This is a genomic window from Saccharothrix sp. NRRL B-16314 (assembly GCF_000716595.1).
In the GTDB taxonomy this organism is placed as follows: domain Bacteria; phylum Actinomycetota; class Actinomycetes; order Mycobacteriales; family Pseudonocardiaceae; genus Actinosynnema.
Genome location: NZ_JNXC01000015.1, coordinates 1 through 57,104 on the forward strand (window position 1 = coordinate 1; position 57,104 = coordinate 57,104).

Genomic DNA, 57,104 nt, shown 5'->3' on the forward strand with positions numbered 1-57,104 from the left:
TGTGTATAAGAGACAGCACCCACCCACCGGCCGGCGCGGCCTGCCCACCGCCGACCCGTCGACCGGCGCGAGCCACCCATCGCCTCTTGCGAACCGGGCGGTCTTGACGGGCTCCGCCCAGCCCGGTTCTGCTCGGGGGTGTCCGGCTCCGGGCCGGCCGTGCCGAGCGCCGGCGGTCCGCTCGACCTGGGGCGACTCCCGTCAGCCGCAGCCCCGCCGTTGTCCGCAGGCCACCGGTCGCGCCCGCTGTCGACCGGCCAGCCCATCGTGCCTACCGGCCACGTGTCTACCGGCCATCGTGTCTACCCGACAGCGCCTACTCCACAGCGGCTACCCGCAGCGTCTTCCCACCCGGCTACCTGCAGCGCTCAGCCGACAGTGCCGGTGGCCAGGAGTCCGCCATCCACCCGCACGGTCCCGCCGGTGATCCACTCGGCCTCGTCGGAAGCCAGGAACGCCACCAGCCGGGCGACGTCCTCCGGCGTGCCGAGCCGCTTCATCGGATAACCGGCCGCCGCCTCCTCCTCCCGCCCCGTGTACAGCGCCTCCGCGAAACGCGTCTTCACCACCGCCGGCGCGACCGCGTTCACCCGCACCTTCGGCCCGAGCTGCCACGCCAACTCCTCCGTCAACCGGATCAGCGCCGCCTTGCTCGCCCCGTACGCCGCGATCACGCCGGTCGACCGGAGCCCACCCACCGAAGCGATGTTCACCACCGCCCCACCGTGCTCCTGCATCCACGCCTTCCACGCCAGCTGCACGAACCCCAGCGCGGCCACCACGTTCACGTCGAAGATCTTCCGCACCGCGTCCAGGTCCGCATCCATCAACGACCCGAACACGGGGTTGATACCGGCGTTGTTCACCAGCACGTCCAGCCGCCCGAACCGCTCCATGGTCCGCTCGACGGCCTCCGCCCGGTCGTCGGCGCGGCCCGCGTTGCCCGGCACCGCCAACACTCGATCGGGTGATACGCCCGCGGTGGAGGCCAAGGTGGCCGCTGCCTCCGTCACCGCCTCCGCCTTGCGCGCGGTGATCGTGACGGATGCTCCGCGCGACAGCAGCTCCGCCGCGATGCCGTGGCCGATACCCCGACTGGCGCCCGTGACCAGGGCCGCCTTGCCCGTGAAGTCCGAAGTCATAGCGGGCAATGTATGCCGGTGGTATGCCGGTGGACACACACCGTCAATCCGGTGGCGTCCACCCAGTAGACTGATCCCGTGGTCATCCTGCTCGAGTAGTCCCGCGCTCAGCCGCGCCGTTGACCTCGCATGACCACACCACGGAGTAAAACTTGATCACCGCAACCGATGTCGAGTTGCGCGCGGGTTCGCGCATCCTGCTGTCCGGCGCCACCCTGCGCGTCCAGGCGGGCGACCGGATCGGCCTCGTCGGCCGCAACGGCGCCGGCAAGACCACTTCCCTCCGCGTCCTCGCGGGCGAGGGCCAGCCGTACGCGGGCGACGTGCGTCGTTCCGGTGAGCTCGGCTACCTGCCCCAGGACCCGCGCGAAGGCGACCTTTCGGTCATCGCCAAGGACCGCGTGCTGTCCGCCCGAGGCCTGGACCAGCTGCTCCGCGACATGGAGAAGATGCAGTCCGCGATGGCGGAGCTGGTGGACGACGCCGAACTGCAGAGCGCCGTGCGCAAGTACGGCCGCCTCGAAGAGCGGTTCGCCGCCCTCGGCGGGTACGCGGCCGAGAGCGAAGCCGCCCGGATCTGCGCGAACCTGGGCCTCGCCGACCGCGTCCTGGCCCAGCCGCTGCGCACCCTGTCCGGCGGTCAGCGCCGCCGCGTCGAGCTGGCCCGCATCCTGTTCGCCGCGTCCGAGGGCGGCGTGGGTGCGAAGTCCAGCACGATCCTGCTGATCGACGAGCCGACGAACCACCTCGACGCGGACTCGATCGCGTGGCTGCGCGGGTTCCTCAAGTCCCACGAGGGCGGCCTGGTCGTGATCAGCCACGACGTCGAACTGCTCGACGACGTCGTCAACAAGGTGTGGTTCCTCGACGCGACGCGCGGCGAGGTCGACATCTACAACATGGGCTGGAAGAAGTACCTCGAAGCGCGTTCCGCCGACGAGAAGCGCCGTCGCCGTGAGCGCGCGAACGCCGAGAAGAAGGCCGGCGCCCTCATGGCGCAGGCGGACAAGATGCGCGCGAAGGCCACCAAGGCCGTCGCTGCGCAGAACATGGCCCGCCGCGCCGAGAAGCTGCTCTCCGGCCTGGAGGACACCCGCCAGGCGGACAAGGTCGCCAAGATCCGCTTCCCGCAGCCCGCCACGTGCGGCCGGACGCCGTTGACCGCGGAGGGCCTGAGCAAGTCGTACGGCTCGTTGGAGGTCTTCACCGGCGTCGACCTGGCCATCGACCGCGGTTCGCGGGTGGTCATCCTCGGCTTGAACGGTGCCGGCAAGACGACGTTGCTGCGGCTGATCGGCTCGATGGAGCGCCCCGACAGCGGTGAGGTCATCGCAGGTCACGGCCTCAAGCTGGGGTACTTCGCGCAGGAGCACGAGACGCTCGACCACGAGGCGACGGTCTGGCAGAACATCCGGCACGCCGCGCCCGACACGCCGGAGCAGCAGCTGCGGTCGCTGCTCGGCACGTTCCTGTTCAGCGGTGAGCAGCTGGAACAGCCCGCGGGCACGCTGTCGGGTGGCGAGAAGACCCGGTTGGCGCTGGCAGGGCTGGTGTCGAGCGCGGCGAACGTGCTGCTGCTGGACGAGCCGACCAACAACCTCGACCCGGCCAGCCGCGAGCAGGTGCTCGACGCGCTGCGCCGCTACGAGGGGGCCGTCGTGCTCGTCACGCACGACCCTGGTGCGGTGGAGGCCCTTGAGCCCGAGCGGGTGATCCTGCTCCCCGACGGGACCGAGGATCACTGGTCCCAGGAGTACCTGGAACTCGTGCAGTTGGCCTGAGCCAAGGGTTTCCGCTGCTCGGCCCCCAATGTGAGCTTTGATCGACTCTCCGTGATCGAACGACCGCTCGCCGATCTTTTCGCTTGATCACCTGGCGTTCTTGGTCTTCGTGTTCGATCATTGCGACGACAGGGGCTTTCAAGGCCCGACCTGCTGTCTACGGAAGGCGGGACAAGGTGGCTGACCTGAAGAAGGGCGCCCGGATCACCGGCGCCACGCGGGACAAGCTGGCCGCTGACCTGAAGAAGAAGTACGAAAAGGGCGCGAGCATCCGGGCGTTGGCCGAGTCCACCGGGCGCTCCTACGGCTTCGTGCACCGGGTGCTCAGCGAGTCCGGTGTGCAGCTGCGCGGTCGCGGTGGCGCCACCCGCACGAAGAAGAAGTAAGCTACCCTCCGGTAACTGCATGGTGTCGAGGAGAGACGACGCCTGACGAAACCCGGAGGTTCACGCATGTCGGCACCGACGACCATCGACGCCGGCCTGCTGGAACGCGGAGGCGTGCGGCTCGTCGTGGACGGACCGCGCGCGACGATCACGCTCGATCGTCCCGACGTGCTCAACGCACAGACGCCGTCGACCTGGGTGGCGTTGCGGACGATCGGTGAGCAGCTGGGCCCGGACGTCCGCGTGGTGGTCGTCCGGGGTTCCGGTCGTGCGTTCTCCGCGGGGCTGCACCGGCAGATGTTCACCGGCCCTCCGCTGGAGGGCGAGCCGGGCCTGGCGGAGATCGTGCGCCTGGGCCCTGTCGACGGTGCCGCGCGGATCGCGGACTTCCAGGAGGGCTTCCGCTGGCTGCGTGATCCCGATCGGGTGACGATCGCCGCGGTGCGCGGGCACGCCATCGGCGCGGGCTTCCAGCTCGCCCTCGCGTGCGACTTCCGCGTGGCCACCGACGACGTCAAGTTCCGCATGGCCGAGACGTCGCTCGGCCTGGTGCCCGACCTCGGCGGCACGCTGCCCCTGGTGCGGCTGGTCGGGTACTCCCGCGCGGCCGAGATCTGCCTGACCGGGCGGTGGGTGGACGCGGACGAGGCGGTGCGGATCGGCCTCGCCAACGCCGTGGTGCCCGAGGACGGGCTGGACGCGGCGGTGGACGACCTCGTCGCCCAGCTACTCCGGCCCCTGCCGGGCGCGGTGCGCGAGACGCTGGCGCTGCTGGCGTCGGCCGCGGACGGCGCGACCGAGCAGGAGCAGCTGCGGGTCGAACGCGAGGCCCAGCTCCGCCGGATCGCCGAGATCAGCGCCCTCGCCGCACCCCGGAACTGACCCGCGGGCGGTCTTCTCACGCGGTGGCGGGCTCCAGGACGACCACCGGGATCTGCCGCTCGGTGCGGGTCGCGTAGGTCGCGTAGGGCTTGTAGACCGCCACCAACCGTTCCCACAGCACCGCCCGCTCATCGCCCTCCGCAACGCGCGGACGGACCCGACGGCGTTCCCCGCCGGGCAGTTCCACCTCGGTGGTCTCCATCGCCGTCAGGTTGTGGAACCACGCCGGGTGGGTGTCCGTGCCGCCCTTCGACGCGACGACGACCAGCCGGGGCGCGTCGTCGAGGTAGATGAGCGGGTTGGTGCGGGACTGCCCTGACCTGCGGCCGACGTGGTCGAGCAGGAGCACGGGCGCGCCCAGGAACGTGCCGCCCACCTTGCCGCGGGTCTTGCGGAACACGAGCTCGTTGAAGCGCGCCAGCCGGCGCTGGAACTTCCAGTAGGCGGACGTGGAGACCGGTGGCTTCGGCATGCGTTCATGCTGACACCTGCCGGCAACTGTCGTCAACTGACAGAAGTCAGTGGGTGACTCTTGGCGGGCGCTGTCGACAACCCTTATCCTTCGCGCCGTGGACAAGCCCGGCCTGCGCGAGCGGAAGAAGCAGCGGACGCGTGAGGCGTTGATCGACGCGGCGTACGAGTTGTTCCGCGCCGACGGCTTCGACGCCACCACCGTCGACCGGATCGCCGAGGCGGTCGAGGTCTCGTCGCGGACCTTCTTCCGGTACTTCACCTCGAAGGAGGACGTCGCGCTCTCGCTCGCCGACGAGCAGATCACCGCGATGTTCGAGCAATTCTCCGCGCAACCGGCCGACGTGCCGGTGCTGACCGCGCTGCGACGGGCGGCGGTGGAGGTCGTGCGGGCCTACGAGGCCGAGGCGGGCGGCTCGGGCCAGGCCCGCTACCAGCACATGCAGGACCTGGTCTCGACCAGCCCGGCCCTGATGGCGGCGTGCGTCGAACGCAGCGCGACCAGGCTCGACGAGGCGGCCAGGCTGATCGGCGACCGGATGGGCGTCGACCCGGCGACCGACCCGCGCCCGTGCCTGGTGGCCGCGGTCGTGCTGTGCTCGGTGCGACCGGCGGTCAACGCGTGGCGCGCCGCCGGCCGTGACGGGCCGGACTCCGAGCTGATCGGGCAGGCGTTCGACCTGCTGTCGGCCGGCCTCGACCACCCGGCCGCCCGGAGCTAGTCCGACCTCCCACGCTGCGGCCAGGCCTGGCTGCGGTCACGATGCGCACCTGCGTGCGCGAAACGGGAACGCCACGTGCCCCGCCGGCGTTGCTGTCTGTCGTGGACGGTTCCTGGGGTTTGATGCGCAGCGCGATGCAGGCGTCGGACGCACCCGGCGGGGTGCGGCGCGGCACGTTCCGGCGGGTGTTGGCGTTCGCCCGACCGCACCGGCCGAAGTTGGTGGTGTTCCTGCTGCTCACGGTCGTGTCGGCGGTGCTCGCCGTGAGCACGCCGGTGCTCGCGGGGCGGGTGGTGGACGCGATCGTCGGCGGTCGGGGCGTGTCCGCGGTGGTGTGGCTCGCGGTGGCGATCGCGGGGATCGCGATCCTGGACGCGGCGCTCGGCCTGGTCGAGCGCTGGCAGTCGTCGCGGATCGGCGAAGGGCTGATCTTCGACCTGCGCCGCGCGGTGTACGAGCACGTGCAGCGCATGCCCGTGGCCTTCTTCACCCGCACTCGCACGGGTGCGCTGGTGAGCAGGCTGAACAACGACGTGATCGGCGCACAGCGAGCGTTCACCTCGACGTTGTCCGGCGTGGTCACCAACGTGATCCAGCTCGGGCTGTCGCTGGCCGTGATGTTCACCCTTTCGTGGCAGGTGACGGCTCTCGCCCTGCTGCTGCTCCCCGTCTTCATCCTGCCCGCGCGGCGGATGGGGAGTCGGATGGCGGACCTCCAGCGCGAGGCCGCGACGCTGAACGCCGGCATGACGACCCAGATGACGGAGCGGTTCTCCGCGCCGGGCGCGACGTTGGTGAAGTTGTTCGGCCGACCGGGCGCCGAGCTGGACGAGTTCGCCGACCGGGCCGCGCGCGTCCGCGACATCGGTGTCCGCACGGCGATGGCCACCCGGTGGTTCATGACCGGCCTCACCCTCGTGTCGGCGCTCGCCCAGGCCCTCGTCTACGGCCTCGGCGGCTACCTGGCGCTCACCGGCCACCTCGCCGCGGGCACGGTCGTGTCGCTCGCGCTGCTGCTGACCCGCCTGTACTCGCCGCTCACCGCGCTGGCCAACGCGCGGGTCGACGTGATGACCGCGCTGGTGTCGTTCGAGCGGGTCTTCGAGGTCCTGGACCTCAAGCCGATGATCGCCGAGCCCGAGCAGCCGCGCCGCGTGCCGGACGGGCCGGCGTCGGTGGAGTTCGAGGACGTGCGGTTCGGCTACCCGGCGGCGGACAAGGTGTCCCTCGCGTCGCTGGAGTCGGTGGCCACTTTGGACGCGCGCGGCGGCGAAGAGGTGTTGCACGGCATCAGCTTCCGGGCCGAACCGGGTCAGCTCGTGGCGCTCGTCGGGTCGTCGGGCGCGGGCAAGTCGACCATCGCCTCGCTCGTGCCGCGGCTGTACGACGTGGAGGGTGGCGCGGTTCGGCTGTCCGGTGTGGACGTCCGCGAGCTGTCGTCCGAATCGCTGCGCGGCGCGGTGGGCGTGGTGACGCAGGACGGCCACCTGTTCCACGACTCGATCCGGGCGAACCTGACGTACCCGCGACCGGAGGCCACCGAGGACGAGCTGTGGGACGCACTGCGCCGCGCCCGCCTCGAAGAGCTGGTCCGGTCGCTGCCCGACGGCCTCGAAACGGTGGTGGGGGAGCGCGGTTACCGGCTCTCCGGCGGCGAACGGCAGCGGCTGACCATCGCCCGCCTGCTGCTGGCCCGGCCGCGCGTGGTGATCCTCGACGAGGCGACCGCCCACCTCGACTCCGAGTCCGAGGCCGCGGTGCAGGTGGCGTTGACGGAGGCGTTGCGCGGCCGGACCGCGCTGGTGATCGCGCACCGGTTGTCCACGGTGCGGGCGGCGGACCAGATCCTGGTCGTCGAGGCCGGGCAGGTGGTGGAACGCGGGACGCACCCCGAACTCCTGGCGGCGGGTGGCCGCTACGCCGATCTGTACCACACGCAGTTCGACGAAGCGCCCACCCGAACAGGCGAGGCCCTGGAGGCCCCCGCCGCCGCCGTCTAGAGACCGTCTAAAGACCGCCGAGGAACGTGCCGGTGGCGGCCACCGCGGCCTTGGACGACCCGCCGTCCACCACCAGCACCGAGAACGCCAGGTCACCGCGGTAGCCGATGAACCACCCGTGCGAGCGGGTGCCGTCACCGAACTGGGCGGTTCCCGTCTTGCCGCGCACACCGCCGTAGCCGGCCAACTCGCGCGCCGTGCCGCCGGTGACGACGTCGCTCATCATCGACCGCAGCGACCCGGCGACCCCGCCGGGCAACGCGGGCGGCTGGACGCCTTCAGTCTCGATCTCCCGGATGAGCTGCGGAACCGGCGTGCGGCCGTTCGCGACCGTGGCCGCCACCAGGGCCATGCCGAACGGCGTCGTCCTGATCGTGCCCTGGCCGATGGCCGCCTCCACCTGCGCGGCACCCGGCGCGGGCTCCGGGATCCGGCCGGTGTTCGTGGTGACGCCCGCGACCGTGAAGTCCGACGTCAGCCCGAAGTACCCGGCGGCCTCCGGCAGCGCCGACGTGGGCAGGGTCGCCGCCAGCCGGCCGAAGCTCGTGTTGCACGACGCCGCGAACGCCCGGCGGAACGACACCGTGCCCAGCTCGAACGAGTCCTCGTTGGTGATCGTCCGGGTGCCGATGGTCTCCTTGCCGGGACACGCCACGGGCGTGTCGACGGTCGCCAGGCCACCGGTCATCGCCGCCGTGGCGGTGACGACCTTGAACGTCGAGCCGGGCTCGTAGTAGTCCACGAGCGCGGTCGGACGTGCCCTGCCGACGGCCCTGTTCTGCGCCACCGCCAGGATCTCTCCGGTCGACGGCTGGATCGCGACCACCATGGCCGCCTGCTCCAGCCCGTCGACCGCGGCCTCGGCGGCGGCCTGGACCTTCGGGTCGAGGGTGAGCGTCATCGACTGCTTGACGACGGCCTTCTGCTCCTGCAACACCGTCACGGGCGCGCCCGTCGCGTCCACCACGGCGACCTGCCAGCCCGGTGAACCGGCCAGCGACCCGACGGCCTGCACGATCGACCCGCTCACCGCGGGCGCGAAGTCCGGCGGCAGCGGCTGGCCGTTCCGGTCGAACAGGGCGCCGTCACCGGACGTCGTGGTGTAGGCCAGGCTCTGGCCCTCGGTGAGCTGCGGGTGCAGCACGGTCGGCGACCAGTGGACCCGCCAGTCGTCGCCCACCAGCACCATCTCGATCTTGACCGGGTACTTCAGCGGCACGCCGCCGGGCAGCGTCCACGTGACGTTCGCGTCGATCGAGGTGGTCGTGGTCCCCTCGGGGACCTGCGGGTTGCGGCCGAGCTGGAAGTGGATGTCCGCGCCCGGCATGCCTTGCCGCAGGCGGGTGATGACGGGAGCGGCCACCTCCGACGCGTCGGTGAACCCCGCCGCCCGCACCGAATGGTCGGACATGAGAGTGCTGGCGAACTGCTGTGCGACGGTGCCCGGTGGTACCCGGGTGGGCTTGGTCCCGGCCTCCGGTTCACCGCCCGACCACAGCACCATCACCCCCGTGACGATGATCCCGATTGTGGCGACGCCCCCGGCGGCCAGAACCCAGCGCTTCGTTCTCTTGTTCACGGATGAACCCCCTTGATCGGAGGCTAACGCGAACGTGTGGAGGATTCGTGAACGCTCAGCCGAGCTGCGGCACCCTCGTCTGGTACTTGCGGAGCAGGTCGGCGTTGGCGGTGTCGCCGCCCTCGACGTTCGCGCTGCGCCAGAGCGGCAGGGCCACGCCCGCCTCGGCGGCCTTGTCGAACAGCCGCACCATCAGCAGGTTCCACAGGAACGTGGTCGCTAGCGTGGACACGGCGGCGGTGACCGGGTTGCCCGCCGGGTAGGTGGCGTCACCGGGCGGGACCATGTTGTCCAGCACGACGGTGGCGTTCTCCGCGAGCGTCGTGCCCGCGCGGCGCGGTGCGAGCGCGCTCGCCGCGACCGACGTCACCGCGACCACGGGGCAGCCGGCGTCGGCCGCGAGCACCGCCAGTTCCACCGGGTACGGGTTCACGCCCGAGGTGGAGAACACGAACAGCACGTCGTGCGCCGCCAGGTGCGCTTCGCGCAGGACCTCCGCGGCGAGGCCGGAACGGCGTTCGGCGGACGTGCTGCTGACCGCGCCGTGCATCGGCAGCAGCTCCGGGTGGTAGACCGGGCGGACGCAGGCCAGGCCGCCCGCGCGGTAGAACGTCTCGGCGACGGCGGCCAGCGAGTGACCGGCTCCCGCGGTGAGCACCATGCCGTCCGCGCGCACGCTGGCGAGCACCAGTTCCGCGACGTCGTCCAGCGCTGCGGCGTTGTGCTGCTCCACCCTGGTCAGGTGGGTGCGCACGACGTCGCCGTAGTCGGAGTCGGTCACCGTCTCGATCGTCATGCGAACCCTCCAGTGGTCTATACCAACCTGTTGCACGCCAGTCCTACCGGATAGTCCCACCAGGTGCCAGGGTGTTGACGTTTGAACATCCATGATGTTCAGATGAACACCATGGATGTTGCTTGGCGGCACGAGAAGATCCTCCGACGCCTGCGGGGTGGCGAGCGGGTCGCCGTCGGCGTCCTGGCGGAGCTGGTGGGCGCCTCGGAGATGACCGTGCGGCGCGACCTCGACGTGCTGGAGCGGGAAGGGCTGCTGCGGCGCGTGCGCGGTGCGGCGGTCGGGATGCTGACGGGGGAGGAGACGCCCTACGCGGCACGGGCCCGTCAGCGGTTGGAGGCCAAGGGGCGGATCGGCGCGGCGGTCGCCGGGCTGCTGGACGACGGCGAGACGGTCGTCCTCGACGGCGGCAGCACCACGCTGGAGGTGGCGCGGCGGCTGACCGACCGGCGGTTGACCGTGCTGCCGTTGTCGCTGCACTCGGCCGATGCGCTGCGAGGTGCGGAGCAGGTGCGGCTGGTGCTGCCGGGCGGGGACATCCGGCCCGGTGAGCTGGCGTTCGTGGGACCGCTGACCGAGCACGCGTTCCAGGTGATGCGGTTCGACACGATGGTGCTCGGCAGTTGCGGCCTGAGCGCGCGCAACGGTGTCTCGGCGCACGACCTCGCCGAGGGCGCGGTGAAGAAGGCGGCCGTCGAGGCGTCGGCCCGGGTCGTGGCCGCGATCGACAGCTCGAAGTTCGGGCGGACCGCGTTCGGGCGGGTGTGCCCGGTGGAGGACCTCGACGTCCTGGTCACCGACTCGGACGCACCGGAGGACGAGGTGGCGCTGCTGCGGGAGGCCGGCGTGGAGGTGCGGCTTGTCTGACGTCGTGGTGCGGGCGACGGCGCGTCGGGCGCGGGTGGCGACGGCGATCGTGTTCGCCGTGCACGCCGCCGTGTTCGCCGCGTGGACGCCGCACATCCCGGCCGTGAAGGACCGGCTGGAGCTGAACGACGGAACGCTGGGGTTGACGCTGCTCGGCGCGCCGGTCGGTTCGGTGGTCGCGATGCTGCTGGTCGGCGGGTGGGTGGCGCGGTGGGGTAGCCGACGGGTCGTGCTGGGCATGTTCGTCGGGTACGGCCTGGCGTCGCCGCTGCTGGGTCTGGCGTGGGAACCGTGGGCCTTGTTCGTGGGGTTGGCGCTGTGGGGCGGGTTCCAGGGCGCGCTGGACGTGGCGATGAACTCGCAGGGCATCGCGGTCGAGCGCGGGTACGGCCGGCCGATCCTGTCGAGCTTCCACGCGTGGTGGAGCTTCGGCGGGTTCGTCGGGGTCGGCTTGGGCGCAGTGGCGATCACCGCGGGGCTGGACCTGACCACGCAGATGGTCGCGGTGACGGGACTGGTGGTGCTGCTCGCGTGGCCGTTGACCCGGGCGATGCTGGGTGACGACCACTCGGTGGACGAGCACCGGCTCGGGCTGCCGTGGCGGGACCGGAGGGTGTTGCTGCTGGGCGCGATCATGTTCGCCGGGCTGCTGTGCGAGGGCGCGGTGGGCGACTGGGCGGCGTTGTACCTGCGGGAGACCGTCGGGGTGCCGGCGGATCGCGCGGCGTGGGGCTACGCGGTGTTCGCGGCGCTGATGTTCGTGGGCCGGGTGATGGGCGACCGGTGGGTGGTGCGCTTCGGCGCGGCCCGGGTCGTCGGCGGCCTGGCGGCGGTCGGTGCGGTGGGCCTGGCGGTGGCGCTCGTGGTGGGGGAGTTCTGGCTCGCCCTGGTCGGGTTCGGCGCGTTCGGGTTGGGGTTGGCGTGCATCGTCCCCGTGGCGTTCAGCGCGGCGGCGGCGCAGTCCGACGCGCACGCCGCGCAGGCGATCGCGGGCGTGGCGACGGCGGGCTGGGCCGGGTTCCTGCTCGGACCGCCGCTGATCGGGCTGCTCTCGCACGCGAGTTCGCAGAGCTGGGCGCTGGCCGTGCTGCCGGTCCTGTGCCTGGGCGTCGTCCTGGGCGCCCGGTCGCTCGGCGGTCGACCGGCCGGCTGATCACGGTCGGACGTAGCGCGGTTCCACCGGTGGCAGGGGCTTCTCCGGCAGGTTGGCGTGCGCCTTCGACATGAAGTCGAACCACGTCCGCGCGGGCAGCGTGCCGCCGTAGATGTCGCCCTCCCCGCACAACCGCGGCGGTCCGGCGTTGACGCAGATGCCCGCCGGCGAGGTGCCGTCGTTGAACACCTGCACGGCACCGGCGTAGTCGGCGGTCGCACCCAGGAACGCCGCCGACTTGTACTCCTCCGTCGTCCCGGTCTTCCCCAACGCCGGCCGCGTCCACCCGTACTGCTTCGCCGCCGCCGCGGCCGTCCCCTGGCCCTGGTCGTCCTCGCTCAACCCGACGACCAAGGCGTTCGCCAACGCCTCCTCCACCGCCTGCTCGCACGGCGGCTCGGCCAGCTCGACCGGCTTCCCGTGCCGGTCCAGGATCTTGCCGACGGGCGACGGTTGGCACCACACCCCGCCCGACATCAGCGTCGCCGCGACGTTCGCCAGTTCCAGCGTGCTCGTCGGCGCGGGGCTCAGCGTGAACGACGCGTTCCCGGCCGACTTGAAGAACTCGGCCTGCGACACGCGCAGTTCCTTCTGCTTCGCCTTCTTGTCCGGCGGCACGCCGGCGATGTTCGTCACCATCGTTTCCCGCATGCCCAGCCGGGACGCCATGTCCACCACGGAGTCCAGCCCGACCTTCTCCTCCAGGATCACGAACGCAGTGTTCGGCGAGGTCGCCAACGCCTGCTTCAACGTCATCCGGGGCGGGTAGCTGGTGTTGTGGTTCCGCAGGCAGTACCAGTACGTGTACGGCTCACCGGTGCCCGGACACCCCGGCGCCCCACCGCGGAACACGTTCGAGGTGTACGAGAACGGTGAGTCGACGACCGTCTCGATCCCGTACCCCTTCTCCAACGCCGCCGCCGCCGTGAACACCTTGTAGACCGACCCCGCGCCGAACTTGTTCTCCACCGCCGTCGGCAGGTCGAACTGCGTCTGGAACTGCGCCTGGTCCAGCCCGTAGTCCCGGTTCGACACCACCGCCACGACCTCGTGCCGCTCCTTGCCCGGCTTCACGACCGCCGCCGTGTTCGCGATGCCCGGCGTCGACTTCGGCACCTGCGCCTCGGCCGCCACCTTCGCCTGCGCCGTGAACGCCCGGTCCAGGTTGGTCTGGATCGTGTAGCCGCCGATCTTCAGCTCGTTCAGCGTGTAACCGCTGCGGGTCAGGTGGTTCACCACGAACGAGCAGTAGAACCCGAAGTCCGGCCCGGCGCCGACGCACCCGGTGGCCAGCGGGCGCACGGGGGTGGCCAGCCCGAGCGGCGAGCGCTTGTGCACCTCGGCCTGCTCGGGGGACAGCTTGGCGTTCTCCACCATGAGGTCGATGACCATGTTCCGCCGCTCGATCGCCTTGTCCGGCCGGGCCTCCGGGTCGAGGAACGTCGGGCTGTTGACCAGACCGGCGAGCATCGCGGCCTGCGGCACGGTCAGCTTGTCCGGCGTGGTCTGGAAGTAGGCCTGCGACGCGGCGGCGATGCCGAAGATCGTGCCGCCGAACGGCACCACGTCCAGGTAGCGCGACAGGATCTCGTCCTTGCTCAGCTGGTTCTCCACGTGCATCGCGATCCGCGCCTCGCGCAGCTTGCGGGCGATCGTCTGCTCCTGGGCCTCCTTCTGCCCGGCGACGTTCTCGCGTTCCTGCACGTGCACCAAGTGGTTCTTGACGTACTGCTGCGTGATCGTCGACGCGCCCTGGGTCACGGCGCCCTCGGACTGGTTGCGGAACGCGGCCCGGAGGGTGGCCAGCCAGTCGACGCCCTTGTGCTCGTAGAACCGGCGGTCCTCGGCGGAGATCAGCGCGTCCTTCATGACCTGCGCGAGCTGGTCCGGCGGCGTCAGCACGCGGTACTGGTCGTAGAGGTAGGCGAACGGGACGCCGTCCTTGTCCGTGATGGTCGTCATCAGCGGTGGCGGCGTGTCGAGCAGGGTGACCGACGTGGCGGCGACGTGATCGCTCACCCGGTTCGAGATCAGGCCGGCCGTGCCGACGACCGGCATCGCCATTCCGGCGAGCAGCAGCCCGGCCACCAGGCAGAGGCCGGCGAGTTTGGCGAGGCACGCGGTTCGCATGGCCATTGACGTTACGCTCGGGCGACCAGCCGAAAAGGCCGGCAGAACCGGGTTCACTGTAACGTACGGATATTGGGGTCCGGACGTTTAACCCGGCTTTGTTCACCCGATCGTGGACGAATTCACGCAGCGTGAAAACGGTCGGAGTGGTCGGTGCGGGTGAACGCCGCGCTGGCGAGGTCGGCCGCGTGCCGCATGGCGGCGGCGTGCAGCGCGGTCAGCGACAGCGCGTCGGCCTCCGCCGCCGGGTCGCCGACCGCGGGCTCGAGGCGCGACTCGGCCGTCACGTAGACGACGCACTCGGCGGCCACGCTCAACCGGCGGGCGAGGAAGGCCACGGCCCTCATCAGCCGTTCCGCCTCCGCCTCGGTGATCGGCACGACCCGCGGCGGGTCGGCGTCGACCTCCGCGTCGAGGTCGCGCCGGCTCGCCTGGCACGCGAGGCCGCGGTCCCACAGCCCGGCCGCCTCGTGCAGCGATTCGATGAACGGCTCCCAATCCACTTTGGTCGAGGTCATGGTTTCCCACCTTCCGATGCGTCGCGCCCGAAGTCGCGCCGATAACGGAGTGCCCCCGAACGTGATCCTTAATGCCGGCATATCCCCGCTGAGGGGGAATTGATCACACCGGACCTGCGTCGGACGGTCACATCAGGTGCCGCGAACGGCACTCGCCGTCATTCAGTCGGGTGGAAACGACATCTTCGGGTTGTCCGGGTGCCGGTGGTGGTAGCCGTTCCCCAGAAGTCACGGCGCCCCGCCGGAGAACCGGCGGGGGAGGGAGGACGGTCCAATGCCGGCGCGATCGCAGAGGCTGCTGTCCCGGACGACCGCGTCCGCGTTGGTGCTCGCGTGCCTGGCGGTCGTGCACCCGCCGGCGACGGCCACCGGGCCGCCCGAGGGTTCCGCCTACGCGGGTTCGGAGATCGCCAAGCACGAGGGCTCCGCGCCGGTCGACCCGGCGGAGCTCCGGCTCGACGGCCCCACCGTCCCCGGCATCGACGTGAGCAGCCACCAGGGCGACGTGGACTGGCCGCACTGGTGGGGCCAGGGCGTGCGGTTCGCCTACGTCAAGGCGACCGAGGGCACCGGCTACCGCAACCCGAACTACGGGCAGCAGTACCACGGCTCGCGCCAGGTCGGCATGGTGCGCGGCGCGTACCACTTCGCGTTGCCGGACCGGTCCGACGGCGCAGCGCAGGCGAACTACTTCGTGGACAACGGCGGTGGTTGGACCGCCGACGCCGCGACGCTGCCGGGCGCCCTCGACGTCGAGTACAACCCGTACGGCGACGACAAGTGCTACGGCCTCGCACCGGAGGCGATGGTGGCCTGGATCAGCCAGTTCAGCGACACCTACCTCGCCCGCACCGGCCGCCGACCCGTGATCTACACGTCGACCCTGTGGTGGGACCAGTGCACCGGCCGCGTCGGTGACTTCACCGCCACGAACCCGGTCTGGGTGGCCCGCTACGCCGACAGCGTCGGCCCGCTCCCGCACCGCTGGTCGGTGCACTCCATCTGGCAGCACTCGTCGACCCCGATCGACCAGAACCTGTTCAACGGCACCATGGACGACCTCGTGGCGCTGGCCCGGGGCTGAGTCGTCCGGAACGGCGGCAAGCCATGCACATCGACAACTCCCAGGGCACCCCGCTCACCCGGGGCACCCCCTTCACCGTGCGGTGGCACGGCTACGACCGGAACGAGGTGGACGCGGAGTTGGCCCGCCTGCGGCGTGAGCTGGACGTGCTCAGGGTGGACCGGGACGCCGCGCTGGCGACCGCCGACGACCTGGTCCGGGAGCTGGAGGACGCGCGCAGCGAACTCGGCGAGTACCGGGTGCTGCACGCGGGCTACTCCAAGGACAACGCCGTGTCCGGCTGCATCCGGTACCTGATGCACGTGGCCCGGCAGAAGGCGGACGCGTTCGAGACCGACGCGCGGGAACGCAGCGAGCAGATGCTCAAGCGGGCCGAGGAGGTGGCGCGGCAGCAGGCCGTGCTGCTGGACGAGGCCGAGCAGGAGACGCAACGGCGGCTCGCCGAGGCCGAGCGGCGCGCCCGGACGATCGTGCAGCAGGCGACCGCCGAGGCGCGAGCCCTGCTGGCCGGTCACCTGGACGTGCCGGACCGGTGGACCGCCGAGACCGAGCCGGACCTGCCGCTGCCCCGCATCACCTCCGGCCCGCTGCCGGTCGTGCAGCCGGTCGTGCAGCCGGAGGTCGAGCCGCAACGCCCCACGTCGTCGGCCTGACGTGCCGCTCGGGGAACCGGCGCACCCGGGACGGTCGGCGCGGGTTCAGCGGGGGAGGTCCCCGCGGTGGTCCGCGCGGTAGTCGACATCGGCTCCGTCGGCGATGTCCTCGCACGGCACGTCGAGGGCGCTGTGCGCGCGCAGGTAATCCCGCGCGCCCGCGTCGCCGGTGGCCGCCGCGGACACCCTCGGCCAGTGCTCGGAGCCGATCAGCACGGGGTGGCCGGGCGCGCCATCGTACGACGCGCGTGCCAGCGCCGCGGGCGCCGCCAGCGCCCGGAACCGCTCAACCGCCGCCGCGGTGACGCCCGGGGTGTCCACCGGCAGCACGACGACCGCCGCGACGTCCGAGCCGGCCAGCGCCGCCAGGCCGGCGCGCAGCGACGACCCCATGCCGGTGGCCCACCCCGGGTTGTCCACCACGACGCAGCCGTCCAGCGCCGCCCGCGCGCGCACCGACGACGCCGAGGCGCCGAGCACGACGACGACAGGCGCGCACCCGGCGTCACGCAGCACGCCCGCCGCCCGGTCGACCCACAGCACGCCGCCGTGCGACACCAGCGCCTTGGGCCCGCCGAACCGTCGTCCGGCGCCCGCGGCGAGCAGCAACCCGGCGACGCTCATGGCCTAACCCTAGGGCGTTGTCACACCAGGGCCTGGTGTCCACTCAACTCCGCCCTGCCGGCCACGGACAGCTTGCGGTAGACCCTGGTGAGGTGTTGCTCGACCGTGCTCACGGTGATGTGCAACCGCACCGCGATCGCCCGGTTGCTGTGGCCACACGCGGCGAGGGTCGCGACCCTGCGCTCCGAGTAGGTCAACTCCGTCATGCACCAGAACACGTCCCGCGCCGCGCCGCGGTTCACTCATGGCGAGAGATGCTCCAAAAGGAGTGACGTGAGCACCTCGGGGGTCTCCTCCGGCACCCAGTGCGACACGTCCTCCAGCATCTCGAACCGGTACGGGCCGGTGACCCAGTCGCCGGTGGCCAACGCCGCCGTCGACCCGAACGCCACGTCGTCCGTGCCCCACACGTACATCGTGGGCACGGACACCTTCCCGGCCTTGCCGCCCGGCCGACCGGCGCGGTACCAGTTCAGGGCGGCGGTCAGCGCGCCCGGCTCGGACAGCCGCCGCACGTACTCGTCGACCCGGCTCGGCGGCACCCGCCACTCGAACATCTGCCGCAGCGCCGCGCCGTCGTCGGCCAGCATCCGCTTCTCGGTGTTGCTGTTGCGCCACTCGACCATGTACCCGGACCGCATGTGCTGGTCCTCGTCGGTGCGCAGGGCCTCGGCGAACGCGCCGGGGTGCGGCGTGGACACCACGGCCAGCTTCCGCAGCCGGTCCGGGTGCTCGGACGCGGTCCACCACGCCACCGCGCCGCCCCAGTCGTGGCCGACCAGGTCGAACCTCGACCAGCCGAACGAGTCCGCCACCGCCAGCACGTCGCCCACCAGCGCGTCCACGCCGTACTCGGCGGCGCGCTCCGGCCGGGCACCGGGGGAGTAGCCGCGCTGGTCGAACGCCACCGCCCGGAACCCCTCGCGACCCAGCACCGCCACCTGGTGCTCCCACTCCACGGCCGCCTCGGGGAAGCCGTGCAGCAGCAGCACCGGCCGACCGTCCTCCGGGCCCGCCGCGATCGCGTCGAAGTCGCCCTCGTCCGTCCGCACGCTGAGATGTCCGATCACCGTGATCTCCAGCTCCCTCCACCGGTCGACCCGCTCGGTGGTCATTCTCGCGCGCCGCCGCTCGCCGGAATCCCGTTGGTCGGGCCGGGGCGCCCGTGGTGACCCTGAACCGGCCGATCGCGCCGACCAGGGATCGACGCATGGCGCAGGGGAGTAGCCGATGAGCACGGCCGACCTGCCCCGTCCCGGCCAGGGGAGCCGGCCCGGTCTGCGGAACCCGCCGCGGTCCGCGTTCCGCGCGCGGAACGCCGAATCCCTGTTCCGCCGCGCCCTGCGCGAGGTCGACGGAGTGCTGGGCTACGCGGGCGTTCGGGCGGGCATCTGGGTGTTGGAGATCGGCGCCGGCTGGGGCGCGCCGGCCGTCCGGGTGGCCCGCAGTCGCGCGGGTGCACGGTGACCCGGCCGCCGACACCGGCCTCCTCCGCACGCCGCTCGATGCGGTCGGCGGTGAGTGCTTGCCGCACGACACCGTCCGTCCGCGCGATCGAGGAGGGCATGCGCGACCACTCCTCGCCGAGGGTCACCCGATCGCGTGAATTCGGCCTCGACTACGCCCGGACCCTCGGCGCTCGGGTTCGACGAGACGTTCCGGCGGAGGTGGAAGTCCCACCTCTACTCCGAAGCGGGGTTCCGGGTGGGCCACCAGGGTGTGTGCCAGTTCGCCATGGTGACGTAACCGGCAGCCGCCACTCGGCCGAACGGCTCATCCTCCGTCGCGCTCGGGTGCTGTTCCGCCACGCTCCGTCTTACCGTGGTCGGCTTTTCACCATTCCGGTATCAGGCGCCCTTCCCCGCGCTCTTCACCAATGAGCCGGGATGGCCGGAGGTTGACGAGCGTGAGGGAGGTCGCCGGATGGTGCAGCACGCATCCGTGCGAGCTGACGTCGAGGACGGCGCGGGCCGCAGCAACGCGGACCTGCCCGGTCGTCCCGGGGTCAGGCTGGTCGCGGTGGGGGACCCGGAGCGGATCACCGCCCGGTGGCCGGCCGAGGCCGACCTGTCCGAGCTGGTCGACGAGGCGCTGCTGGGTGACCAGCGCGCGATCGGCCAGGTGCTGGCGCGCATCCAGCCGCTGGTGCTGCGCTACTGCCGGGCGCGGGTCGGCTCGCGGGAACGCACGCTCGTCTCGGCCGAGGACATCGCCCAGGAGGTCTGCCTGGCGGTGGTGTCGGCGCTCGGCACGTACCGGTACGAGCCCAGCTCGTTCCTGGCGTTCGTGTACGGCATCGCCGCGCACAAGGTCGCCGACGCGCGAAGACGCGCGGTGCGCAGCCGGGCCGAGGTCGTGCCCGAGCTGCCCGACACGCCCGCCCTGGAGGACGGGCCGGAGCAGCGGGCCGTGACCGGCGAGATGATCGGGCACGTCACCCAGCTGCTGCGGAAGCTGCCCGAGCGGCAGCGCGAGATCCTGGTGCTCAGGATCGCGGTGGGTCTGTCGGCCGAGGAGACCGCGGCGGCCGTGGGTTCGACCGCCGGTGCGGTGCGCGTCGCGCAGCACCGGGCGCTGGCGAGGATGCGGGAGATGTTCGCCGCTGTGAACGGCTGACCGGACTGGCATCGTGGGGAGATGGCCGCCACGCCTCCGCCAGTGCCGTCGCCCGAGTCGCACCCCGCGCCGCCCACGCGGTCGGCGGGTCCCGCTCCCGCTCCGACGCCGAGTTCGCCCGTGTACGACGTGCTGCTGTCCGGCACGGTGTTTTTGGACATCATCTTCACCGGCCTGCCGTGCCCTCCCGCGCCCGGCACGGAGGTGTGGGCCGAGGGCCTGGGCTCCTGCCCCGGCGGCATCGCCAACCTCGCCGTGGCGCTGCGCCGGCTGGAGCTGAGGACCGCGTTGTCCGCCGCGTTCGGCGAGGACGCCTACGGCGACTTCTGCTGGGAGGTGCTGGCCGAGCAGGAGGGCGTCGACCTCTCCTACTGCCGGCGGTTCTACGGCTGGCACTCGCCGGTCACCGTGTCCATGGCGATGGACCGCGACCGCTCGATGGTGACGCACGGCCACCGGCCGCCCGTGTCGGCCGACGAGATGCTGGACCCGCCGCCCAAGACCCGCGCGTGCTTCGTGCACGTGGGCGCCGAGGACGAGCGGTGGGTGCTCCGGGCCAAGGAGCAGGGCGCGCTGCTGTTCGCCGACATCGGCTGGGACCGGACCGGGCTGTGGGCGCCGGACCTGCCGCGCCGGCTGGAGCCGTACGACGTGTTCCTGCCCAACGACGTGGAGGCCCAGCGGTACACGCGGTGCGACACGCCGGAGCGCGCCGCGGCGGCGTTGGCGGAGCACGTGCCCGTGGTGGTGGTGACGCGCGGTGGCGGTGGAGCGGTGGCGGTCGACTCGGCGACCGGCGAGGTGGCGGACGTGCCGGGCCTGAACGTGGCGCCGCTCGACTCGACCGGGGCGGGCGACGTGTTCGGGGCAGGGTTCGTGCTCGGCACGCTGGCCGGGTGGCCGCTGGTGGAGCGGGTGCGGTTCGCGAACCTGTGCGCCGCGTTGTCCGTGCAGCACTTCGGCGGGTCGCTGTCCGCGCCGGGGTGGTTCGACATCGCCACGTGGTGGCGGACGGTGTCGCGGCGGGCGGACGAAGAGCTGACGGGGTACGCGTTCCTGGAGGACGTCCTGCCCGACCACGCGGGGGTCGAGGTGCGTCGGGCCAGCGCGACGATCCGGCTGCGCGCCACGCGCTGAGGGCACCCCGGCCGGCGTGAGGCTGATCACCTCCCCGTGCCTGGCGGACGCCTCCGATCGGCCCGCCGGGGTTTGACCACGCGCTTCTGCGGGCAGGAGTAACTTCGACAGCGGTCGTCGGTGATCACCCCGCAAACTTCTGCCCGTCGTCGGGCAACCCGCGGTGGTCGTCGTGCGACTTAGTCAGTGGGGGCTTCCCGCGGTGCTCGGAAGGGGTTGCTGGTTCAGTGTTCGCCGCGCGCGCGACAGGTCTGATCAAGTTGATGGGGTTGTGCCTGATGGCGGGGGTGCTCGTCGCGGCGATGCTGTTCCCGGTCGTCGGCGGTCTCGGGCTGGCGTCCAACCGGGCCGCGGACACGGTGGACCAGACCTCCGGTGAGTTGACCAAGGCCGAGCTGCCCCTGGTGACCACCGTGCTGGACATGAACGGCCAGCCGATCGCCTACCTCTACGACCAGTACCGCATCCCGGTCCCGTCCGAGGCCATCTCGGACACCATGAAGGCCGCGATCATCGCGGTCGAGGACAAGCGGTTCTTCGAGCACAAGGGCGTCGACTGGCAGGGCATCGCCCGCGCCGCCGCCAAGGCCGGTGTGGACGGTGAGACGACGCAGGGCGCCTCGACGCTCACCCAGCAGTACGTGAAGAACTACCTCGCGTTCGTCGTGGGCAAGGGTTCCGAAGAGGCGTACGAGAAGGCGACCGAGGCGACGATCGGCCGCAAGATCAGCGAAGCGCGCATCGCCACCCAGCTCGAGCAGAAGATGACGAAGGACGAGATCCTCACCGCGTACCTCAACGTCGTCCCGTTCGGCAACGGCGCGTACGGCGTCGGCGCGGCGGCCCGCACCTACTTCGACACCACCCCGGACAAGCTGACCGTGCCGCAGGCCGCGATGCTCGCCGGCCTGGTGAACGAGCCCAGCCGGCTCAACCCTGGCTCCGACGTGGACGCCGCGATCAAGCGCCGCAACACGGTTCTCGACCGGATGCGCGACAACGGCGCGTTCGGACCGGACGCGAAGGTCGCCGAGGAGAAGGCCGCCGAGTACAAGGCGGCGGACATCGGCGTCGTCCCCGACCTCAAGCTGCTGCCCAACGGCTGCGTCGGCGCGGGCGACGGCCCGGTCTACGGCTTCTTCTGCCGCTACCTGATCGACTACCTGGACAAGGCCGGCCTGTCGACCGACGAGCTGTTGCGCGGCGGCTACACGATCAGCACCACCATGGACCCCGTCGCGACGCGCGCCGCGAAGGAGGCCGCCGAGTCGCAGGTGCCCAAGACCCAGCCCGGCATCGCCAACGCGATGGCCGTCGTGCAGCCGGGTCCGGACAAGCACCGGGTGCGGGCGCTGGCCGCGAACCGCGACTTCGGCAACAACGCCGACGCGGGGCAGAGCGCCTACTCGATCCCGGCCGAGGTGACCAAGTTCGGCGCGGGCTCGATCTACAAGGTGTTCACCGCCGCCTCGGCGCTGGAGCGGGGCATCACGGGCATCGACAAGCAGATCGACGTGCCGAAGACGTACACGTCGCGGGTCTACAAGAACGGCAGCAAGTCGTACACGGTCAAGAACGCCGGCGACTACAAGGAAAAGATGACGTTGACCGAGGCGTTGGCGCAGTCGCCGAACACCGCGTTCATCATCCTGGAGGAGAAGGCCGGCCTGGACAACGTGGTCGACATGGCCTACCGGCTCGGCCTGCGCGAGTCGATGCAGGGCGTCAACGGCGAGGGCAACCCGCTCAAGCCGGACGGCTCCAACGGCCCGTCCCAGGGTGACACCTACAAGCGGGACAACAGCGGTTCGTTCACCCTCGGCGCCGGTCCGACCAGCGTGCTGGAGCTGGCGAACGTCTCGGCCACGATCATGAGCGGCGGCAAGTGGTGCCCGCCGACCCCGGTGGAGAAGGTCGTGGACCGCAACGGGCAGCCCGTGCAGCTGAAGGAAGCGGCGTGCGACCAGGCCGTCGCGCCCGAGGTGGCGAACGCGTTGGCCACCGGAATGAGCGCCGACACCAAGCCCGGCGGCACGGCCGCGGGTGCGGCGGCCGGCTGGAACCGGCCGATGATCGGCAAGACCGGGACGACCGAGAACCACCACTCGGTGGCCTTCATCGGCGCCACCCCGCAGTTCGGTGGCGCGGTGATGACGTTCACCGATGGAGCGCAGCCGCAGGTGATCTGCAACGGCACCCCGCCGAGGCTCTGCGGCAACAACGACCGCGGCGGTGTTTTCGGTGGTCAGGTGGCTGCGCCGACCTGGTTCAGGGCCATGCAGGTGATCCACCAGGGCACCGAGCCGGCACCGCTGCCGCCGGTGGATCCGCGCTACCGGTAACCCGGTTGCGGACGCTGTTCCGTCACGCCTTACGTCACCCCTGACCAGGCCTTTTATAACGGCCCAACGCGGAACTGATGAGGATCCGAACACGTAGAGTGACTTTCCGTGGCCCTGCTCACCAAAAGGGCCAGCAATCCCGCTGAGGGTTGCCCATTCCTGTCACATCGGGTTACGGTCTCGGCCGCATGTCACGGTTCGGTCACCAAAGGGACACGGCGTCGCTCCCCGAAAGCGGCGCCACCTGGATCCCCCGCCAGGCGTTCCTTTGACCGGCCCGTGCTCCCCGATGCAGGAAGGCAGCACCTTGTCACGGCACTCGAAGATCAGTGGTCGACGCGCGTTCACAGCGCCCCGCAACACCCTCCGGGACCGCTCCCACAGGGCCGAGGGCGGCCGGAAGCCCATCAGCGGCAGGGTCGCGGCCGTCGTGGTCGCGGCCGGCGCCCTCGCCAGTGGTGTGGGCGCAGCCGGTCCCCTCGGCGGTGGGGACGCTCCGATCATCCCGCTGGCCGCCAGTGAAGACCTGATCGCGGCGCTCGCCGCCACCTCGGGCCCCACGGCGCCCGGCGTCAAGACGGTGCACGCCGTCCAGCCCGCGTTCGAGGCCGCGAAGCTCGTGCGGTCCGAAGGGCTCATCGTCCGGCAGTGCATCGACCAGGCGATCAAGCACGCGTCGAACGGCTACACCGTGCGGCAGGCCGAGCTGAAGAAGCAGCAGGAGGCCCAGGCCGCCGAGCAGGCGCGCGTCGCCGCGGAGCAGGCCAGGGTCGCGGCCGAGCAGGCCGCGCAGCAGGAGGCCGAGCGCGTGGCGGCCGAGCAGGCCGCGCAGGCCGAGCAGGCCGCACAGGAGGCGGCCCAGCAGGCGGCACCGCAGCGGGAGACCCGCGTCGCCGCCCAGCAGCCCGCGAGCCGCGCGTCGGTCGTCAAGCCGGCCGAGGGCACGTTCACCTCGGGCTACGGCGCCCGCTGGGGCACGACGCACTACGGCGTCGACATCGCGAACGCCATCGGCACGCCGATCCTGTCCGTGATGGACGGCGTCGTGGTCGAGTCCGGCCCCGCGTCCGGTTTCGGCCTGTGGGTGCGCGTGCAGCACAACGACGGCACCATCACGATCTACGGCCACGTGAACGAGACCCTGGTGTCCGCGGGTCAGCACGTGCAGGCCGGTCAGCAGATCGCCACCATGGGCAACCGCGGCCAGTCCACCGGTCCCCACCTGCACTTCGAGGTGTGGATCAACGGCTCGCAGAAGATCGACCCGGTCGGCTGGCTGGGCGCGCGGGGCATCTCGCTCTGATCCCCCTGCTCTGAATTCTTCTGTTCTGATTTCTGTCTGACCCTTGCTTCGCCCCCATGCGCCGAGTCCGCATCGGGCTCGCGAGACGTTCTGCCCCGCCGGTACCCCGACCGGTGGGGCAGAACGCTGTTCGGGGTCGGTCGGGCGCCCACTGGTGGCTGCGGACATACCGACTGGTCGGTACCTGAGGTACGGTGGCGGTCCGAGCGTTCAGGGAGGCGATCGTGGGTCGTTGGGGAATCACCTTGCCGTTGACCGGTGTGCCGGTGCTCGACCACCGCGCGCTGGTGGCCGAGCTGGCCGACCTCGGCTACACGGACGTGTGGTCGGCGGAGACCGCGGGCACCGACGCCTTCACACCGCTGGCCCTGGCCGCCCAGTGGTCCGACCGCGTCCGCCTGGGCACCGCCATCGCCCCCGTCTACACGCGCGGGCCGGCGACGCTGGCCATGACGGCCGCCACGCTGGCCGAGGTGTCCGGCGGTCGGTTCGTGCTGGGCATCGGGTCGTCGTCCCCCGTGATCGTGCAGCGGTGGAACTCGGTGCCGTTCGAGGAGCCCTTCAAGCGCACCCGCGACACGCTGCGGTTCCTCAAGGCGGCGTTGGCGGGCGAGAAGGTGACCGAGGAGTACGAGACGTTCTCGGTGCGCGGCTTCAAGCTGGAGCGCACGCCCGAGCACCGGGTGCCGATCATGCTGGCCGCGCTGCGCCCCGGGATGCTCCGGCTCGCCGGGCGTGAGGCCGACGGCGCCATCACCAACTGGCTCGGCGCGGACGACGTGCCCAAGGTGCGCGCCGAGATGGGCGGCGGCGAGCTGGCCGCACGGATCTTCGTGTGCCCGACCGAGGACGTCGACGCCGCGCGCGCGTTGGGCCGGATGCTCATCAGCACCTACCTCACCGTGCCCGCCTACGCGGCGTTCCACGACTGGCTGGGGCGCGGCGAGGCGCTGCGCCCGATGCACGAGGCGTGGGCGGCCGGTGACCGGCGCGGCGCGGGCGCGCTCATCCCGGACGAGGTCGTGGACGCCCTGGTCGTGCACGGCAGCGTGGACGAGTGCCGGGCGCGGGTGGCGAAGTACGCGTCCAACGGCGTGGACACGCCCGTCATCGCGCTGCTGCCCACCGGCGCGGACCAGCTCGACCTGGCCCGCGCGCTGGCGCCGGGGGCCTGACGGTGGCGCGGCGGACCGGGGCGACGTCCGAGCGGATCGTGGGCGCGGCCGTGCGGTTGTTCGCCGCCAAGGGGTTCGACGCGACGACGGTGCAGGAGGTGGTCGACGCGGCCTCGGTCACCAAGGGCGCGCTCTACCACTACTTCGAGTCCAAGGACGACCTGCTGTTCGAGATCTACCGGTCGCTGATCGGCCGGCAGATGGCCGACCTCGACCAGATCGTGTCGGAACGGCTCGACGCGGCCACCACCGTGCGGCGGATCCTGGTCAGCCTGGTCGAGACGACCGCGGAGAGCGTGGACGAGACGGCGGTGTTCGTGCGCGAGATGCACCGGCTGGACGCGGACCGGATGGCGAGCTTCCGGTCCGAGCGGCGGCGCTACCACGAGACGTTCCGGGCGGTGGTCGAGCAGGCGCAGGAGGCGGGCGAGTTCAGCTCCGCCGTGGCGGCCGAGACCACCGTGCTCATCGCCCTGGGCGTGGTCAACCAGCTGCCGACCTGGTACCGGCCGGACGGGCCCAAGTCGCCCGCCCGGCTCGGCACCGAGATCGCCGACTTCGTCCTCGCCGGCCTCAGGCCGGAAGCGCCCGGTCGGTGAGGACGACGGGTCAGGCGGACTTCTCGGCCCGCTGACGCAGCGCGGTCAGCGCCTTGTCGGCGTGGGCGTTCATGGCGAACTCGGATTTGATGACTTCGATCACGGTCCGGTCGGTGTCGATGACGAACGTGTGCCGCTTCACCGGCAGCGGCCCGAGCTTGCGCTTCACGCCGAACCCCTCGGCCACCTCGCCGTCGACGTCGGAGAGCAGCGGGTAGCCGAAGTCGTGCTTGTCGGCGAACTCCTTCTGCCGCTCGACCGAGTCGCGGCTGATGCCCACCCGCTGCGCCCCGACCTCGGCGAACTCCGCCGCCAGGTCCCGGAAGTGGCAGCTCTCCGCGGTGCAGCCGGAGGTCATCGCGGCGGGGTAGAAGAACAGCACCACGGGGCCGTCGGTGAGCAGTTCGGACAGCTTGCGTTGCGTCCCGTCCTGGTCTGGCAGGTCGAAGTCGGGTGCCTGGTCGCCGGGCTTCATTGATGTCCTTCCGGAGGGTGTCGATCACGTCTCGCAGGGTGCTCGCGACAAGGCAACCGTACGGTTCTCGCTAATCTCGTACCAGGCCGGGAGGTGTGAGTTGACGAGCATGTCCGACGTGGCGCGGGCCGCCGGGGTGTCCGCGGCGACGGTGTCGCGCGCGCTGCGCGGCGAGCCCGGCGTCTCCGAGGCGACCCGCCGGTACGTCACCGAGGTCGCCAAGAAGATGCGGTACGCGATCGCGCGGGACGCGTCCAGCCTCGCGGGCGGCCGGCGGTACGCCATCGCGGTGCTCACCGCGGACGTCGCGCGCGGCGACCTGCTGGCGGGCGCGGAGGGCGCGCTGCGGCAGGCCGGGTACGACGTGCTGCTCTACGTGCTCAAGGACACCGACGCGCGCCGGCGGTTCTTCGAGGAGCTGCCGCTGGGCCGGCGGGTGGACGGGGTGCTGGCCCTGTCGGCGCACCTCACCGACGCCGAGGACGCCGCGCTCAGGAGCCTGGACGTGCCCGTGGTGTCCGTGCGGGACGAAGACCTGCGTGAGGCGCTGCGGCTCGCCGTCGGCCACCTCATGGGACTGGGCCACCGGGACGTCGCGCTGGTGCTGGCGGGTGACATCGACGAGTTCTACGACGAGCTCCTCGTCGCCGAGGGACTGTCGGTCCGTCCGGAGTGGACGCTGTGGTCGTCGTCCACGGTCGCGGGCGGCGAGCAGGTGGTGGACGCGCTGCTCGACGCCGAGCGCCTGCCGACCGCCGTGATCACCACCAGCGGCGAGGTGGCCCTGGGCGTGTTCCTGCGGCTGCGCCGCGACGGGCGTGACGTGCCCGGCGACGTGTCGATCGTCAGCCTGGAGGGCCCGGACCTGGCCCGCGCCGTCGGGATCACCGCGGTCGAGGGCGCCTGGCGGGAACGCGGCGAGCACGCCGTGGACGTGCTGCTGGCCGGTCTGCGCGGCGAGGAGGACGCCACCGAGCCGCCCCCGGTGCACCTCGTGGTCCGTGCCTCGACGGGGCCGCGACCGGAGCGCTGATCACCCGGACGGGTCGTTGACGAAGGGGACGTCCTGCAACCTTCGGGTGACCGGGCGTCACCGGCCTGGCTTCCGACCGGCGGGGAGGGCAAAGCTGTCCGTCGTGGACGACGAGCTCGCGGCACTGGCCGAGGCCCACGGCGTGGCCACCTACTACGAGGACGCGGGACAACGCCGGGCGGACGTCGACCCCGACGTGGTGGTCGCCGTCCTCGCGCAGCTGGACGTGGACGCCTCGACGCCGGAGGCGGTGCGCCGCGCGCTCGCCGCGCCCGCGAGACCACCCGGGACGGTCGTCCTGCGCGAGGGTGACGTGCTGGAGGGCACGGGCACGGTCGACCTGGAGGACGGCGGACGGCTGGAGCTGCCCGCCGCGCTCCCGCTCGGCTACCACCGGCTCGGCGACCGCACGGTCATCGTCGCGCCGCGCAAGCTCCGGCCCGTTCCGCGGTCGTGGGGCTGGATGCTCCAGCTGTACGCGATGCGGTCGGCCGGGTCGTGGGGCATGGGCGACTACGGCGACCTGGCGACGTTGGCCCGGCGCAGCGCCGCGGAGCTGGGCGCGGGGGTGCTGCTGGTCAACCCGGTGCAGGCGATCAGCCCGACCTCGCCGGTCGAGCGGTCGCCGTACTCGCCGTCGAGCCGCCGCTTCGCCAACCCCCTCTACCTGCGGCTCTCCGACGTCCCGGCGTACGCGAGCGCCGACCCGGAGACCCGCGCCGAGGTCGACGCGCTCCGCCCGCCGAACGACACCGAGCTGATCGACTACGACGCGGTGTGGTCGGCCAAGGTGAAGGCGTTGGAACTGCTCTGGCGGCACGAAGGGCGCCGCGAGCCCCAGGGTGACCTGCTCGACTTCGCCCGGTTCTGCGCGCTCGCCGAGGTGCACGGCCCGGACTGGCGCGAGTGGCCGCCCGAGCAGCGCGACCCGGCCACGGCCACCGCCGACCCCGAACGGGTCGCGTTCCACGCGTGGCTCCAGGAGCTGTGCGAGCAGCAGCTGGACGCCGCGCGCCGGGCCGCGCACGACGCGGGCATGCCCGTCGGCGTCGTCCACGACCTGCCGGTGGGCGTGAACCCCGGTGGCGCGGACACGTGGGCGGTGCGCGACGCGTTCGCCGCGGACGTCACGGTCGGCGCGCCCCCCGACGCGTTCAGCGGGCTGGGACAGGACTGGGGCCTGCCGCCGTGGCGCCCCGACCGGCTCGCCGAGCAGGGCTACGAGCCGTTCCGGGCCGTCGTGCGCAGCGTGCTGCGGCACGCGGACGGCATCCGCATCGACCACGTGGCGGGCCTGTGGCGGCTGTGGTGGATCCCGCCGGGCGAGCCGCCCAAGCGCGGCACCTACGTCCACTACGACGAGGACGCGATGCTGGCCGTGCTGACCCTGGAGGCGCACCGCGCGCAAGCGGTCGTGGTGGGGGAGGACCTGGGCACGATCGAGCCGAGGGTCACCGCGTCGTTGCACGAGCACGGCATCCTCAGCTCGGCGGTGCTGTGGTTCCAGCGCGAGTACGACCTGCCGGACCACCCGCTGATCCCGCCGGAGAAGTGGACCGCGTCGGCGATGGCCAGCATCTCCACCCACGACCTGCCGACCGTGGCCGGGTTCCTCGCCGCCGAACACGTTCGGGTGCGAGCCGAGCTTGATCGGTTTGAAGGTCCGGTGGAGGGGGAATTCCGGGCCGCCGAGCGCGAGCGCGGCGAATTGCTCGAACTCCTCAAGCAGGAAGGCGTGGATGCCGATGACCTGGTTACCGCGTTCCACGCCCTGCTCGCGAAGGCCCGTTCCGTGCTCGTGCTGACATCACCGCAGGATGCGCTGGGGGAGACCCGCCAGCCCAACCTGCCCGGCACCACCGACCAGTACCCGAACTGGCGCATCCCGCTGCCCGTCGGGCTCGACGACCTGTTCGCCGATCCGAGGGTGCGCCGCGTCGCCGCCGTGCTGGCCGAAGGCCGCGCCCCCGGCGAGCCCCGCGCCGAGGACGGTGCCCGGCCGTGAGGCGCAACGCGCACGGGAAGCGAAACACCCACGTCACAGCACGCGGCCCAGCCGCGAGGTATCGTCAAGCCGTCACCCGCGCCATGGTTGGAGGTGGCATTCACCCGTGAACACCGAATTGGTGTCCCGCACCGGGATGGTGCCCGAGCAGAGCACCCCGCACAGCCCGACCCCCCACGGCCCGATCCCGCAGGGGTCGGTCTCGCACAGTCCAGCCCCGCCGAGCCCGGTTCTCCAGAGCCCTGCCCCGCAGAGCACGGCACCGGAGAGCGCCGCGCACAGCGCCGGCCCGGCGGACGTGCTCGAAGCGGCGGTCGAGCGGGTCCTCGTGGCGGTCAGGCCGTCGAACCTGGCCGACCCGCTGTCCGGCGCCCGCCACGCCGAGGAATCGCTGCGCGCCGTGCTGCGCCGCACCGACGCGGGGTCGGACGACGCCTTCACCCAGGCCGTGGCCTGCGCCGAAGCCGCGTGCGAACACCTGCGCTACTGCGAGCTCCAGGAGGCCCGGCTGCTGCTGGTCGCCGCCCGCGGTCAGCTCGCCAGGTCGCACGACGGCCGGACATGATCTAGAACGGTACGGGTCGGATCGTCCCAGCTCGTCCCGGAGGAATCCTGTGCGGCCCTGGCCCGGAACGCCCTACCCGCTCGGTGCGGGCTACGACGGCGTCGGCACCAACTTCACCCTGTTCTCCGAGGTCGCGGAGTACGTCGAACTGTGCCTGTTCGACGCCGACGGCACCGAGACCCGCGTTCGGCTGCCCGAAGTGGACGGTTTCGTCCACCACGGCTACCTCCTGGGCGTCGGCCCGGGGCAGAAGTACGGCTACCGCGTGCACGGTCCACACGACCCGGAGCGCGGACTGCGGTGCAACCCGAACAAGCTGCTGATCGACCCGTACGCCAAGGCGATCAGCGGCGGCGTCGACTGGCACGAGTCGCTGTTCGGCTACCGGTTCGACGCGCCCGGCACGCGCAACGACCAGGACTCGGCCGGTCACGTCCCGCTGTCCGTGGTGGTCAACCCGTTCTTCGACTGGGCGAACGACCGCCCGCCGAAGACCCCGTACAACGAGTCCGTCGTGTACGAGGCCCACGTGCGCGGCCTGACGATGCTGCACCCCGAGGTGCCGGAGCGGCTGCGCGGCACGTACGCGGGCCTGGCGCACCCGGCGGTCGTGCAGCACCTGAAGAGCCTCGGCGTCACGGCGGTCGAGTTGATGCCCGTGCACCAGTTCATCACCGACCACGGGCTGGACCAGAAGGGCCTGCGCAACTACTGGGGCTACAACACGATCGGGTTCTTCGCGCCGCACGCCGGTTACGCGGCGTTGCCCGAGTCGGCGAACCAGGTGCAGGAGTTCAAGGGCATGGTGCGCGCCCTGCACGAGGCGGACATCGAGGTCATCCTCGACGTGGTCTACAACCACACCGCCGAGGGCAACCACCTCGGCCCGACGATGTCCATGCGCGGCATCGACAACCAGGCGTACTACCGGCTCGTGGACGACGAGCCGGAGTTCTACATGGACTACACCGGCACCGGCAACTCGCTGAACGTGCGCAGCCCGCACACCCTCCAGCTGATCATGGACTCGCTGCGGTACTGGGTCACCGAGATGAGGGTCGACGGGTTCCGGTTCGACCTGGCCGCCACGCTGGCGCGCGAGTTCTACGACGTCGACCGGCTGTCGACGTTCTTCGACCTGGTGCAGCAGGACCCGGTGGTGAGCCAGGTGAAGCTGATCGCCGAGCCGTGGGACGTCGGGCCCGGCGGCTACCAGGTAGGCAACTTCCCGCCGTTGTGGACGGAGTGGAACGGCAAGTACCGGGACACGGTCCGCGACTTCTGGCGCGGCGAGCCGGCCACCCTCGGCGAGTTCGCGTCCCGGATCACCGGCTCGTCGGACCTCTACCAGGACGACGGCCGCCGCCCGTACGCGTCGATCAACTTCGTCACCGCGCACGACGGGTTCACGCTGTACGACCTGGTGTCGTACAACCACAAGCACAACGAGGCCAACGGCGAGGACGGCCGGGACGGCGCGGACGACAACCGGTCGTGGAACTGCGGTGTGGAAGGGCCGACGGACGACCCGGACGTGAACGACCTGCGCGGCAGGCAGCGGCGGAACCTGCTGGCCACGATGCTGCTGTCGCAGGGCGTGCCGATGCTGCTGCACGGCGACGAGCTGGGGCGCACGCAGGAGGGCAACAACAACGCCTACTGCCAGGACAACGAGCTGTCCTGGGTGGACTGGACGCTGGCGGAGAAGAACCGCGACCTGCTGGAGTTCACCTCCGCGTTGACGGCCTTCCGGCGGCAGCACCCCGTGCTGCGCCGGCGCCGCTTCTTCCAGGGCAAGCCGATCCGCAAGGGCGACGAACTCCGCGACATCGCCTGGTTCACGCCGTCGGGTGAAGAGATGACGGAGCAGAACTGGGGCGACGACTTCGGCCGCTGCGTCGTGGTGTTCCTCAACGGCGAAGGCATCCCGGACCTCGACCAGCGGGGCATGCGCGTGCTGGACGACTCGTTCCTCCTCGCGTTCAACGCCCACCACGAGGACATCGAGGTCACCCTGCCCGAGGAGGGCTACGGTCTCCAGTGGACGGTCGTGGTGGACACCGCGACCGGCGAGGTCACCGCGCCCGACCAGGGCGAACCGGTGCCAGCGGGCGGCACGGTCACGCTGACGGCGCGCTCGCTGGTCGTGCTCCAGCGGCTGGAGCAGGAATGACGGAGCCGTCGACGCCGGCGTCCACCTACCGGATCCAGTTCACGCCCGACTTCACCTTCGCCGACGCCGAAGCGGTGGTCGACTACCTGGACGCGCTGGGTGTCGGCGCGCTGTACGCCTCACCCGTGCTGGAGGCCGTGCCCGGTTCGACGCACGGCTACGACGTGGTCGACCCGACCCGTGCCCGCGAGGAGCTGGGCGGCGAAGCGGGCCGGGTCGCGCTGCACAAGGCGCTGAAGCGGGCGGGCCTCGGGTTCGTGCTGGACATCGTGCCCAACCACATGGCGGTCGGCCACGACGACGCGAACGCGTGGTGGTGGGACGTGCTCCGGCACGGCGAGGACTCGCGGTACGCGGCGTTCTTCGACATCGACTGGGACTCCGGGCCGCTGCTGCTGCCGTTCGCCGCGGACAAGGCGTCGGAGGAGGAGTACGAGCACTACCGGCTGGTGGACTGGAGGCGCGGCAACTCGGAGCTGAACTACCGGCGGTTCTTCGACATCACGTCGCTGGCCGCGGTGCGCGTCGAGGACCCCGCGGTGTTCGAGGCGACCCACGGCGAGGTGCTGCGGTGGGTGGCGGCGGGCGAGGTCACGGGGCTGCGGGTGGACCACCCGGACGGCCTGTCCGACCCCGGCGGGTACGCGCGGCGGCTGAAGGAGCGCTCGGGCGTGTGGCTGGTGGTCGAGAAGATCCTCGGCGCCGACGAGCGGCTGCCCGCGACCTGGCCGGTCGACGGCACCACCGGCTACGACGCGTTGCGCGAGGTGTGCGGGCTGTTCGTGGACCCGGCGGGCGAGGCGGGGTTCACCGCGCTGGCCGAGGAGTTCGGCGTGCCGACGGACTTCGCGGCGGTGGAGCATGAGAGCCGTGAGCTGGTCACCCGGACGATCCTGCGCGCCGAGATCCGCCGGATCGCCGCCCTGGTGCGCGGCGCCGACCGCGAGCAGGCCGAGCAGGCCGTCGCCGAGGTGATGGTCCACTTCCCGGTCTACCGCTCCTACCTGCCCGAAGGGCTGGACGCGTGGGAGGCGGCGGTCGGCGCGGCGACGTCGTCGGCGGCGCGGGAGCTGGACCGGCAGGTGCGCGCCGAGCCGCGCGGTGAGCTGGCCACCCGCGTCCAGCAGACGTCCGGCATGGTGGTCGCCAAGGGCACCGAGGACACCGCGTTCTACCGGTACAGCCGGTTCGTGGCGCTGAACGAGGTCGGCGGCGCACCTGACCGGTTCGGCGTGCCGCCGGAGGAGTTCCACGCGCGGGCGGCGGCGCGTGAAGCCGGGTACCCGGCGGCGATGACGGCGTTGTCCACGCACGACACCAAGCGGTCCGAGGACGTGCGGGCGCGGCTCGCGGTGCTGGCCGAGGTGCCCGACGAGTTCGCGGAACTGGTCCGGCGGTGGACCGCCGCCCACCCGATCGACGAGCCGTCGCTGAACATGCTGGCCTGGCAGTCGCTGGTGGGCGCGTGGCCGATCACGGCCGACCGGATGCGCGGCTACCTGGACAAGGCGGCCAAGGAGTCGAAGGTCCGCACCACGTGGATCGACCACGACGAGGAGTTCGAGGCGGCCGTGGCGGCGTGGCCGGAGCAGGTGCTGGACGGTCCGGTGGCGGCCGAGGTGGCGTCGTTCGTCGACCGGATCGTGGCGCCGGGCTGGTCCAACGCGCTGGGGCAGAAGCTGGTGCAGCTGACCGCGCCCGGCGTGCCGGACGTGTACCAGGGCACCGAGCTGTGGGACCTGTCGCTGGTCGACCCGGACAACCGCCGGCCGGTGGACTACGAGGTGCGGCGGCGGCTGCTGGAGCGGATCGAGGACGGCTGGCTGCCGGACGTGGACGACTCGGGCGCGGCCAAGCTGCTCGTCGTGCAGCGCGCGCTGCGGTTGCGCCGGGAACGCCCCGAGCTGTTCCGCGGCTACCGGCCGTTGGCGGCGTCGGGCGAGGCGGCGTCCCACGTGGTCGCGTTCGAGCGGAACGGCCTGGTGGCGGTGGCGACCCGGTTGCCGGTGAGGCTGGCGGACGCGGGTGGCTGGGGTGGCACGGTGCTGCCGCTGCCGCCGGGCGAGTGGACCGACGTGCTCACCTCCCGCCCCGCCGCGCCGCTCGTGGCCGACGTGCTCGATCATTACCCGGTGGCTTTGCTGGTCAGAGGAGATCGGTGACTTTCGCGGTGTGGGCGCCGTCGCACGAGCGCGTCCGGGTACGGGTCGACGGGCGGGACCACGAGATGTCGGCCGGGGACGGCGGGTGGTGGCACGCGGACGTCCAGGGCCGCGGCTACGCCTTCCTGCTGGGCGACTCCGACGACGCGCTGCCCGATCCGCGGTCGCGGTGGCAGCCGGACGGGGTGCACGCGGCGTCACGGGTGTACGACCACTCGGCGTTCACGTGGACCGACCGGTCGTGGACCGGGCGCGGGCTGCCGGGCGCGGTGGTCTACGAGCTGCACATCGGCACGTTCACGGCGGCCGGGACGTTCGACGGCGCGGTGGAGCGGCTGGACCACCTGGTCGAGCTGGGCGTCACGCACGTCGAGGTGATGCCGGTCAACTCGTTCGACGGCACCGCCGGCTGGGGTTACGACGGCGTGCTGTGGGGCGCGGTGCACGAGCCGTACGGCGGGCCGGACGGGTTCAAGCGGTTCGTGGACGCGTGCCACGGGCGAGGGCTGGCCGTGCTGCTGGACGTGGTCTACAACCACCTCGGGCCGTCCGGCGCGTACCTGGACCGGTTCGGACCGTACTTCGCGGGCAGCAACGACTGGGGCCCCGGCCTGAACCTCGACGGCGAAGGTTCCGACGAGGTGCGCCGGTACGTGGTCGACAACGCGCTCGGCTGGCTGCGGGACTTCCACGTGGACGGGTTGCGGCTGGACGCCGTGCACGCCCTGGCGGACCGCAGCGCGGTGCACGTGCTGGAGCAGCTGGCCGTCGAGGTGGACGCGCTGTCGGCCGCCGTCGGCCGTCCGCTGACGTTGATCGCCGAGTCCGACCTGAACGACGCCCGGCTGGTGACCGCGCGGGAGGGCGGCGGGCACGGGCTGCACGCGCAGTGGGCCGACGACCTGCACCACGCGCTGCACGTGGCGTTGAGCGGTGAGACGTTCGGCTACTACCCGGACTTCGAGGGCGAGCTGGGCCGGACGTTGAGGGACGTGTTCCTCCACGCGGGCACGTGGTCGTCGTTCCGGGGGCGGCACCACGGCCGTCCGGTGGACCGGCACCGGCTGCCCGGCTACCGGTTCCTCGCCTACCTCCAGAACCACGACCAGGTCGGCAACCGCGCCACCGGCGACCGGCTGTCGGCGACGGTGTCGTGGCGGCGGCTCGCGGTGGGCGCGGCGATCGTGCTGTGTTCGCCCTACACGCCGATGATCTTCATGGGGGAGGAGTGGGCGGCGAGCACGCCGTGGCAGTTCTTCGCGTCGTTCCCCGACCCTGAGCTGGCCGAGGCGGTGCGCACGGGGCGGCGGCGCGAGTTCGGCCGGCACGGGTGGGGCGAGTCGGAGGTGCCCGACCCGATCGACCCGGAAACCGTGCGCCGGTCCACGCTGCGCTGGGACGAGGTGTCCGAGCCCGGCCACCGGGAGCTGTTCGACCTGTACCGGGCGTTGATCGCGCTGCGCCGGTCACGGCCAGAACTCGCCGATCCGCGGCTGGACCGGTTCGTGGTGCGGGAAGAGGGGGCGGTGCTGGTGCTGCACCGGGGTTCGCTGCGGGTGGTGTGCAACCTCGGCGCGGACGCCGAGGTCGGGCTCGACGCCTCGGTGGGCGAGGTGCTGCTGTCCTCGGTGGGGACGGAGGTGGGGGCGGACGGGCAGGTGCGCCTGCCCGCCGACTCCTTCGCGATCGTCGCGGTCACTCCGCCGGTTCCGGGGTCAGCCAGCCCACCTCGGTGAGCTTCTCGGCCAGCTGCCGACCGGCCAGCGCGACCTGGTCGGCCAGCTGTCTTCGCACCTCGGGTCGGTCGTCACCGGAGTACCGGGCCGCGTCGTAGGCCGCGACCAGTCGACGTGCCGCGTGCACGACCTCCACGCCGGCCCACTCGTCGGCCCGTGGTGGTTCCGGCTCGACGGGTTCGGCGTGATCGGCGGTGTGGCCGGGCTCGACGTGGTCTGCGTGCTCTGGGTGTTCTGCGGTCGAGTGCACGGCGCGCACGGCTTGGCGCGGACCCAGTTCGGCGGAGAGGTCGAGCAGCTTCAGCGCGATGGTGTGCAGCTTCACGTTGTGGTGCTGCGACATCCGCACGAGCAGCTGGAACCCCTCCTGGGGCGTGCAGCCCTGCACGGCGGCTATCAAACCGGTGGCCTGCCCGATCACGGTGCGCGTCTGCACCGCTTTGCGCAAACCGGCGATCTCGGCCTCCAGGCCGGCGATCCGCGCGGTCAGCGAATCGTCACGGCCGTTGTCCCCGACCACGGTCGGGCTCCTCTCGCACGTCGGTAACCGGTCAGCCAAGGCCGGCAGTGCGGGAGCGTCCGGACACGCGGTCGCAGGCACAGGCAAGCCCCCAGCTCTCGCTGACCCCGAGCGCCCTCGCGGGTGCCGGGTGGCTTGCGGCTGGCTTTTCAACCGCGTAGACGATCACCGTAGTAGAGGGCGGGCGGCCTGGTGAAATTGGAGGGGTTGAGCGGGTCCGGAGAACGCGGGACCGGACCGTCGATCAGGATCGTGACCTGGCCTGATACGTGCACCGCGACGGGGGTGGCTAGGGGTGCCTTGCAGTCGTCCGAGTTTCCCCGTTCGGGTGATGGGTACTCCGGGACGGCACCGAACGTCTGACGAGAGGACCGGTCATGGGTACCGAGGACAAGTTCAGCAACAAGGCTGAAGAGCTCAAGGGCCGGGCGAAGGAAGCGGTCGGCGACGCGACCGACAACGAGCAGTGGCAGGCCGAGGGGCGCGCCGAGCGGGCGAAGGGCTCGATCAAGCAGGCAGGGGAGAAGGTCAAGGACGCCTTCCGTGACGACAACCGCTAGGAGAACCTCCAGCGCCGCCTCGTTCGTGCCTCAGGGTGCGGACTTGGCGGCGCTGCGTCGTGCTGCCACCGGGTGCGAAGGGTGCGAGTTGTACAAGCCGGCCACGCAGACGGTGTTCGGCGCGGGGCCGGAGGACGCCCGGCTGGTGTTCGTGGGCGAGCAGCCGGGTGACGTCGAAGACCGGCAGGGCGAGCCGTTCGTCGGGCCCGCCGGTCGGCTGCTGGACAAGGCGCTGGACGAGGTAGACCTGGCGCGTGAAGGCGTGTACGTGACGAACGCGGTCAAGCACTTCAAGTTCGTGCCGGCGGAGCGGGGGAAGCGGCGCATCCACAAGGCGCCGTCACGTGGTGAGGTCGCTGCTTGCCTGCCGTGGCTGCACGCGGAGCTGGGACAGGTGCGGCCCGAGCTGGTCGTGTGCCTGGGCGCGACGGCGGCGAAGGCCGTGCTGGGGAGCGCGTACAAGGTCAGCGAGCGCCGGGGACAGCTGGAGCACGTCGACCCGTACGACGTGATCGCGACCGTGCACCCGTCGTCGGTGCTGCGCGCTCCCGACCGTGCCGAGGCGTACCGGGGTTTCCTGGCCGACCTGCGGGTAGTGCGCTCCCACCTGACCTGACGGTGAACGTGAAGCGGCCCCCTGACCGCTTCCCGCACTCGGTGCGGGCCGAGCTGGACTGGGCTCGGGGTCACGGGGGCCGGGTGGCTGCCTGGGATTCGCCCAGACCACCTGGGAAAGGTCGGTCCTAGCGGACAGCCACCTCACGACGAGTCCTATAGCTATTCAACTTCGGACCACCTCCTTCCTCGTGTACCTCGAACGCTATGCGACGGTCCCCGCGCCTCGCAACGGAAATTCTCCGCGGGTCCACCAAGTGGACCTGATCACCGGGCTCGCTGGTCGCACCGCGCCGGGAACCCTTGTGCCAGCACCGGGAAATCGTTGTGCCAGTACGGAGTCCGAATCCCGCCGGACTCGGATGCGTTGTGCGGGCAAGGTTGTCGACATGAACTTCGAAGGCAAGGTCGCACTGGTAACGGGTGGCAGCAGGGGTATCGGGGCGGCGATCGCGGTGCGGTTGGCGGAGCTGGGCGCGGATGTCGCGATCACGTACCAGAACGGTCCGGGTGACGTGGTGGACCGGGTGAAGGAACTCGGGCGGAGGGTCGTGGCCGTTCAGGCGGACAGCGGTGACCCGGAGGCCGTGGTCGGCGCGGTCGAGGAGACCGTGTCCGTGTTGGGGCGGTTGGACGTTCTGGTCAACAACGCGGGTGCGTTCATCATCGGGCCGGTGGAAGAGCTCGGTGTGGCCGAGTTCGACCGGACTTTCGACGTGAACGTGCGGGCGGCGTTCGTGGCGGTGAAGGCGGCGCTGCCCCACCTCGGCGCCGGTGGTCGGGTGATCGGGATCGGCAGCAACGTGGCCGAGCGGGCGGTGTTCCCGGGTTTCTCGCTGTACTCGGCGAGCAAGGCGGCGTTGGTGGGGTTGACGAAGGGGTTGGCGCGGGAGCTGGGGCCGCGGGGGATCACGGTGAACCTGGTGCACCCCGGTGCGACCGCCACCGACCTGAACCCGGCGGACGCGCCTGGCGCCGACGTCGTTCGCGGCTTCACCGCGGTCGGTCGTTACGCGGAGCCGTCGGAGGTGGCGGCGGCGGTCGTGTTCCTGGCGTCCGACGAGGCCCGTTACGTGACGGGCGCGCAGTTGCACGTGGACGGCGGCTTCACCGTCTGACCCACGCTCCGCGTGAGTCCTACGTTCACGCCCCGTGAGTCCTACGTTCGCGTCGCGTGAGTCCTACGTTCGGAACCTCCGAATTCAACGCTCAGAACAGGCAGGGCGCTTCTGAGCGTTGAACTCGGGGTGCCGGAACGTAGGACTCACGCGTTCGGAACGTAGGACTCACGGGGTGGGGTTAGCCGGCGTTGACGTCGATGCAGGCGTAGAACGCGTTCGAGGTGTCGCCGATGTTCCAGATGGCGAGCACCGTCTGACGGCCGGAGGCGCCCAGGTTCACCGTGTGCGACACGGTGGCCGGGGGCTGCTGGTTGCCGCCGTCGAAGAACCCGACCCGCCTGCCGCTCACGTAGTACTCGTAGTTGGCGGTGCGGTGCCGGGCGGTGAAGGTCCAGTTGAAGGTGACGGACCGACCGGTCGAGGCGACCCGCCAGCCCTTGTTGTCGTCGTTCAGCTCGGCGAACCGGGCAACGCCGCCGTTGCAGCTGCGCAGACCCTTCGGGCCTTCGACGCTCTGCGGCTCGTACTTGACGTCGCCGCACGGCACGAGGCCGCGGGCGCACTGAGCCTGACGGCTGGGCGGTGACGAGACGTAGCCGTGGGCGTACGCGGGCGCCGAGGGCAGGACGACCGTCACGAGCGGCGCGGCGAGCACACCTGCCGCCACCGCGGCGATCCTTCGTCGGAGTGACATGGGGACTCCTCTGGTCGGATGGGCGGAAACGCTTGCGGCGAACGCCAACCCGAGTGCGCGTGGGTGGGGACAAGGCGTTCACCCAACGCGGCGGCAGGTCTAGACCATACTCTCCGTGACTGCCCCGTGACAACGGTCAACCGGCTCCGAGGCTGTCGTCGTGTCCTGTCCGGCTGAAGGTGTCGGTGTCCGGCCCTGGTTGTCGGGTCGGTTAGCAGCCGCGCCCTGCCGCCGCGCGTATGAACCGGCCGCGCGTCCGGGTGATCTCACCGTCCGGCACTCACCAACGACGACGCGCCGTGCGTATGTCAGTGGTGGGGCCGGAACCTCCGGACACCCGATGCCGGGAGAATCAGGGAGTGGTTTCCATGGTGAGTCCGCAGGGCAGAACACCGGCGAAAAGCCGCACGAGGAAGGTCGGCGCGGCCGTGGCCGCGGTCGCGTCGGTCGCCGGGATGGTTTTCGCGGCGGCCCCCGCCACCGCCACCGCCACCGTCGCCGCCTACCCCGTCAGCTATTTCAGTGTCTCGGACGGTTTAGGGAGCTACTACTCGGGCACGGCCACCTGGTACAACCGGTCGGTCGGCGCCACCGGAACGTTCAAGGCCGTCTACTGCTCGCGGATCTACGGGCGGGCATTCACAGGCAGCACCTCACTGGACTTCGTGAGCTCCAGCACCTGGTGCAACAGAACCGCGTCAGCGACCCTCAACCTCGACGCGAATGTCGTGGGCGGGGCCAACAAAATCTGGATCTACATGACCGACGAAGACGGGTACTACCTCGACGGAGACACCTGCTACCGCAACGTCACCTACTGCGTTAACGGTCTGGAGTAAACCCACGATCAAGGCGTCCCGCAGATCGAGAGCGTGCAGGCTCCAAAGCGAACAGCAGGCAACACCGAACAGTTCGAGGCTGGGGTGAGGACCCGCGCAGGGGCGCCGATCCGCCAAGTAGGTCCGGACAACTCGGCGACCGGCCGTGCGGACCTACGTGGCGGACCGCAGGTCAACAGCATGGTCCTCTGCCATCTCCACCTGGACAGGACACTTCGTGTCGCTGCTGTCCTGTCCGATCAGTCGAGCGGTGGCGAGCAGGGCGCGGATCTGTCTCAGCGCGGCTGCAGTGGCCTCGGACAAGTGGGTGCCCGTTCCCCGGACCTGGGAACCTGACGGCACATGGGTCACCCAGAGGTCCGGCGGCTGGTCCGGCCGTCGCGTGCAGTAGGTATCGAGGCGCAGGTCTTCGGGCGGCGCGTCGGGCATGTCCAGGCACTCCGGCACCACGGTCACCCGGGCGGACGCCTCGTCGGTCCGGTCGTCCGGCAGATCGCCCTGGCCGCCCAGGTCTGCACGCTCCAGCCGCGCTCCGCTGCGAGATCGCGATAGCGGCGCGGCGGCAACGCCACGCATCGCGCGTCGCCCTCGACGAAGACGACCACGTCGAAGGGTGCCTGGGAATCCCGCAGCGCCAACCGGGGAGCGAGGTCGCCCCTCGGCGGCCTGCGCGGACGACCGTTCCACCTCGGCCTCCCACTCCAGTTCGACAGCCGCCGCCAAATCCTCTTCGACCGCACGCAGTCGGACGGCGGTTGCGTGCAGCGGACCCGGTTCGGCCAGGCAACGGCACAACCGGCTTGCCCGAAGATGATCGCGAAGGATGATCGGGTCGGCCAGGAACGACTCAAGGCCGGCGTGCTCCGAGAGACCGCTCTCGTACACCGGCCTCGTCATGAGTTCGTTGTGCAGCCGGGCGAGTGGTCGGCTGCCGTCGATCGGTGGCGCGTTCCGCGCTGAGCCGCCCAACGAATCCCGGACCCACTTTTCGGCCGACGCGCTGATGCCCGTTCTCGGTGAACCTCGCGGAGGCCTCACGAGATTCCTGGTGTACCTGGCCGATTCTCAGGCGACAGCCGGCCCACCCCGAGTGGGGAACCAGCGAATCGTTTCCCTGACCGAGGTTCTGACCTCACTGCTAACCGGCGGTGGAGGTGAGGAGGGCTCCGGTGATGGTCGTGGCTTCGATCTGCTGATACGGCATGGCGCTGGACGGCAAGCCGTCACGGGCGATCACCCATTCGTCGCCCAACGACGAGACCGCCAAGTCGCCGACGTCGAACCGGAAGAGGACGCCCCCGACCGCCGGTGGCGTGGAGTACCCCCAGATCAGCGCGGCATCCTGCAGGCGGGCGCCCACGAATTCGGCGAGCAGGCTCGGCTTCCGCGCATGGCCGACCCGTCCTTGGCCGTACTCGTCCAAGTCGTAGGAGGATCGAGGCGGAGTTTCCTCCAAGAGGAGCAGCTCGCCACAACCGCGGAGCTCCATTACCGGGACACCGGCGAAGTGCAGCCAGAACATCACCAACGCGTTCTGCCGATCCTGGTACCAGTGCCACTCCTCGGTCACCGACTCCAACACCCTGCCGAACCGGGCCCCCAGCAGCGCAGTAGTTCGGCTGCCGTCGTCGGGAATGACCATTGTCCCAGCGTACGGGGGCGTACGCCTGCTCGGAGGAACGAGGGAGTGGTTGTCGTGCATCGACGGCCTGCACTGGACCCGCTGCCGACGACCGAGGTGCCGACGACCGAGGTGCTGACGGGGCCGTCAGGGCGACGGGGTCAGCATTCGTTCGAAGTGCGGGCGAAGTTCGTCAGGACCGAGCACGGTCGTCAGCGGTGAGGTGGCGATCGCGGTCGATCGTTCGTCGGCGCTCCGGGCGATGGCGTCCGCGGTGCGTCCGCTGCCGCGCAGCACCACCAGCGGACGGTTGTGGTCGAGGCTGTGCTCGGCGTCCTCGAACGTGATCTCACCACCGTTCACCAGCAAGGTCAGCGACGGCTGCGGCCCGGCGACGACGTCGGCCACGTCCGCGATCCACGGCACCTCGTCACCCCACGTGTCGCCCGGCACGAGCAGCTGGTGGGTGTGGTTCGGCTCGAACGCGCCGCCGACGGCGACCTCGGCGGCCACCCCGATCAGCGGGAACCGCCCGCCCTCCGCCGCACGGGCCCGCCCGATGGCCCGCATCACGCCGATGTCCGTGCCACCGTCGACCACCACGGCCCCGCGCTCGTCCAACAACGCGACCAAGCCGCGCAGCACCAGCTCCAACGCCTCCAGCTCGGCCCGGTCCATCCCGGCGGCGCCGCCGACGAGCACCAGCACCGGCCGGCCTCCCGGCAGACCCGCACGGCTCAGCTCGGCCCTCGACGTGACGCGCACCCAGTCCACGATCGGCGACCGTACCTGCGCGACTCCCACACCGTGTCGTTCCACCCCTCTACTGCGGAAGCCGCGGGAGTGGGGCCGTTCGCCGTAGACGAGGTAGCCGTCGGATGGATTATCCGGCTGGGCGCTCCCGCACATGTGCATGTTCGTGCATGATGGAATCGGGCGGTATCGGGGAGGTGGCAGTATGACAGTGGAAACACCGGAAGGACTGTCCTCGGACTTGTTGGATCTGACGGCGACGTCGTTGTCCGAGATGAGAACGCTCCGCTGCAGCACCCTTGACCAGGCGATTCGCCGTACGCTCACGCACTTCCGCAGTGGCTGCGCCGGAGATTCGGTCCAAGTGCAGGGCAACGACGGCACCGCGTCGGCAGCGATGTGAGGTCGACCGGACTGCGGGCCCATCGGCTGCCGCGTTTCGTGTTCGACGAGATCTGTGCGGGATCGGTATCCGCGGCCGGAATGGCAATATTGCGGAAAACGCAGTACAGCGTTCGGCGGCTGCGGTTGCGCACGCTGCTGGAGGCCGCGCACGCGGTCACCCGCAGGCTCGGGCCGTTCGCCGACCTGGACGGGTCGTGGACCGTGCTGGCCGAAGCGGAGCGGATCGCGCCGGACGTGGTCGAGGACGTGCTGATGCACCCGTCGGTCGGCGTGTGGCTGAGCCGTGCCCTGCGCCAGGTGCTCGGCACGGCGGCCGACGCCACCCCGCTGTGGTCGGAGGTCGGCTGGTTCCACGCCGTCGCCGCGGCTGCCGCCGTCCGAAGTGGACTGTCCTGCGCGATCGCCGTGCCCGTCGTGCACGGCGCGGTGTCGCTGCCGTCGGTGGGCGCGTACCGGCTGCCGAACCGCTTCCCGGTGGGCCACGCCCGGCTGCTCAACTCGGCCACCGGCCCGTCGATCGAGGTGGCGGGAGAAACGCGTCCGGTGCGGTGGGAGGCCGTCAAGCGGCACTGCGGCACCGCGCGCGGGCACACGGTCGACGTGGTGGTGGACGACCTCGACCCCTACCGCGAGTTCACCGGTCCGGTGCCGCCGGGCCCGCTGGACGACGGCGAGTGGGACGAGTGGCGCAAACTCCTCGGTGAGGCCTGGGACCTGCTGACCGCGCGGCACCCCGGACCGGCGGAGGAGTTGGCGGCCGGACTGACGGTCGTCGTCCCGCTGGACGCCCGGCGGGACATGTTCGCGGCGTCCTCGGCCGCGGCGTTCGGCGCGATCGCCATGTCGCCCAAGCGGTCCGCGACCGAGTTCGGCGAAGCGCTCGTGCACGAGTTGCAGCACTCCAAGGTCAACGCCCTGCTCGACCTGGTCGAGTTGCACCGCGCCGACCGCGCGCCGGCGTTCTACGCGCCGTGGCGGGACGACCCGCGTCCGCTCGACGGGCTGCTCCACGGCGTGTACGCGTTCGTCAGCGTGGTGGAGTTCTGGCACGGGCAACGCGGTCTCGTGCCCGCGTCCCTGGCCCGGCGCGCCGAGTTCAACCTCGCGTACCGGGCTCGCCAGGTGGGCGTCGCCGTGGCCGGGATGCGCGGCCTGACGCAGTTCACCGACCTGGGTCGCGAGTTCGTCGCGGCGGTCGCGGTGCGGCTGGCGGCGTGCGAGCCGGTCGACGTGCCGCCGGAGACGGCGACCGCCGTCGCGGACCTCACCACCGAGCACTCGATCGCCTGGCGGCTGCGGCACGTCCGCCCGGACCCCCTGCGCGTCGCGGCGGTGGTTGCCGCGTGGCTGGACGGGCGCGCGGCACCGGAGGCCGTGCCCGCCGGGGAGGTCGTGCCCACGGCCGCGTCCGGGGAATCGCTGCTCGCGGCCCTGCTCAGGCTGCGCGTGCTCGACCCGGCCGAGTTCGCCCGCGTGCCGCACCGAGTGGGGCCGGAGTTCGCCTACCTGCGAGGTGACCGCTTCACCGCCGCCGACGGCTTTGCCGCCCGCCTGCACGCCACCCCGCACGACGTGGCCTCGTGGGCCGGTCTGGGCCTCGCGCTCGGTTCCGCCGCGCTGCGCCGCGTGCCCGAGGTGGTGCGCGCCGTCCACCACGACGTCGCCGTCCGCACCGGGACCGCGCCGTCGCCGCTGCGGCTGGTGGCCTGGTTCGACCGGGCATCGGCGCGGTCGGCGGTCACCGGAGCCGTCTGAACACGGGCGCGTCGGCATTGCGGACGTCGACGTTGGCGAGGAGCTCTCGAATCGTCGGCCGCTGCGGCAGGTCGTCGGTCAGGACCGAGTACCGAAACCGGGCGGCCCGCTTCACGAGGGCAGGCTGGAAGTGCAGGGCGGTCGCGGTGATCTCCACGACCGGAGCGATCCCGGCGATGGACGTGTTGTGGTCGACGAACGTGATCAGCGGGGCACCGAAATCCATTTCCAGCGGGTGATCTTCGAAATCCTCGCGCTTGATGTCGCGGCGACCGGCGTTGATCAACTCCAGCTCGAACGTGTGCGGCCGGCGCAGCGGTCGGTCCTGGTAGGCGGTGGTGACGCCGGGGAAGTCCGAGTGGGGGAGCAGCGGGCGTGCCGGCCTGGTCACGACGAGCAGGCGTCCCCGGTAGTGGGAACTCTCCCAGGTCACCCGGGCGCCGATCGCGATGGCGGCGACCGCGGTGGTCGCGGACGCGATCTTCCACAGTAAGTCCGGGTCGTTCCACATCGCCGGCTCCAAGGTATTCGTGGGGTGGGGGTGGGACCGTTTTTTCGCATTCCGGTTGAGCCCGTCTTCGTGGTGTTCGAAGGCGTGGCGGCGAGCATCGGGAACGGTTGTCGTCGGGAAGCGTCCGGTCCGGCCGGCGGCCCGCTGACCACGGGCCGCCGGCCGGGTGGGGATCAGAACTGCATGGTGTCCGTGTCGCAGTTGGCCCGTGCGTACTGCGTGGCGGCGACCGTGGCCGGGTGGTCGTCTCCCAGGGTCTTGCGGAAGCTCGCCACCGTGCGGGCGTGCAGCACCGCGGCCTCGTTCTCCTCACCGACGTTGCCCAGGTCGATCGAGAGGTTCACCGCGATCGCCAGCGTCGACGGGTGCTCGGGTCCGAGTACCCTGGTGGACCGTTCGAGCGTGTCCTCGTCCAACGCCCGCGCCCGCGCGTGGTCACCGGCGGCGGCCAGGTCGCTGGCCAGGTTCGTCGCCGCGACCAGGCTGAACGGGTGGTCGGCGTCGAACACCTCCACGAGTTGCGCGTGCATCGTGTGGTCCAGGTCGAGCGCACCGGTGACGTCGCCGAGCAGCCGCAGGACCACCGCCAGGTTCAGCCCCGCGATGAGCGTGAACGGGTGGTTCGCGCCCATCCCGGTCCGCATGTCCGCGTAGCTCGACCGAGCCAGGCCGAGCGACCGGTCGAGGTCGCCGAGGTGGCGCAGGTCGATGGACACGTTCATCTGCGACGTCACCGTGTCGACGTGGTCCTCTCCCAGCCGGATGCGGTACAGCGCGGCGCACTCCTCGGCCAGTTCGAGCGCCCGCACGTGGTCACCGCCCCGGCACAGCGCGACCGACAGGTTCCGCATGGCGCCGATCACCCTCGGGTGGTCGACCCCGAACTGCTCCCGTTGCAGGGTCAGCGATTCGTCCTGGAGGCGGATCGCCTCCGCGTACCGGCCGAGTTCCCGCAGGTCCATGCAGAGGCTGTTGTGCGAGCTGAACGTGAGCGTGTGGTCGGGTCCGAGCACCGCGATCCGCCGGCGCAGGTTCGCCTCGTCGATCCTGCGGGCCCGGTCGTAGTCGCCCATCAGCCGGAACGCGCTGGCGAGGTTGTTGGCGTAGTTCAGAGTCTGCGGGTCGTCCTTGCCGAGGATCACGGCGGCGCGGTCGTAGACCTCTTGCCGGATCTCCAGCTCCCGGGCGAACTCGCCCTGCGACCGGCGGTCGGCGGCGAGGGTGTCGAGCATGTTCAGCATGGCTTCGTGGTCGTCACCCACCAAGTCCCGCATCAGCTCGTGCGTCTGCTCGTTGAGGCGTTGCGCCTCCGCGTTGCGCCCCATGCGGCGCAACGCGATCCCGTACCGGCGGGACATCTCCAGCGTGTCGAAGTCCTTGTGGCCGAGCGACTCCCGCCACGACTCCATGGCCTGCCCGGCCAGGTCGCGCGCGCCGTCGAAGTCGCCGGTGTTGAGCAGGTAGCGGACCAGGTTCGTGACCAGGACGCGGACCCACCGGTCCTGGCAGCCGATGAGGCGCGACACCAGCGCGTGCGGCAGCAGCTCGGCGTACCGGGGCCAGTTCGCGGTGACGTCCGGGTCGCCCGGGTCGCCGTTGACCAGCAGCACGTGCACCGCGTGCCGCATCCGGTCCTGCTCCTCCTTGTCGAGCCGGTTCTTCAGCACCGTCTGCACCAGCCGGTGCAGTTGCAGCGCGTTGGCCCGGTGGTCGATCTTCGCCAGGCTGTACCGGCTGATCTCCCGGACGGCCCGGCTGAGTTTGATCGGGTCGCGCAGGGCGTCCGCCAGCGCGTCCGGCACGGGTGCGTCGCGGACACCGCGGAAGAGCTTCTGGGAGATGGGGTCCGGGCCGAAGAACGCGCACACCTGGAGCAGCTGGAGCGCGGCCCGGTGGTCGTTCTTCAGGCGGTTCAGCGGGACGTTCCACGCCGCGGCGACGGGGAGCTGGTCCTCGCTGGACGTGCCCGTCTCCAGCAGCTCGGTGCGGTTCTGCCGCAGCAGTTCCAGGTACTCCGACACCTGCATGCCGGTCTGCGCGCGCCAGGCAGCGGCCTGTTCGACGGCCAGTGGCAGGTCACCGAGAGCCTCGGCGAGCGCGTCGGCCTCGGCGTCGTCCAGGTTGCCGCCGCGGCGGTGGAGCAGTTCGACGCTCTCCTGGCGGGTGAACAGGTCCACCTCGACCGGACGGGCGAAGCCGCCCCACTCGGAGTTGCGGGACGTGACGATGATGTGGCCGTTGCCCGCGGGGAAGTACGGGCGCACGTCCTGCGGCCGGTCGGCGTTGTCGAACACCAGGAGCCAGCGCGAGTGCGGCTCGCCGCGGCGCAGCGCTTCGAGGACGGCGGGCACGGCGGTGTCGGCCGCGGCTGCCGCGGCGACGCCGAGCTTCTTCGCCAGCTCGACGAAACTCGCCTTGATCTGCGCCGGCTGCTCCGCCGAGATCCACCACACCACCTCGTACTCGGAGGCGTGCCGGTGGATGTACTCCACGACGGTCTGCGACTTGCCGACGCCGCCCATGCCGTGCAGCGCCTCCGGGAGCACCGCGGTCGGCCCCGCCTCGCTGAGCTTCTGCCCCAGTTGGGCGAGCAGTTCGACCCGGCCGACGAAGTCCGGGTTGCGCAACGGCACGTGACCCCACACCTGCGGCTGTGTTCCGGGACTCCGATCGCCGACGAACAACGGGGTGTGGGGAGCGTTCATGTCGTCTCCTTCGGGCGGCAACGACCCGACCTCTGGTGCGAGCGGCCGGGTGTCGGTGTTCGTCACAGCGTGGTTCTCCTGGTTCGGTGTGCCGTCCGTGGTCGCGCCGGCGGGGTGGGCGCGGTCGGAGCCGAGCGTCCGCCGGATGCGCTGCGACCTGCGGGAATAAGGTCCGGAGAGGGCGCGGAACACCGCGGCCTGGACCTTGAGGTAGGGCAGGTTCTCCGGGGACGGGTCCAGGTCACCCGTCCCGTCCGGCTCGTCCAGGGCCAGGCGGAAGTTGCGCAGGGCCGCGTTGTCGGCGCCGCCGTACTCGTCCAGCACGCGGGCGACCCGTGCGGTGTCGGAGCGGCGGGAGGTGGCCAGCAGCTCTTCCCGGACGCCGGTGTCGAAGTCGTAGGCCACGGCGCCGGTCGCGCCGTCGTGGCCGGGCAGCCGGGTCATCAGGCCGCCGAGCATCACCTCGGCCAGCGCCGACAGGTCCGAGCCGGGCAGCAGCACCCGCTGCACCAGGCCCATCAGCTGCGGGCTCAACGGGGTGGCGGCGAGCAGGCCGGCGAGCTGGAACCCGTCCACCGAGGCGTACGTGCGGAACCGCAGCACGCGTTCGGCCGCGGTCAACGGCTCGTCGTCCACCGGGCCGGGCGGGGGAGCGACCTGCGGTGTGACGAGCGCGGCGGTCGTCTCCACCCACTCGGCGCCCGGCGCGGTGAGCAGCCGGGCCCACGCGGTCATCCACTCGGCGGACAGGCCGAGCACGGGAACGGCCATCGCGCCGGCGTCGGTGGCACCGGCGCCGGCGATGCGCAACCGGCGGTTGGGCGCGCCCGGAGCGTGCGCGGACAGCCTCATCCGGCGGGTCGGCAGGCCGCCCCAGGACCACAGGCGCTGCGCCAGCGTCTGCACCACCGCGACCGGCATCGACCGGCCCCACCGGTGCAGCACGTGGCCGACCGCGCCGGTGTGCCAGGCCCGGCCGATGGTGTCGGTGAGCACCAGCACGATCCGGTTGCCCGCGGGCTCGACCAGGTACCGCCACTCGTGCGTCGCGCCGCCCTCGGACCGCAAGGTCACGGCGTGCGGCACGGGGTGCGAGCTGTCCAGCTCGTACACCCGCACGTCCCGGAACGCGCCCTGCCGCTCCAGCAGCACCCGGAACTCCCGCACGGTCTGCCGCCAGATCTCCGCCGCCACGGTCGTGTCGACCACCAGCGCCACCTCGAACCGGCGCCACGGCGCGGCACGCCACTCCGGCAGCCACAGCCCGTCCTGGGCGGCCCGAACGGCGGTCGCCTCCTCGTCCAACGCCTTCAGCCGCCGCGACGTCTGCCTGCGCGCCAACGGCCGCAGCGCGCGGCTGATCCCGCGCCGTTCCGGCAGCGCCGGCACGGTCGGCCACGCGGACACGGCGCTGACCTTCCCGCCCAGCGCGAGCACCGGGTCGGCGCGCGCCATCGTGGTCGGGGTCGGCGTCCACCGCTGGGGTTCCGCGCGGCCCGGATCGTGGTCGCGGAGGGGTTCGGGCTCCGGCTCGGGCGTCGGATCGGGCTCGTCCGGACCGGCTTCGTCCGGACCGGCTTCGTCCGGGGCTGGGGCGTCGGGCGGCTCGGCGTCGGCCGCGGTGGCCTCGGGGGCGGTGGCCTCGGGTCGAGCAGGCGGTCGCAGGGCGCCCGCGAGCCACAGCGAATCCCGGACCTCGCGCAAGGTCAGGTCCGCGGTGCGCAGCGCCTCCACCCGGCTGTCGGTCGCGTCGAGGTGTTGGAGCAGCACCTCGACGCCCGGCGGCTCGGCCCGTGGTCCGGTCATCCGGCCTCCGCGGACAGCGGGTGCCAGATCGCCTTGAGCAGGTCGGTCCACTCCTCGTCCGGCCGGTACGCGCCGGACGTGGCCAGGTGCACCGCGTTGAGCAGCTGGTCGGCGGACACCGTGCCGACGTCGGACCGGTGGTCCAGGAAGTCGCCGATGAGCCGGGCCACGTCCACGCCGTGCGCGTCGCCGAAGTGCACCGCCACCATCTCGCCCAGCTGCTCCTTGCCCGGCTGTCGCACGTGCAGGCGGAGGCAGCGGCGCAGGAACGCGGGCGGGAACTCGCGCTCACCGTTGCTGGTGATGATCACGATCGGGAACTCGCGGCAGCGGACGATGCCGTGGTGGACGGTCGCGGTGTGCCCGCGGTCCGCGGCCAGCACCTCAACGTCGTCCCGGTGCTTGGCGTACCGGACCAGCTCCGGTATCTCGTACTCGCCTTCCTCGAACGTGTTCAGCAGGTCGTTCGGCAGGTCGATGTCGCCCTTGTCCAGCTCGTCGATCAGCAGCACGCGCGGCAGGTCGTACGGCAGCAGGGCGGTGCCCAACGGCCCGAGGTGGATGTAGTCGCCGATACCGGACTCCGGGTCGTTCGCGCCGACCGCCTGCACCCGCGCGATCGCGTCGTACAGGTACAGGCCGTCCTTCAACGTGGTCCGGCTGGTGACCGGCCACCGCAGCACCGGGCCGAGGCCCAGCTCCCGCGCGACCAGGTACGCCAGCGACGACTTGCCGGTGCCGGGCGCGCCGGTGACGAGCAGCGGGCGGCGCAGCCTGATCGCCGCGTTCACCATCGCGACCTCGTCGGGGTGCGGTGTCCGGCGCACCGCGCGCACGCCACCCACCCGCCGGTCGCCCTCGCCGCCGTCGTCCGCGGGCCGGGACGTGGCGCCGCGACCGGTGAACGTCCGCCAGGGCGGTGGCGGTGGCAGGTCCGCGACGGGCGTCTGGGCGACGTCCCCGGTGCCGTGGTAGACGTTGCCAGAGCCGACTCGACCGTCGTTCATCCGACCGCAATCCCTTCCGGTGGCCCCGGTTGGCTCGGCACGACGAGCCGCGTCGGATCGTCGTAGAGGATCGTCAGCGCCTCGCCGACGTGGCGTCGCGTGGGGCCTTCCGCGAACGCCGTGGTCCGGGACATGCGGACGCGTTCCAACAGGTGCAGCTCGTCCTGGCCGTGCAGCACGGACTCGACCACGTCGGTGAACTCGGGCGTACCGCAGTCGTGGCGGTGCCACACGATCAGCGGCACGCCCGCCTTCACCGCAGCCGCGATCTCGTCCCGCCCGGCGGTCTCCGGCCGCGGCGGCGCGCTGAGCACCAGCGACACCAGCGAGCGTTCCCGGTTGAACCGCGACAACAGTTCGCGCAGGCCTTGTTCGCTGCCGCTCAGCGCGCGGCACGTGGAGGTGTGCGCGAGGCCCTTGTCCCGGCCCAGTTGGTCGGCCATCTCGTCCCACCGCTGACGCCACTCGCGGTGGTACTTGCGCGCGGTCATCCGCTCCAGGCTGCGCACCACCACCGGGTAGCGGCAGCCCATCGGCACGGCCAGGTCCGCGTCGTTCTCCCACGGCCACTGGTCGACGTTCAGGTTCAGGTTCTCGTAGTCGAGCACGAACTCGATCCGGATGTCCGGGCGGTACTGGGCCCAGTCGTCCTCGACCTTCTCGATGAGCGCGGCCACCTGCACCTTGATCTCGGCGAGCGTGCCGACCTCGTCCTTGCCGTGCAGCGGCGACCACGGCTCGGGCCGGCCGAGCTGCCGCCAGTGCGACAGCCGGAACCGGTCGCCGGTCGGCCCTTCCCGGCGCAGCAGCAGCACGAGGTAGGCGGGGGAGCCGAGCGGTGGGGCGAGCGGTCGCGCGGTCTCCGGGCGCAGGCTCTCCCGGATCGCGGCCAGTTCGTCCACCAGGTCCATCGACTCGGCCTGCGCCTCGTTCCACCGGTGCAGTTCGATCGCCAACTCGGTGCGCACCCGCGAGGCGATGTGCTCCACGAACACCATCGGTTTCGGCACGCCGTCCGACTCGGCGTTCAGCGTCTCCAGCACCCGGAACACGCCGGAGTACGTGGTCGACCCGTCCAGGCCGGGAGCGGTCGAGCCGGCCACGACGCGGTAGATGTCCGCGATATCGGGCACGACTACGCCAGCCAGCAATGTGAACAGCCTTGCTCGTTCGGAGGTCGGGAACAGGTCCAGCGGCGTCAGTTCCGCGATGACGCGGCGCAATTGAACCATCGCGCGCGAGTCCTGCTCGAATCGACTCACGATGCGCACAAGCGCGGATAGCCGTTCAGGGCTCTGCTGACACACTTCGGCCAGGCTGTAGAGGTGTCCGTAGGTGTTCGGGAACTCTTCGACCGCCAGAGTTTCCCGCAATTCTGCGGAGATCATCCGGACGACCAGGTTACGTCCGGCGCGATCGGCCAGGGTCGGCACTTGGCACAGCGCTTCGACAAGGGGAAAGAGCAACCGGCTGCCGCCGTTGTCGTCCGCATGGACCATTGGTGGTCCCCCATTCGAGCGGTCCGCACCCAGTGTCGAAGCCCTTTCACGAGCTCAGTATTACCGGGTACAGGTTACGGATTGTCCAGCTCACTCTTCGGTGCGCAATAGGGTGTCGAATCGGTTCATTGGTGTGGAATCCTCACCTTCCACCACGTGCAGCGCGTGGCCGAGGGCGGTCAGGCCGTGCTCGTGCTCCAGGCAGACCTGGAGCAGGCCGCTCACGTGCAACGCGGCGATCGGGTGGTGCGGCACGGCGGCGGCGATGGCCGGCGGCAGCAGGTCCAGCACCAGCCGGCGGTCGGCCTCGGTCCGCATCGACGGCACCGCCATCAGCGCGTGGAACAGGGCTCCCGGGTCCGGGACTCGGGCGTCGAGCAGCCAGACCGGTTCCGCCAGGCCGGGCACGTGCGCGGTGCGGTGGCGGTCGGGTCCGTCGATCGGGTGATCGCGGAAGTACCGGTCCGTCATCGCGACCATGACCGGCCGGCCGCACACCGCGTGCGCGGACCGGAAGGCGTCCGAGTCGAGCACGGCCAGCGCTTCGGCGACGTCGTCGGCCACGGCCACCCGCAGTCGGAGCGGCACCGCGTCCGAGTCGTTGTGCCGGTGCACGGCTTCGGTGAGCCGCACCGGGAAGCGGTCCGACGGCGGGCGCGCCAAGAGCACCGCGGCGTGGTCGGTGGCGCGGGTCGGGCCGGTCAGCGCGCCTCGCACCAGCCGCCGGGCGGCGTCGATCCCGGCGGCTTGGTCGGGCGCGATCGCGAGGGCGGCGCGAGCGCCCCCGTCGGTGACCGGCATGGCACGAGCATGCGGACACCGCCTGGGGGCGTCAAGATCTACAGCTCCAGACCGGTGAGCACCAGGACCCGCTGCTCGGTCAGGTCCTCCATCGCCGAACGGACCCCCTCGCGGCCGGTGCCCGACTCCTTGACGCCGCCGTACGGCATCTGGTCGGCGCGGAAGCTCGGCACGTCACCCACGACCACCCCGCCCACCGCCAGCCGCTTGGCCGCGCGGAACGCCAACCGGACGTCGTGCGTGAAGACACCGGCCTGCAACCCGAACCTGGACGCGTTCACCCGGTCGAACGCCTCGTCCGCCGAAGCGACCGACTCCAGCACCACGACCGGGCCGAACACCTCCTCGTCCACCACCCGGCACCCCGCCGGCACGTCGGCCAGCACGGTCGGCTCGTACGCCGCACCCGTCCGCCGGCCCCCGGTCAGCACCCGCGCGCCCGCCGCCACGGCCTCGTCCACCCAGGTCTCCACGCGACGCGCGGCGGCCTCGTCGATCAGCGGGCCGACGTCGGTGGTGGGGTCGGTCGGATCGCCCGTGCCGAGCTTGCGCACGTGCCCCACCACGGCTTCCGCCAACGCCGCGTACACGTCCTCGTGGGCGTACACGCGTTGCACCGAGATGCACGACTGCCCGCCCTGGTACATCGAGAACGTCGCGATCCGCTGCGCGGCCCGGTCCAGGTCCGTCCAATCCGGACAGACGACGGCCGCCGCGTTGCCACCCAGCTCCAGCACGACGTGCTTGCGCGGCACCCGGTCCAGGATCGAGTAGCCCACCGGGCCCGAACCGGTGAACGACACGACCGGCAGCCGCGGGTCCTCGGCCAGCGCGCCCGCCACGGCGTTCGGCACCGGCAGCACCGACCACGCGCCGGCGGGCAGGTCGGTCTCCGCCAGCAGCTCGCCCAGCAGCAGCGCGACCAGCGGCGTGGCCGGCGCGGGCTTGACCACGATCGGCGCGCCGACCGCCAACGCGGGCGCGACCTTGTGCGCCACCAGGTTCAGCGGGAAGTTGAACGGCGCGATGCCGAGCACCGGCCCGCGCGGCGCCCGCCGCACCAGCGCCAGCCTGCCGTCCGCCGCCGGGTCGGTGTCCAGCCGCTGGAGCTCACCGGAGAACCGGCGCGCCTCCTCGGCCGCCCACCGGAACGTCGACACCGCCCGGGTCACCTCGATCCGCGACCACTTCACCGGTTTGCCGGACTCGGCCGTGATCAGCGCGGCCACCTCGTCGGCGCGCTCGGCCAGCCGGCGCGACACGTGGTCCAGCGCCGCCGCCCGGGCGTGGGCGGGCAGCGCGGCGAAGTCCTCGGCCACGGCGTGCGCGGCGGCGACGGCCCGTTCCACGTCCTCGGCGGTGGCGTTCGACGTGACGCCGGCCGGCGCGCCGTCGTGCGGGGTGCGGATCTCGACCAGGTCGTCGCTCGTCGCGGGCTGTCCCGCGACCCAGTACGGCGTTGTCACTGAATGGCTCCTTCGAGTACGTCCAACCCGGGCACGTGATCCAGCATCGACCTCGCGGTGGGGTGGCGACAGTATTCAATCTGGCGACTCGGTCGAGCGGTGTTGTACACAGTGTCCATGGCGTTGACGGTCGGGGCGTTGGCCCGGGAAGTCGGTCTGACCGTGCACGTGGACGCCGGGCTGGACCGGGACGTGGCGTGGGTGCACAGCACGGAGTTGGCCGACCCGACGCCGTTCCTGGAAGGCGGCGAGCTGCTGCTGACCACGGGGATCGCGCTCGGTCCGCCCGACGGGTACGTGCGGCGGCTGGTCGCGGCGGGGGTGGTCGGGCTCGGGTTCGGCACGGGGCTGAGCCACGAACGCGTGCCCGACGGGTTGACCCGGGCGGCCCGGGAGGCCGGGCTGGCGTTGCTGGAGGTGCCCAAGGCCACGCCGTTCATCGCGATCACCAAGGCGGTGTCGCGGGCTGTCGCGGCCGACGAGTACGCGGCACTGGCGAGCACCAGCGAGGCACAGCGCGCGCTGACCCGTGCGGCGGTCGGCGAGGGGCCGTTGGGAGTCGTGCGGCGGCTGGCACGGCTCATCGACGGCGGGGCGGCGTTGTTGGACCCGCACGGCTCGCCGGTGCACGTCGTCGGCTCGCTGCCCGACCTCGCCGACCACGTGCGGCGGCTCGCGGCCTCGGGCGGACCGGCGGGCGCGGCGTGGCAGGAGGGGGAGCGGCAGGTCGCGATGCAGGTGCTCGGCCGGCTCGGGTACCTGGCCGTCGCGGCGGACCGGGCGCTGGACGCGGGCGTGGTCAACGTCGCCGCGTCGCTGCTCACGGTGGCCTTGGCGCGGTCGGACGAGGTCGAACGGGTGTGGCGGGACCTGCGCGAGGCGCGGTTCCGGCTGCTGCTGGCCGGCGCTCCGGTGGACGGCGTGCCGGAGGGGGAGTTCCGGGTGTTCGTGCTGCGCGGCGGGGCTGAACCGCCGCCGGGGTTCTGGGCCGAGGTGGACGGGCGGGTCGTCGTGCTGGCCCGCGAGGTCGACGTGCCCGCCGCCGCGTCGAGCCCGGTGGACGTGCGGAGCGTCGCGCGCGGGTACCGGGAGGCGTTGCGGGCGTTCGAGGAAGGCGTGGCGACGTTCGAGGAGGTCGCCGGCGCCGGTCTGCTCGCGCCGGACGCCGCCGAGTTCGCCGCCGTGCTGCTGGCGCCGTTGGACGACGTGCTGCGCGAGACGGTGCGGGTGTGGCTGTCGTGCCACGGGCAGGCCGATCCGGCCGCCGCGCGCCTCGGCGTTCACCGGCACACCGTGCGGAACCGGTTGGGACGAGTGGAGGAACTGCTGGGGCGTTCGTTGGAATCCGCAGGTCTGCGGGCCGAATTGTGGCTGGCCCTGCACGCTTGACCGATAAGGTGATCAGGCACCGCCGCCCACGCCCTTATCCCGAGGGGGACTCCTTGGCGCGCTTCCGATTACTGGCGCACGCGGCCGGTGTCGTCACCGTCACCGCCGTGCTGCTCGCCGCTGTGCTGACCAGTCCTGCGAGTGCCTGTGTCTGCTTCCCGGGCAACGAAGCGCTGCGCTACCAGCAGGCGACGCAGGTGTTCTCCGGGAAGGTGGTCAGCGAGAAGGTCGACGTGCAGGACGGTCACAGCGACCGGTACCGGTACGGAGTGGTCGTCGACACCGAGTACAAGGGCGACGTGCCGCACTTCGTCAACGTCGTGACGCTGAAGAACTACTCGTGCAGCCTCAGGATGACGGTGGGCAGCGAATACGTGATCTTCACGCGCCTGGTCTCGTGGGACGGCCTGCTGGAGATCGACCAGTGCAGCGGCACGCGGTCGGCGGTGTCCGGTCCGCCGGTGACGACGTCGCCGTCTTCACCCGGCATGACGACGACGCCGCCCGCGACGACACCGTGCGCGACCGCCACGCCGTGAGGGATGGTTCGTCTGTGCGCCGGGGTTCACTCTGTTGGGTGATCTCCGGCCATCATCCGGTTGGTTCGTCGCCCCCGACGGGTCCGTGCTCGTACTCTTCGTCCGGGTCGACGCCGTCCTGCGCCGGCCTCACCTCGTCCACCTCGCCGAGGGCGTCCACCTTGGCTGCCGGGTCGTCGATGAACTCGTCGATCGTGGGCTCCCGCTCGCGTTCGGTCATGCCGCGGAGGTACCCAGCCGACCGCCCTGCGACACGGGTGCGGGAACCCGAAGAAAAGACAGGTTTGTGACAGGGGTGCCAGGGGTACGTGGAGCGGAAAGCGTGAACGGGGTGGCTGCCCGCGTGGCACGGGCGGTAGCTTCCGGTCTCCGGGCCGGCTTCGTCGACA

At 71.5% G+C, this 57,104-nt stretch carries 51 protein-coding genes; 29 read left to right on the top strand and 22 right to left on the bottom strand.

The features are described 5' to 3' along the window. Positions 1-368 precede the first annotated feature (368 nt). Complete coding sequence (locus tag OQ02_RS21495) at positions 369-1,142, bottom strand: SDR family oxidoreductase (protein ID WP_033440332.1); 774 nt, start codon at positions 1,140-1,142, stop codon at positions 369-371. A gap of 152 nt (positions 1,143-1,294) precedes the next feature. On the opposite strand from OQ02_RS21495, the gene OQ02_RS21500 reads away from it, so the two are divergent. The 3 genes from OQ02_RS21500 (at position 1,295) to OQ02_RS21510 (ending at position 4,191) form a co-directional block, all read left to right on the top strand. Continuing rightward, positions 1,295-2,923 (top strand): ABC-F family ATP-binding cassette domain-containing protein, encoded by a 1,629-nt coding sequence (locus OQ02_RS21500; protein WP_033440333.1) that lies wholly within the window; start codon positions 1,295-1,297, stop codon positions 2,921-2,923. A 176-nt stretch (positions 2,924-3,099) separates the two neighbouring features. Beyond that, on the top strand, positions 3,100-3,309 hold the full coding sequence (locus OQ02_RS21505) for a helix-turn-helix domain-containing protein (protein ID WP_015103570.1): 210 nt from the start codon (positions 3,100-3,102) through the stop codon (positions 3,307-3,309). A 66-nt stretch (positions 3,310-3,375) separates the two neighbouring features. Continuing rightward, positions 3,376-4,191, top strand: a complete 816-nt coding sequence (locus tag OQ02_RS21510) for an enoyl-CoA hydratase/isomerase family protein (protein ID WP_033440334.1) — start codon at positions 3,376-3,378, stop codon at positions 4,189-4,191. Between the two features lie 16 nt (positions 4,192-4,207). Here OQ02_RS21510 and OQ02_RS21515 read toward each other — a convergent pair whose 3' ends face one another. Further along, positions 4,208-4,663 (bottom strand): nitroreductase family deazaflavin-dependent oxidoreductase, encoded by a 456-nt coding sequence (locus tag OQ02_RS21515; RefSeq protein WP_033440335.1) that lies wholly within the window; start codon positions 4,661-4,663, stop codon positions 4,208-4,210. A 97-nt stretch (positions 4,664-4,760) separates the two neighbouring features. Here OQ02_RS21515 and OQ02_RS21520 point away from each other — a divergent pair, with 97 nt between their 5' ends. Continuing rightward, positions 4,761-5,384 (top strand): TetR family transcriptional regulator, encoded by a 624-nt coding sequence (locus OQ02_RS21520; protein WP_033440336.1) that lies wholly within the window; start codon positions 4,761-4,763, stop codon positions 5,382-5,384. Positions 5,385-5,485: 101 nt separating this feature from the next. Then, positions 5,486-7,384, top strand: a complete 1,899-nt coding sequence (locus OQ02_RS21525) for an ABC transporter ATP-binding protein (protein ID WP_051772616.1) — start codon at positions 5,486-5,488, stop codon at positions 7,382-7,384. A 7-nt stretch (positions 7,385-7,391) separates the two neighbouring features. Here OQ02_RS21525 and OQ02_RS21530 read toward each other — a convergent pair whose 3' ends face one another. Next, positions 7,392-8,963, bottom strand: coding sequence for a penicillin-binding transpeptidase domain-containing protein (locus OQ02_RS21530; RefSeq protein ID WP_033440337.1), 1,572 nt, complete (start codon positions 8,961-8,963; stop codon positions 7,392-7,394). Positions 8,964-9,018: 55 nt separating this feature from the next. After that, positions 9,019-9,759: an SIS domain-containing protein gene (locus OQ02_RS21535; protein WP_156077191.1), complete on the bottom strand. Its 741-nt coding sequence runs from the start codon at positions 9,757-9,759 to the stop codon at positions 9,019-9,021. Between the two features lie 102 nt (positions 9,760-9,861). Between OQ02_RS21535 and OQ02_RS21540 the strand changes: the two genes are divergently transcribed. Further along, positions 9,862-10,626 (top strand): DeoR/GlpR family DNA-binding transcription regulator, encoded by a 765-nt coding sequence (locus OQ02_RS21540; RefSeq protein WP_081915824.1) that lies wholly within the window; start codon positions 9,862-9,864, stop codon positions 10,624-10,626. After that, positions 10,619-11,779: an MFS transporter gene (locus OQ02_RS21545; RefSeq protein ID WP_033440338.1), complete on the top strand. Its 1,161-nt coding sequence runs from the start codon at positions 10,619-10,621 to the stop codon at positions 11,777-11,779. Before OQ02_RS21540 ends, OQ02_RS21545 begins: the two co-directional genes overlap by 8 nt. Here the strand turns inward: OQ02_RS21545 and OQ02_RS21550 are convergent, their stop codons facing one another. Together OQ02_RS21550 and OQ02_RS21555 are read right to left on the bottom strand one after the other, a co-directional pair. Further along, entirely contained in the window at positions 11,780-13,915 is a 2,136-nt protein-coding gene (locus OQ02_RS21550; protein WP_081915825.1) for a transglycosylase domain-containing protein, read from the bottom strand. A gap of 116 nt (positions 13,916-14,031) precedes the next feature. Next, the gene (locus OQ02_RS21555) at positions 14,032-14,427 is read right to left on the bottom strand and encodes a hypothetical protein (protein ID WP_033440340.1); all 396 of its coding nucleotides are present in this window, start codon (positions 14,425-14,427) and stop codon (positions 14,032-14,034) included. Positions 14,428-14,701: 274 nt separating this feature from the next. Between OQ02_RS21555 and OQ02_RS21560 the strand changes: the two genes are divergently transcribed. After that, the gene (locus tag OQ02_RS21560) at positions 14,702-15,511 is read left to right on the top strand and encodes a lysozyme (protein WP_033440341.1); all 810 of its coding nucleotides are present in this window, start codon (positions 14,702-14,704) and stop codon (positions 15,509-15,511) included. Positions 15,512-15,534: 23 nt separating this feature from the next. Next, the gene (locus OQ02_RS21565) at positions 15,535-16,164 is read left to right on the top strand and encodes a DivIVA domain-containing protein (RefSeq protein ID WP_033440342.1); all 630 of its coding nucleotides are present in this window, start codon (positions 15,535-15,537) and stop codon (positions 16,162-16,164) included. A 45-nt stretch (positions 16,165-16,209) separates the two neighbouring features. On the opposite strand, the gene OQ02_RS21570 is transcribed toward OQ02_RS21565, so the two are convergent. The 3 genes from OQ02_RS21570 to OQ02_RS21580 are packed head-to-tail and all read right to left on the bottom strand — an operon-like array spanning position 16,210 to position 17,858. Then, entirely contained in the window at positions 16,210-16,788 is a 579-nt protein-coding gene (locus tag OQ02_RS21570; protein WP_033440343.1) for a nucleotidyltransferase family protein, read from the bottom strand. Between the two features lie 20 nt (positions 16,789-16,808). Then, positions 16,809-16,994, bottom strand: coding sequence for a helix-turn-helix domain-containing protein (locus OQ02_RS21575; protein ID WP_033440421.1), 186 nt, complete (start codon positions 16,992-16,994; stop codon positions 16,809-16,811). A 36-nt stretch (positions 16,995-17,030) separates the two neighbouring features. Then, positions 17,031-17,858 carry an alpha/beta fold hydrolase gene (locus OQ02_RS21580; RefSeq protein ID WP_033440422.1) on the bottom strand — a complete coding sequence of 276 codons (828 nt, stop codon included), beginning with the start codon at positions 17,856-17,858 and terminating at the stop codon, positions 17,031-17,033. A gap of 160 nt (positions 17,859-18,018) precedes the next feature. On the opposite strand from OQ02_RS21580, the gene OQ02_RS45940 reads away from it, so the two are divergent. From OQ02_RS45940 to OQ02_RS21615, 7 genes are all read left to right on the top strand, one after another. Further along, positions 18,019-18,255, top strand: a complete 237-nt coding sequence (locus OQ02_RS45940) for a hypothetical protein (protein ID WP_033440344.1) — start codon at positions 18,019-18,021, stop codon at positions 18,253-18,255. Positions 18,256-18,714: 459 nt separating this feature from the next. Continuing rightward, positions 18,715-19,404 (top strand): RNA polymerase sigma factor ShbA, encoded by a 690-nt coding sequence (shbA, locus tag OQ02_RS21590; protein WP_442973670.1) that lies wholly within the window; start codon positions 18,715-18,717, stop codon positions 19,402-19,404. A gap of 21 nt (positions 19,405-19,425) precedes the next feature. Next, on the top strand, positions 19,426-20,541 hold the full coding sequence (locus OQ02_RS21595) for a carbohydrate kinase family protein (protein WP_081915827.1): 1,116 nt from the start codon (positions 19,426-19,428) through the stop codon (positions 20,539-20,541). Between the two features lie 227 nt (positions 20,542-20,768). After that, positions 20,769-22,883 (top strand): transglycosylase domain-containing protein, encoded by a 2,115-nt coding sequence (locus OQ02_RS21600; protein WP_231500151.1) that lies wholly within the window; start codon positions 20,769-20,771, stop codon positions 22,881-22,883. Between the two features lie 307 nt (positions 22,884-23,190). Beyond that, positions 23,191-24,186 carry a M23 family metallopeptidase gene (locus OQ02_RS21605; protein WP_231500152.1) on the top strand — a complete coding sequence of 332 codons (996 nt, stop codon included), beginning with the start codon at positions 23,191-23,193 and terminating at the stop codon, positions 24,184-24,186. Between the two features lie 224 nt (positions 24,187-24,410). Next, positions 24,411-25,361, top strand: a complete 951-nt coding sequence (locus OQ02_RS21610; protein WP_033440426.1) for an LLM class F420-dependent oxidoreductase — start codon at positions 24,411-24,413, stop codon at positions 25,359-25,361. A gap of 2 nt (positions 25,362-25,363) precedes the next feature. After that, on the top strand, positions 25,364-25,960 hold the full coding sequence (locus OQ02_RS21615) for a TetR/AcrR family transcriptional regulator (RefSeq protein ID WP_051772619.1): 597 nt from the start codon (positions 25,364-25,366) through the stop codon (positions 25,958-25,960). A gap of 10 nt (positions 25,961-25,970) precedes the next feature. Here the strand turns inward: OQ02_RS21615 and OQ02_RS21620 are convergent, their stop codons facing one another. Continuing rightward, a complete protein-coding gene (locus OQ02_RS21620; protein WP_033440346.1) occupies positions 25,971-26,435 on the bottom strand; it encodes a peroxiredoxin in 465 nt (154 codons plus the stop codon). 109 nt (positions 26,436-26,544) lie between these two features. On the opposite strand from OQ02_RS21620, the gene OQ02_RS21625 reads away from it, so the two are divergent. The 6 genes from OQ02_RS21625 (at position 26,545) to treZ (ending at position 36,109) form a co-directional block, all read left to right on the top strand. After that, entirely contained in the window at positions 26,545-27,468 is a 924-nt protein-coding gene (locus OQ02_RS21625; RefSeq protein ID WP_033440347.1) for a LacI family DNA-binding transcriptional regulator, read from the top strand. A gap of 103 nt (positions 27,469-27,571) precedes the next feature. Then, positions 27,572-29,473 carry a 4-alpha-glucanotransferase gene (gene malQ, locus OQ02_RS21630; protein WP_051772620.1) on the top strand — a complete coding sequence of 634 codons (1,902 nt, stop codon included), beginning with the start codon at positions 27,572-27,574 and terminating at the stop codon, positions 29,471-29,473. A 106-nt stretch (positions 29,474-29,579) separates the two neighbouring features. Continuing rightward, positions 29,580-30,038, top strand: a complete 459-nt coding sequence (locus tag OQ02_RS44880) for a hypothetical protein (RefSeq protein ID WP_197043435.1) — start codon at positions 29,580-29,582, stop codon at positions 30,036-30,038. 49 nt (positions 30,039-30,087) lie between these two features. Next, positions 30,088-32,211 carry a glycogen debranching protein GlgX gene (gene glgX, locus OQ02_RS21640; RefSeq protein ID WP_033440348.1) on the top strand — a complete coding sequence of 708 codons (2,124 nt, stop codon included), beginning with the start codon at positions 30,088-30,090 and terminating at the stop codon, positions 32,209-32,211. Continuing rightward, positions 32,208-34,373, top strand: a complete 2,166-nt coding sequence (treY, locus tag OQ02_RS21645) for a malto-oligosyltrehalose synthase (RefSeq protein WP_033440349.1) — start codon at positions 32,208-32,210, stop codon at positions 34,371-34,373. Before glgX ends, treY begins: the two co-directional genes overlap by 4 nt. After that, positions 34,370-36,109 (top strand): malto-oligosyltrehalose trehalohydrolase, encoded by a 1,740-nt coding sequence (treZ, locus tag OQ02_RS21650; RefSeq protein ID WP_051772621.1) that lies wholly within the window; start codon positions 34,370-34,372, stop codon positions 36,107-36,109. The genes treY and treZ overlap by 4 nt, the downstream gene beginning before the upstream one ends. On the opposite strand, the gene OQ02_RS41140 is transcribed toward treZ, so the two are convergent. Continuing rightward, positions 36,069-36,629, bottom strand: a complete 561-nt coding sequence (locus tag OQ02_RS41140; protein ID WP_051772622.1) for an ANTAR domain-containing protein — start codon at positions 36,627-36,629, stop codon at positions 36,069-36,071. The two genes, treZ and OQ02_RS41140, sit on opposite strands and share 41 nt — an antisense overlap. Positions 36,630-37,006: 377 nt before the next feature. Here OQ02_RS41140 and OQ02_RS21660 point away from each other — a divergent pair, with 377 nt between their 5' ends. The 3 genes from OQ02_RS21660 (at position 37,007) to OQ02_RS21670 (ending at position 38,922) form a co-directional block, all read left to right on the top strand. Next, positions 37,007-37,189 (top strand): CsbD family protein, encoded by a 183-nt coding sequence (locus OQ02_RS21660; RefSeq protein WP_033440350.1) that lies wholly within the window; start codon positions 37,007-37,009, stop codon positions 37,187-37,189. After that, positions 37,173-37,805: a UdgX family uracil-DNA binding protein gene (locus tag OQ02_RS21665; RefSeq protein WP_033440351.1), complete on the top strand. Its 633-nt coding sequence runs from the start codon at positions 37,173-37,175 to the stop codon at positions 37,803-37,805. The genes OQ02_RS21660 and OQ02_RS21665 overlap by 17 nt, the downstream gene beginning before the upstream one ends. Before the next feature lie 388 nt (positions 37,806-38,193). After that, a complete protein-coding gene (locus tag OQ02_RS21670; RefSeq protein WP_033440352.1) occupies positions 38,194-38,922 on the top strand; it encodes an SDR family NAD(P)-dependent oxidoreductase in 729 nt (242 codons plus the stop codon). Between the two features lie 181 nt (positions 38,923-39,103). Here OQ02_RS21670 and OQ02_RS21675 read toward each other — a convergent pair whose 3' ends face one another. After that, positions 39,104-39,619, bottom strand: coding sequence for a lytic polysaccharide monooxygenase auxiliary activity family 9 protein (locus OQ02_RS21675; protein ID WP_033440353.1), 516 nt, complete (start codon positions 39,617-39,619; stop codon positions 39,104-39,106). Between the two features lie 368 nt (positions 39,620-39,987). Between OQ02_RS21675 and OQ02_RS21680 the strand changes: the two genes are divergently transcribed. Further along, a complete protein-coding gene (locus tag OQ02_RS21680) occupies positions 39,988-40,458 on the top strand; it encodes a hypothetical protein (RefSeq protein WP_156077192.1) in 471 nt (156 codons plus the stop codon). A gap of 153 nt (positions 40,459-40,611) precedes the next feature. On the opposite strand, the gene OQ02_RS43920 is transcribed toward OQ02_RS21680, so the two are convergent. The 3 genes from OQ02_RS43920 to OQ02_RS21695 form a co-directional block, all read right to left on the bottom strand. Then, positions 40,612-41,355: a hypothetical protein gene (locus tag OQ02_RS43920; protein ID WP_156077193.1), complete on the bottom strand. Its 744-nt coding sequence runs from the start codon at positions 41,353-41,355 to the stop codon at positions 40,612-40,614. 241 nt (positions 41,356-41,596) lie between these two features. Further along, complete coding sequence (locus OQ02_RS21690; RefSeq protein ID WP_051772624.1) at positions 41,597-42,100, bottom strand: hypothetical protein; 504 nt, start codon at positions 42,098-42,100, stop codon at positions 41,597-41,599. Positions 42,101-42,226: 126 nt separating this feature from the next. Continuing rightward, on the bottom strand, positions 42,227-42,853 hold the full coding sequence (locus tag OQ02_RS21695) for a hypothetical protein (protein ID WP_156077194.1): 627 nt from the start codon (positions 42,851-42,853) through the stop codon (positions 42,227-42,229). A gap of 471 nt (positions 42,854-43,324) precedes the next feature. Between OQ02_RS21695 and OQ02_RS21700 the strand changes: the two genes are divergently transcribed. Beyond that, on the top strand, positions 43,325-44,992 hold the full coding sequence (locus OQ02_RS21700) for an aKG-HExxH-type peptide beta-hydroxylase (RefSeq protein ID WP_231500153.1): 1,668 nt from the start codon (positions 43,325-43,327) through the stop codon (positions 44,990-44,992). Here OQ02_RS21700 and OQ02_RS21705 read toward each other — a convergent pair. From OQ02_RS21705 to OQ02_RS21730, 6 genes are all read right to left on the bottom strand, one after another. Beyond that, the gene (locus OQ02_RS21705) at positions 44,976-45,503 is read right to left on the bottom strand and encodes a hypothetical protein (protein WP_156077195.1); all 528 of its coding nucleotides are present in this window, start codon (positions 45,501-45,503) and stop codon (positions 44,976-44,978) included. The genes OQ02_RS21700 and OQ02_RS21705 overlap by 17 nt on opposite strands. 173 nt (positions 45,504-45,676) lie before the next feature. Next, on the bottom strand, positions 45,677-50,014 hold the full coding sequence (gene fxsT, locus OQ02_RS21710; RefSeq protein ID WP_051772626.1) for an FxSxx-COOH system tetratricopeptide repeat protein: 4,338 nt from the start codon (positions 50,012-50,014) through the stop codon (positions 45,677-45,679). After that, positions 50,011-51,021: an AAA family ATPase gene (locus OQ02_RS21715; RefSeq protein ID WP_033440436.1), complete on the bottom strand. Its 1,011-nt coding sequence runs from the start codon at positions 51,019-51,021 to the stop codon at positions 50,011-50,013. Before OQ02_RS21715 ends, fxsT begins: the two co-directional genes overlap by 4 nt. Beyond that, positions 51,018-52,520: a VMAP-C domain-containing protein gene (locus OQ02_RS21720; RefSeq protein WP_269321634.1), complete on the bottom strand. Its 1,503-nt coding sequence runs from the start codon at positions 52,518-52,520 to the stop codon at positions 51,018-51,020. The genes OQ02_RS21715 and OQ02_RS21720 overlap by 4 nt, the downstream gene beginning before the upstream one ends. A gap of 90 nt (positions 52,521-52,610) precedes the next feature. Further along, the gene (locus tag OQ02_RS21725; protein WP_033440358.1) at positions 52,611-53,321 is read right to left on the bottom strand and encodes an effector-associated domain 2-containing protein; all 711 of its coding nucleotides are present in this window, start codon (positions 53,319-53,321) and stop codon (positions 52,611-52,613) included. Positions 53,322-53,359: 38 nt separating this feature from the next. Continuing rightward, positions 53,360-54,787 (bottom strand): aldehyde dehydrogenase family protein, encoded by a 1,428-nt coding sequence (locus OQ02_RS21730; RefSeq protein ID WP_033440359.1) that lies wholly within the window; start codon positions 54,785-54,787, stop codon positions 53,360-53,362. Positions 54,788-54,904: 117 nt separating this feature from the next. Here OQ02_RS21730 and OQ02_RS21735 point away from each other — a divergent pair, with 117 nt between their 5' ends. Next, complete coding sequence (locus OQ02_RS21735; protein WP_033440360.1) at positions 54,905-56,176, top strand: PucR family transcriptional regulator; 1,272 nt, start codon at positions 54,905-54,907, stop codon at positions 56,174-56,176. Between the two features lie 53 nt (positions 56,177-56,229). Beyond that, entirely contained in the window at positions 56,230-56,715 is a 486-nt protein-coding gene (locus OQ02_RS21740) for a hypothetical protein (RefSeq protein WP_033440361.1), read from the top strand. Between the two features lie 52 nt (positions 56,716-56,767). On the opposite strand, the gene OQ02_RS43925 is transcribed toward OQ02_RS21740, so the two are convergent. Next, positions 56,768-56,935 carry a hypothetical protein gene (locus OQ02_RS43925; RefSeq protein WP_156077197.1) on the bottom strand — a complete coding sequence of 56 codons (168 nt, stop codon included), beginning with the start codon at positions 56,933-56,935 and terminating at the stop codon, positions 56,768-56,770. Positions 56,936-57,104: the final 169 nt, after the last annotated feature.

What these genes read in the sequence shown, in the direction of transcription:
- OQ02_RS21495 (WP_033440332.1), bottom strand. Translation starts at nt 1,142, where the DNA reads ATGACTTCGGACTTCACGGGCAAGGCGGCCCTGGTCACGGGCGCCAGT.
- OQ02_RS21510 (WP_033440334.1), top strand. Translation starts at nt 3,376, where the DNA reads ATGTCGGCACCGACGACCATCGACGCCGGCCTGCTGGAACGCGGAGGC.
- OQ02_RS21515 (WP_033440335.1), bottom strand. Translation starts at nt 4,663, where the DNA reads ATGCCGAAGCCACCGGTCTCCACGTCCGCCTACTGGAAGTTCCAGCGC.
- OQ02_RS21535 (WP_156077191.1), bottom strand. Translation starts at nt 9,759, where the DNA reads ATGACGATCGAGACGGTGACCGACTCCGACTACGGCGACGTCGTGCGC.
- OQ02_RS21540 (WP_081915824.1), top strand. Translation starts at nt 9,862, where the DNA reads ATGAACACCATGGATGTTGCTTGGCGGCACGAGAAGATCCTCCGACGC.
- OQ02_RS21550 (WP_081915825.1), bottom strand. Translation starts at nt 13,915, where the DNA reads ATGGCCATGCGAACCGCGTGCCTCGCCAAACTCGCCGGCCTCTGCCTG.
- OQ02_RS21555 (WP_033440340.1), bottom strand. Translation starts at nt 14,427, where the DNA reads ATGACCTCGACCAAAGTGGATTGGGAGCCGTTCATCGAATCGCTGCAC.
- OQ02_RS21560 (WP_033440341.1), top strand. Translation starts at nt 14,702, where the DNA reads ATGCCGGCGCGATCGCAGAGGCTGCTGTCCCGGACGACCGCGTCCGCG.
- OQ02_RS21565 (WP_033440342.1), top strand. Translation starts at nt 15,535, where the DNA reads ATGCACATCGACAACTCCCAGGGCACCCCGCTCACCCGGGGCACCCCC.
- OQ02_RS21570 (WP_033440343.1), bottom strand. Translation starts at nt 16,788, where the DNA reads ATGAGCGTCGCCGGGTTGCTGCTCGCCGCGGGCGCCGGACGACGGTTC.
- OQ02_RS21575 (WP_033440421.1), bottom strand. Translation starts at nt 16,994, where the DNA reads ATGACGGAGTTGACCTACTCGGAGCGCAGGGTCGCGACCCTCGCCGCG.
- OQ02_RS45940 (WP_033440344.1), top strand. Translation starts at nt 18,019, where the DNA reads ATGAGCACGGCCGACCTGCCCCGTCCCGGCCAGGGGAGCCGGCCCGGT.
- OQ02_RS21595 (WP_081915827.1), top strand. Translation starts at nt 19,426, where the DNA reads ATGGCCGCCACGCCTCCGCCAGTGCCGTCGCCCGAGTCGCACCCCGCG.
- OQ02_RS21620 (WP_033440346.1), bottom strand. Translation starts at nt 26,435, where the DNA reads ATGAAGCCCGGCGACCAGGCACCCGACTTCGACCTGCCAGACCAGGAC.
- OQ02_RS21625 (WP_033440347.1), top strand. Translation starts at nt 26,545, where the DNA reads ATGTCCGACGTGGCGCGGGCCGCCGGGGTGTCCGCGGCGACGGTGTCG.
- treY (WP_033440349.1), top strand. Translation starts at nt 32,208, where the DNA reads ATGACGGAGCCGTCGACGCCGGCGTCCACCTACCGGATCCAGTTCACG.
- OQ02_RS21660 (WP_033440350.1), top strand. Translation starts at nt 37,007, where the DNA reads ATGGGTACCGAGGACAAGTTCAGCAACAAGGCTGAAGAGCTCAAGGGC.
- OQ02_RS21670 (WP_033440352.1), top strand. Translation starts at nt 38,194, where the DNA reads ATGAACTTCGAAGGCAAGGTCGCACTGGTAACGGGTGGCAGCAGGGGT.
- OQ02_RS21675 (WP_033440353.1), bottom strand. Translation starts at nt 39,619, where the DNA reads ATGTCACTCCGACGAAGGATCGCCGCGGTGGCGGCAGGTGTGCTCGCC.
- OQ02_RS21680 (WP_156077192.1), top strand. Translation starts at nt 39,988, where the DNA reads ATGGTGAGTCCGCAGGGCAGAACACCGGCGAAAAGCCGCACGAGGAAG.
- OQ02_RS43920 (WP_156077193.1), bottom strand. Translation starts at nt 41,355, where the DNA reads ATGACGAGGCCGGTGTACGAGAGCGGTCTCTCGGAGCACGCCGGCCTT.
- OQ02_RS21690 (WP_051772624.1), bottom strand. Translation starts at nt 42,100, where the DNA reads ATGGTCATTCCCGACGACGGCAGCCGAACTACTGCGCTGCTGGGGGCC.
- OQ02_RS21705 (WP_156077195.1), bottom strand. Translation starts at nt 45,503, where the DNA reads ATGTGGAACGACCCGGACTTACTGTGGAAGATCGCGTCCGCGACCACC.
- fxsT (WP_051772626.1), bottom strand. Translation starts at nt 50,014, where the DNA reads ATGACCGGACCACGGGCCGAGCCGCCGGGCGTCGAGGTGCTGCTCCAA.
- OQ02_RS21715 (WP_033440436.1), bottom strand. Translation starts at nt 51,021, where the DNA reads ATGAACGACGGTCGAGTCGGCTCTGGCAACGTCTACCACGGCACCGGG.
- OQ02_RS21720 (WP_269321634.1), bottom strand. Translation starts at nt 52,520, where the DNA reads ATGGTCCATGCGGACGACAACGGCGGCAGCCGGTTGCTCTTTCCCCTT.
- OQ02_RS21725 (WP_033440358.1), bottom strand. Translation starts at nt 53,321, where the DNA reads ATGCCGGTCACCGACGGGGGCGCTCGCGCCGCCCTCGCGATCGCGCCC.
- OQ02_RS21735 (WP_033440360.1), top strand. Translation starts at nt 54,905, where the DNA reads ATGGCGTTGACGGTCGGGGCGTTGGCCCGGGAAGTCGGTCTGACCGTG.
- OQ02_RS43925 (WP_156077197.1), bottom strand. Translation starts at nt 56,935, where the DNA reads ATGACCGAACGCGAGCGGGAGCCCACGATCGACGAGTTCATCGACGAC.